Here is a 55,012-nt window from a genome sequence, read left to right as displayed (position 1 = left end):
CGGTTCCGGGCACGCACCTCACCGCGGAGGAGCTGGCGGCCGACTTCGCGGCGGACGAGCCCGACACCGATCAGGAATGAACGATGCCCCGGCCCGGCGCAGTGCGCCGGGCCGGGGCATCCGAGTCCCGAGGAGGGGGATCAGGCGCGAGCGGCCTCCGACACGCGGCGCGCCGCGGCGAGTGCCTGCTCGAGGTCGGCCTTGAGGTCGTCGATGTTCTCGAGACCCACCGAGAGGCGCACGAGGCCCGGCGTGACACCGGTCGTGAGCTGCTGTTCGGGCGTGAGCTGCGAGTGCGTCGTCGACGCGGGGTGGATGACGAGCGAGCGCACGTCGCCGATGTTGGCGAGGTGGCTGAAGAGCGTCAGCGAGTTGACGAACTCGCGGCCCGCCTCGACGCCGCCCTTGAGCTCGAACGACAGCACGGCGCCGACGCCCTTCGGGGCGTACGCGTTGGCGGCCGCGTACCACGGCGACGTCGGGAGGCCCGAGTAGTTCACCGAGGCGACGTCGGAGTGGTTCTCGAGCCACTCGGCGATCTCCTGCGCGTTCTGCACGTGACGCTCGACGCGCAGCGAGAGCGTCTCGATGCCCTGGATCAGCAGCCACGCGCTGTTCGGCGAGATGGCCGAGCCGAGGTCGCGGAGCAGCTGCACGCGCGCCTTGATGATGTAGGCGAGGCCGTCGCCGACCGCGGCCGTGTAGGACGCGCCGTGGTACGACGGGTCCGGAACCGTGAGGCCCGGGAACTTGTCGACGTTCTTCGACCACTCGAACGTGCCGCCGTCGACGATCACGCCGCCGATGGTGGTGCCGTGGCCGCCGAGGAACTTCGTGGCCGAGTGGACGATGATGTCGGCGCCGTGCTCGAACGGCTTGATGAGGTACGGGGTCGCGATCGTGTTGTCGACGATGAGCGGCACGCCGCTCTCGTGGGCGGCGTCGGCGACGCCGCGGATGTCGAGCACGTTGATCTTCGGGTTGCCGATGGTCTCGGCGAAGAACAGCTTGGTGTTCGGGCGGACCGCGCGGCGCCACTCCTCGAGGTCGTCCTGGTTCTCGACGAACGTGACCTCGATGCCGAGCTTGGCGAGCGTGTACTTGAAGAGGTTGTAGGTGCCGCCGTAGATCGAGCTCGACGACACGATGTGGTCGCCCGCCTCGGCGATGTTGAGCACCGCGAACGTCGCCGCGGCCTGGCCGCTCGCGAGCAGCAGGGCGCCGGTGCCCCCCTCGAGCGCGGCGAGGCGCTCCTCGACGACGGCCTGCGTGGGGTTCTGGATGCGCGTGTAGATGTTGCCGAACTCGGCGAGCGCGAAGAGGTTGGCGGCGTGGTCCGCGTTGTCGAAGACGTACGACGTGGTCTGGTAGATCGGCGTGGCGCGAGCCTTGGTCACCGGGTCGGGCTGGGCCCCCGAGTGGATCTGCTTGGTCTCGAAACGCCAGTTCTCGGGTGCGGACATGGCCTGCTCCTGCGGGATCGGATGCCGGGAGCGTGCCCCCCAGCCGGGTTCGAGAGTACGGAGAACCCGGGGTTGTCAACAACGTGGGGGAAATGTGACGTAACGCGGTCGGGCCCCGGAATCCCGGTCGAGGAGTGCCGCCGGGCGCGACGTGGGTAGCGTTGTGGTCATGGCGAACAGACGTGCAGTGGTGACCGGGGCGAGCTCGGGGATCGGCGAAGCGGCGGTGCGCGCGCTGCGGGCGACCGGATGGGACGTGGTCGGCGTCGCGCGACGCGCCGACCGGCTCGCCACCCTCGAGGCCGAGACGGGCGCCGTCGCCTTCGCGGCGGACCTCACGACCGACGCCGACGTCGAGGCGCTCGCCGCCTTCCTGGCGGACTCCGGCCCGGTGCACGCCCTCGTCCACGTCGCCGGCGGCGCACGCGGCACCGACCGCGTCGAGGACGGCCGCGTCGAGGACTGGCAGTGGATGTTCGACGTCAACGTGCTCTCGGCACAGCGGCTGGTCGCAGCGCTGCTGCCCCAGCTGCGCCGGGCTGCGGCATCCGACGGTCACGCCGACACGCTCTTCGTCACCTCCACCGCCGCGCAGACCGCGTACGCCGGCGGCGCCGGCTACAACGCCGCCAAAGCAGGTGAGGCGATGATCGCGCACGCGCTGCGGCTCGAGCTGAACGGCGAGCCGATCCGCGTGATCGAGGTGGCTCCGGGCATGGTGCACACGCCGGAGTTCACCCTCAACCGCCTCGGCGGCGACAGCGCGGCGGCCGAGCGCGTGTACGACGGCGTCGAGAACCCGCTGACCGCCGACGACGTGGCCGACGTCATCGCCTACGCGCTCAATGCGCCGGGCCACGTCAACCTCGACCTCATCACCATGCGCCCGGTCGCGCAGTCGGCGCAGTTCCTGCTCGCCCGCGGCCCCCTGCGCGCGCGCGGCACGGAGGAGCTGTGACCCTCGCCGACGGCACCGTCGTCACCTATCCGGCCGGCGCCACCTCCTCGCGCGGCACGGTCGTCCACGTCGCCGACACCGGCGACGGGCGAACGGCTGTCGTCCTCGACGAGACCGCGTTCCACCCGATCGACACCGCGTGGCCCGATCAGCCCGCCGACCGCGGCACGTTGGGCGTCGGCGGTGCCGAGGTCGTCGTGCTCGACGCCGTCGTCGGCGCGACCCAAGGCGAGACCTTGCTGCTCGGCCCCGCCGTTCCCGTGCGCACCGGCACCGAGGGCTGGACGTTCGTCGTCGCCCACCTCGTCGAGAACGGGGCCGCGGTCGTGCCGGGCGACACGGTGAACGTGACAGTGGATGCCGCCTACCGCGCCGCGCTCTCGGCAGGGCACACCGCCTGTCACCTGGCTTCTCTCGCGCTCGACGCGGCACTCGCCGACGCGTGGCGCAAGGAGGCGCCGACCGACGCGCTCGGCGCCCCGGCCTTCGACGCCCTCGCGATCCAGGAGTCGCGGATCCTGCCGGACGGCTCGCGCGACGTCTATCGCATCGGCAAGTCGCTCCGGCGCAAGGGGTTCGATCCCGACGCGCTCGCCGACCTCGACGCCCTCGCGGCACGGGTGGACGCGCAGCTCGCGGACTGGATCGCCGCGGGCGGCGCGGTGCGCATCGAGCGCGACGGCGACACGCTCGCCGATCGGCGCACGTGGGTGTGCGAGCTCCCGGGCGCCGAAGCGAGGATCCCCTGCGGCGGTACGCACGTCGACTCGCTCCACGAGCTGTCGGCGGCGACCGTGGCATTCACGTCCGCGCCCGTCGAAGGTGGCCTCGAGCTCGTCATGATCACCACGGCGGAGCGCGCCTGAGATGGCGATGACCCTGCCCGAGCTCGCCGACGCCGGACTCATCGACCCGGAGTGGTCGGCGGCGCTCGCACCCGTCGCTCCGGACATCGCCGCGCTCGGCGAGCGGCTCCGCGCCGAGGTCGCCGCCGGACGCCACTATCTGCCGGCCGGCGACCGCGTGCTGCGCGCGTTCCAGCGGCCGCTCCCCGACGTCAAGGTGCTCATCGTCGGGCAGGACCCGTACCCCACGCCGGGGCATCCGATCGGGCTGTCCTTCGCCGTCGACGCGCACGTCCGGCCGCTGCCGCGCAGCCTCGGCAACATCTACCAGGAGCTGGAGTCCGACCTGGGCATCCCGCGCGCCCCGCACGGCGACCTGTCGGCGTGGAGCGACCAGGGCGTCATGCTGCTGAACCGGGTGCTCACGGTCGCGCCGGGGGCGCCAGCATCCCATCGCGGCTGGGGCTGGGAGAAGGTGACCGAGCACGCCATCCGCACGCTCGTCGCGCGCGACAGGCCGCTCGTGGCGATCCTGTGGGGCCGGGATGCCGCGAACCTCCGACCGCTCCTCGGCGCCACGCCGATCATCGAATCGCCGCACCCGTCGCCACTGTCGGCGAGCCGCGGATTCTTCGGCTCACGACCGTTCTCGCGCGCCAATGAACTGCTCGCCCAGCAGGGCGCCGACCCCGTCGACTGGCGGCTGCCCGCGTAGAGTCGCCGGCCGACCCCAGACATCCAGGAGAAGCCATGCTCGAAGAGGAATACGACAAGGACCGCCGCAAGCTGCCGCGCCACCTGCAGCGGCAGCCCGAGCCCGAGCGCGGGTTCTCGTTCACGATCCGGCCCGTCGAGGATCGCGACATCCCCGACATCCGCGAGATCTACAACTACTACGTCACCAACTCGGTCGTGACCTTCGACGAGGACGTGTGGTCGGTGGCGCAGTGGCGCAAGAAGCGCGACGGCCTCGCGAAGCAGGGCCTCCCGTTCCTCGTGGCAGAGTCGCCGTCGGGCCAGATCCTCGGGTACGCGCTCGTGCAGCCGATGTCGAGCAAGTCCGCGTACCGGTTCTCGGTCGAGAACTCGATCTACCTCGGCCAGGCGGCGACCGGCAAGGGGCTCGGCCGCGCGTTGCTCGAAGCCCTCATCGAGGCGTGCGAGGCAGCCGGTATCCGGCAGATGGTCGCGGTGATCAGCGACAAGGGCGCCGAGGGGTCGGTCGCCCTGCACGAGAAGATGGGCTTCGTCGAGGTCGGCCGCATGGGCCGCGTCGGCTTCAAGTTCGGCCGGTGGCTCGGGACGATCTACATGCAGAAGGCGCTCAAGCCGGCGAAGAAGAAGGGTCTCTTCACGCGCTGAGCGTCAGCGGCCCGGCCGACCGGGGTCGGCGCTCTGCCGGCTCCAGTCGCGTACGGCGTCGACGAGTTCGCGCCAGGCGCCCACGACCTCGTCGTCGGGCAGTTCCGCCTCGAGGGGGCCGGCCCCCGACCACGTCGCGCGGATGAACCACACGAAACCGTCGGGCATCGGTTCGCGGCGCCGAGTCGCCGGGCGCGGGGGAGCGGCGGCGACCTCGTCCCCGGGGTCCTCGTCTGCGGCGCTGCCCGCCTCGCTCCACGGGCAGCGATCGATGAGGGTGATCCACTCGGATGCCTCCGCCTCGGGCGGCTGCGCCGACCACCGTCGCGTCATGCCGGCGATGCCGCCGGTGCGCGCGACGTCGACCTCGACCGCGGGCGGCCCCGCGGAAGATGCGGTCGGGTCAGGACTCGGCTTCTCGGTCATCCGCGATCACGCCGACGCCTGTCCACCCGGCGCGGACGGCGGCGACCTCCTCCGACTCCTCACCGTACTCCGCTGCCGCCGCGGCGAGGGTGGCGCGTGCGAAGGTGGTGAAGTCGGCCGTGGACGGGAGCGTCCCCGACGTCAGGGTGCGGTACCAGATGAGCCCGGCGCGCTCCCACGCATGGCCGCCGAGCGCCTTCGCCGTCAGGTAGAACGCGTGATTGGGGATGCCCGAGTTGATGTGCACTCCGCCGTTGTCGTCGCGGGTCTCGACGTAGTCACGCATGTGCGCGGGCTGCGGGTCCTTGCCGAGCACGTCGTCGTCGTACGCCGTGCCCGGGGCCTTGAGCGACCGCAGCGCGACGCCCTGCACGGCGTCGGTGAAGATCCCCTCGCCGATGAGCCACGTCGCCTCGTCGACGGTCTGCCCATCGCGGTGCTGCTCGGCCAGGGCGCCGAAGACGTCGGCGATCGACTCGTTGAGCGCGCCCGACTGGCCGCGGTACAGCAGGCCGCCCTCGTCTTCGATCACGCCGTGCGCGAGCTCGTGCGCGATCACGCTGAGCGACCGGGTGAACCCGCGGAACACCTCGTCGTCGCCGTCGCCGAACACCATGCGCTCGCCGTTCCAGAACGCGTTGTCGTAGTCGCGGCCGTAGTGGACGGTCGCCAGGAGCGAGCTGCCCGAGCCGTCGATGCTGTCGCGGGCGTAGGAGTCCCACCAGAAGTCGTACGTGGCGCCGAGCCCGTCGAACGCCTCGTCGACGGAGGCGTCGCCCGTCGCCTGGTCGTCCTCGCCGCGCACCCGGGTGCCTGGCAGCACTTCTCGGTGCTTCGCGTCGGAGATCTCGCGGTCGGGTGCGGGCGTCGCCTCGGCGACCAGCGTTCCCGGCTCCTGGATCGACAGGCGCAGGCGCGAGCGCACCGGACGGTACTCGCGCGGCGCCGCGAGGGTGCGGTGCGCCGCGTCGGCCGCACGAGCCCAGTTCTCCTCCTGCACGGCGGCGATGCGGGCGAGCAGGTACGGGGGGACGATTCCGGGGCTCGTGCTCATGCCCCGAACCTATCCGCGGCCGCCGACGTCCCGTGCCGCCTCGCCGCCGCTCCCACTGGTCAGGCGGCGCCGCCCTCGATCACGGGAATCGACGCGAGCAGCCGCCGCGTGTACGAGACCTGGGGCTGCAGCAGCACCTTCTCGGTCGGGCCCTCCTCGACGATGCGGCCGTCCTTCATGACGACGACCTCGTCGCACAGGTTCTGCACGACGCCGATGTCGTGCGACACCATCAGGAGCGTCAGGCCGTCGCGCACGCGCAGCTCGCCGAGCAGCTCGAGGATTTGCGCGCGGACCGTGACGTCGAGCGCCGACAGCGGCTCATCGCCCACCAGCAGGCGGGGGCGGTGCACGATCGCACGTGCGAGCGCGATGCGCTGCCGCTGGCCCCCCGAGAATTCGTGCGGGAAGCGGTCGGCCATGTTCGCCTCGAGACCGACGTCCTCGAGCACCTCGCGCACGCGGGCGCGGCGGTCGCCGTCGATCCCCAGCGCCCACAGCGGCTCGCCGACGATGCGCCCGACGCTCATGCGCGGGTCGAGCGACGCGTACGGGTCCTGGAACACGATCCCCGTCTGCTTGCGCAGCCAGTGCAGCGACCGTGCCGACGCGCTGGCGTCGACCGGTCGCCCGTCGAACTCGAGGGTGCCGGCGGAAGGCGTGTCGAGCGCCAGCAGCAGGCGGACGAGCGTCGACTTGCCGGAGCCCGACTCGCCGATGAGGCCGACCGCGGAGCCCTCGCGCACGTCGATGTCGGCGTCCTCGAGTCCCGTTGTGAACGCCTGCTTCTCGAACAGGTGCGTCTTCGGCGTGGGGTAGCGGCGGGTGAGCCCGCGGCCGCGGATCAGCACGCTCATTCCGCGCCCCCTGGCCGCCACAGCGTCGCCGTCGCGTCGCGCAGCAGCTCTTGAGTGACGATGGATGCCGGAGCCGACAGCAGCTGAGACACCGGGGCCTCCTCGACCACGCGCCCCTGCTCGAGCACCACGCCATGCGTCGCGATCTGCGACAGCACGGCGAGGTCGTGGGTGATGAAGACGAGGGACATGCCGTCGTCGCGCACGAGCGACAGCAGCAGCTCGAGGATCTCGGCCTGGATCGTCACGTCCAGGGCCGTCGTCGGCTCGTCGGCGATCAGCAGGCGGGGACGGCAGGCGAGCGCCATCGCGATGGCGACGCGCTGGCGCTGGCCGCCCGACAGCTGATGGGGATAGCGAGCCACGATCCGGTCCGGATCGGGGAGGGCGACACGGGATGCCTCCGCGACCGCGCGGGCGGCAGCATCCCGCTTCGAGAGCCCCTCGTGGATGCGGATCGACTCGGCGATCTGGCGTCCGACGGTGCGGATCGGGTTGAGCGCGGTGCGCGGCTCCTGGAAGACGATGCCGATCTCGTCGCCGCGGAGCGCGGCGAGCTCGCGGTCGGGCAGGCCCAGGATCTCGCGGCCGTGCCACCGGACGCTGCCCGATGCCGTCGCACCGTCGGGCAGGAGGCCCAGGATCGCGAGGGCGGTGAGTGACTTGCCCGACCCCGACTCGCCGATGAGTCCCACACGGGCGCCGTCGGGCACGGCGAACGACACGCCGTCCACGACACGGCGGTCGCCGATGTCGATCGTCAGGCCCTGCACCTCGAGGCTCACGAGACCACCTCCGGGATGTGCAGCCGTGCGCGCCGGGTCGCGAAGGGGCTGCGCGAGAGTGTCGGGTCGGTCGCCTCCCGCAGGGCGTCGCCGAGCAGGTTCAGCCCCAGCACGGTGATCGTGATGGCGAGGCCCGGCCACACCACCGACAGCGGGTGCACCCCGATGAACTGCTGCAGTTGCGCGAGGAGCAGACCCCAGGACGGCTCGGTCACCGGCGCACCGAATCCGAGGTACGACAGTCCGGCCTCCGCGAGCACCGCGACCGCCATGCCCCACGAGAGCTGCACGATGAACACCGGCGCGACGTTGGGGAGGAGGTGCCGCCAGAGGTTCTGGGCGGGCGTGAGGCCGGAGGCGCGTCCCGCCAGCACGAAGTCGCTCTGCAGCACCCGGCGCAGCTCCGGTCGTGTGACACGGGCGATGTTCACGCCGAAGCCGATGCCGACCGCCCAGATCACGACCCACAGCGACCCGCCCCACACCGCCGAGATCATCATCGCGATGATGAGCACCGGGAAGGCGATCAGGATGTCGACGAACACCGCCACCGATTCGCGCACCCAGCGAACAGTCAGGGCACCGAGGGCGGCGAACGAGATGCCGATCACGGTTGCGACCAGGCCGGCCCCGATCGCGACGAACACGGTGGTGCGGGCGCCCGCCATCAGGAGGCTCAGGATGTCGCGCCCCGATCCGTCGGTGCCGAGCAGGTGCGGCCAGCCCGGAAGGGCCCAGCGGTTGGCGATGTCGACCTTCTGCGGGTCGAACGGCGTCCAGAATCGCGCGACGATCGCGGTGATCCCGACGACGGCGACCACGATGAGGCCGAAGCGTCCCGTGGACAGCGCCCACAGCCGGCCGAGCCACGCCCAGCGCGAACGACGTCGCCGCGTGGTCGGCGCCGAGGGCGCAGCATCCGTCCCGTCCTCGCTCACGATGCCTCCCGCTGCCGCGGGTCGATGACCCGGTGCACGAGGTCGACGACGAAGCCGACGATGAGCACGAACCCGGTGAGGGCGAGCAGCTCGCCCTGTACCTTCGGCAGGTCGCGCGCGGCGACGTCGGCCACGAGCATGCGGCCGATGCCGGGGAGGGAGAAGAGCTGCTCGATGACGACGGCGCCGACGATGATGCCGGCGACCTGCAGACCCAGCACCGTGATGACCGACAGCCCGACGACGGGCAGGCCGTGGCGGAGGAGCGCCTGGTCGCGCGTGAGGCCCTTCGCGGCGGCGGTGCGCACGAAGTCCTGGCCCACTGCCTGCAGCGTGGCGCTGCGCACGAACCGCAGCAGCATGGCGCCCTCGACGATGCCGATCGTGAGGGCGGGGAGGATGAGCGCGCGCAGTGCCGCCCACGGGTCGCTCCACCCCGACCGCGGGAAGCCCTGCGCGGGCAGCCACCCCAGCCACACCGCGAAGACGACGACGAGCATCATGCCCGCCCACACCACGGGCACCGCGGCGAGGGTCTGCGCGCCCACACTGAGTCCCGTGCCCGAGGCGCGCCCGCGCCGCATGGCCGAGAGCACGCCGAGCGGCACGCTGATCACCACGGCGATGAGGAGGGACAGGATGCCGAGCGGCACGGTCACCTCCGCCTTCTGGGCGAGCTCGTCCACGACGCTCGTGCCCGTGAGAAGGGAGGTGCCGAGGTCGCCGCGGAACAGTCCGCCGATCCAGGTCAGGTACTGCTCCGGGAGCGGGCGGTCCAGGCCCAGCCGCTCCCGGATGGCGTCCTGCTGCTCGGGGGTGGACCCGACACCGGCGATGAGATGTGCAATGTCACCGGGGAGCACCCGGAGCGTGAGGAAGATCAGCACGCTGGCGACGAGAAGCCCGAGCAGGAGCAGGGCGAATCGGGTCAGCGTGTACCGGATCACCCGTTGCTCTTGGCGATCTCGGCGACGTTCAGGCGCTCGTTCACGTTGATCGAGGGCATACCGGCGATGTTAGTGCCGACGGCGACGACGGAGGCCCCGTTGTACAGCCAGTCGGCGGCGGCGTCCTCCGACACGATGCGGGCGGCCTGTTTCCGCAGGTCGGCGGCCTCGGATTCGTCGGTGGCGGCCAGCGACTGGGCGTACAGGTCCTGCACCTCGGGGTTGTCGTAGGTGAAGTAGTAGTCCGGGTTCGCCCAGTTCTCGAAGTCGCGGGCCTCGGTGTGCAGCACGAAGCTCAGGTCGTAGTCGTGGTTCGTGTAGACATCGGTGAGCCACGTGGTGAAGTCGACCGAGTCCACGTCGAGGGTGATGCCGACCTCGTCGAGGTCCGACACGAGGATCTGCGGGATCGTCGTCGAGTAGAAGCTCGGGATGGTCAGCGTGAGCTCGAGGTCGTCCTCGTAGCCGGCCTCCTTGAGGAGCTTCTTCGCGGCCTCCGGGTCGTACGGCGCGACGTCCGACAGGTCCTCGTAGCCGGGGTCGAGTTCGGGGATCGGACCGTACTGAGTCTGCCCCGATGCGAGGGCCTCGATGATGGCGTCGTGGTCGATCGCCTGACGGATCGCCTGGCGCACGCGCTTGTCGGCGAGCGGGCCGGTGGTCTGGTTGAACGCGAGCGTGCCCTTGTCGGTGGACTTCCCGAGCACGAGCGCGAAGTCGCCGTTCTGCTCGACCTGCTCCTTCAGGTTCGCGTCGAAGCCCGTCAGCACGTCGACCTCGCCCGCGAGCGCCGCGTTGAGGGCGGCCTGGTTGTCGGGGATGTACTCGAACACGACCTCGGCCGCGCCGGACGCGTCTCCCCAGTACGCGTCGTTGCGCTCGAAGGTGATGCTGTCGCCCTGGCGCCACTCGGTGAGCACGAACGGACCCGTGCCGTTCGCCTTGGTCTTGTAGTCGACGGTGTCGCCCTCCTTGAGGACGATGCCGGCGCGGCCGGTGAGATTCCACAGCAGGCTCGAGTCGGGCTCGCTGAGGGTGAGCGTGATGTCCTGCCCCTCGGCGGTGATCGAGGTGACGTCCGCCAGGCGCGCCGCGTCGCGCCACGCCGGCGTGTCGCGCCGAGTGGTGAGCGACCACACGACGTCCTGCGGAGTCAGCGCCTGGCCGTCGTGGAACGTCACGCCCTCGCGCAGCGTGAAGGTGTAGGTGAGGCCGTCGGGCGAGACGGTCCAGTCGCTCGCGAGCGCGGGGACGATGTCCTGCTCGGGTGTGCGGGCGACGAGGCCCTGGTAGATGTTGTCGACGAGGATCTGGTCCAGCGCCGACCCCGCGGTCTCGCGGATGTCGAGGTTGCCGGGCTCGAGCACCAGCCGGACCGCGACCGACGCGTCGGGGTCGGGCTCCCCGGGCGAGGTGGGCGCGGCGACGCCCCCGCCACCGCTGCAGGCGGTGAGGACGAGCAGACCGGCGGCCAGCAGCGAGGCTGCGGCGAGAGCGGTGCGACGGAGCATGTAGGTCCTTTCGGGGAGGGTCCCGTGTGTGCTGTGCGGGGCCCCGGGGCTGCCCAGGGGGTCGGGGCTGCCGCATGGGTATCAGCCTAGGGATATCGCCGAGGCGCGCGGCAACTCGGTACCCGGAACGCAACAGAAGTGTTAATGCTTCCCGACCGGCGCCGCAGCGGTCACGTGACGCCGGCCATCGCACGCAGGCGCGAGCCGAGTTCCCGTGGGATCTCCTCCTGCACGTTGTGCCCCGAGGGGACGACGGCGACGGATGCTGCGGGCACCCGTCGTGCGAACTCCGCGGCGTCGTCGTCCGTGACGTAGCCGCGCTCGCCGCGGAGCAGCGTCGTCGGGGCCGCGACGGCGGCGAGATCCTCCCAGCCGGACTCGCTGAGCACCGAGGCGACCGCGTCCTGCCCTTCAACAGGCTCAGCGTCCGGCTGCCCAGCCTGTCGAAGCGCCGGCGAGGCCGCCGCGGCGTGCGCGAGGCGGGCGAAGTGGTGCTTCCACTCGACTCTGCCGTCGGGGCGGATGCGGGAGTTGAAGTACACGCCTCGCTCGGCCTTGCGGCGGGTGCCGCCGCCGAGCCCGAAGGAGAGGGCGCGGTCGACGAGCTCGTCACGCGACGCCCAGTCGGCGGGGCCGGCGAAGAAGTCGCGGATCTGCTGCGCCCCGGCGTTCGGGTCGAGGCCCGGAGTGATGTCGATGACCACCAGCTCGCGCACGAGATCGGGTCGGGATGCCGCCACCGCGGCCGCGGTCAGCCCGCCGAGCGACTGCCCCACGAGGAGCTGCGGGTCGTCGGTCCAGGTGTCGATGCCGGCCGCGACGTCCGGCGCGAGCACCCGCGCGACGTAGGCCATGTCGTCGCGCCACGACGAATCGCCGTGGCCGGGCAGATCGATCGCGAGAGCGGGGAGCCCGAGCGCGAGGATCGTGGTGTCCCACGTGTGCGCGTTGAGGCCCGCGCCGTGGAGGAACGTCACCACGGGGACGGCGCCGGGGGAGTCCGCCGGGGTGTACCGCAGCGCGCTCAGGGTGCGTCCGTCGGCCAGCGTCAGCGACAGCCGCTCGCCCTGGGGGACGAGGGCCTGGATGCCGGCCTCCGCGGCCTGCTCGGGAAGGAACGAGAACTCGTCGATGGGGTCGCTCACCCGCTCATCATGCCCCACCCCGGCGACGCCCGGCCCGGCGCGAGCCGGCCCTGGGTAGTCTGGCGTCATGACGGCAGAACACCGCGTGCATCTCTCGCGAGCGGCGCGACCCGCCTATCAGGCGCTCTCGGCCTTCTCGAAGACCGTGGGCGGCATCGCCGCCGAGAACGGCATCGACGACCGGCTCAAGGAACTCGTGCAGATCCACGCGTCGCAGCGCAATGGCTGCGCCTACTGTGTGCGGGTGCACGTCGAGCGGGCGCTCGCCGCCGGGGTCACGGCGGACGACATCGCGCAGCTGCCGGTGTGGCGCGAGTCGGGCGTCTTCTCCGACCGTGAGAGGGCGGGCCTCGAGCTCGCCGAGGCGTATGTCTACATCCACGAGGACGGCATTCCCGACGACGTGTACAACCGCGTCGGAGGTGTGCTCAGCGAGAAGGAGTACGTCGCCCTCAGCTGGATCCTCGTCTCGATCAACGCGTTCAACCGGATCGCCATCGCGGGCCGGTACAGCACGCCGCCCCGCGACGACCTCGTCGGCGAAGACAAGGACGCCGCCGCGGGCGCCGCCTGGTGACCATCCCCACACCCCCTCTCGATCCGGCACCGGTCGACCCCGTCGTACCGGGGGCGGTCAACCTCCGCGACGTGGGCGGCCTGCGCGCGGGTGACGCGGCCACGCGGTTCGGCGTGCTGTTCCGCTCGGGCAACCTCGCCCGGTTGGACCCCGCAGGCACCCAGGCGCTCGCGGATCTTCACCTCCGCCGCATCATCGACCTCCGCGCCGACGACGAAGTCGCGCGCGAACCGAGCCGCATCGCCGGGCTCGACGTCGTGACGCAGCGTGTACCGCTGTTCCTCGGATCGGTGGAGTCCTTCTTCCGCGACGACATCAGCCTCGACGAGATGTACCGCAGACTCGTCGACGACTCCTCCGAGGGCGTCACCGCGGTGGTCCGCGGCATCCTCGCCGACCAGCCGGTGCTCGTGCACTGCACCGTCGGCAAGGACCGCACGGGCGTGACGATCGCGCTCACCCTCGCTGCGGCCGGCGTCGACCCCGACGCCGTGGTCGCCGACTACGCCCGCACCGAGGGTCTGCTCCCGCCCCAGCGCAATCGCAAGATCGTCGAGATGCTGCGTGCGATGCACCCCGACGCCGTCCACCTCGAGGACCTTGCGACCAGGTCGCCGGCGCCCGTCATGCGGGCTCTGCTCGATGATGTCGCGCGGCGGTACGGTTCCGCCGAGGAGTACCTGCGCGCGCACGGCTTGGCCGACGACGAGATCGCCGAGCTGCGCCGCGTGCTGCTGCACCGCGGCGCGTAGGGACGAGGCATCCGCTCTTCACGATCGGTAATGAGGTAAGGCAACCCTTCATCAGCGGTTATAGTGGAGGGGTCATGGTCCAGAACATCCAGCCTCAGAGTGCCGCGCACAACGCGTCGGCGTGCCGTGCGTCGCGTCACACGCGCGTGCAGCACCTGATCACGGCTGACGAATCGTCGCTGGCCGAGCTCGAGGCCGTGCTCGCGACCCTGCCGATCTGCTCGACGGGCCGCGTGTTCATCGAGATCCCGGATGCCTCGTGGCTGGCCGAGATCACCGCACCGAGCCGCATGATCGTCACCTGGCTGGACCGCTCGCAGCGGTCGGGTGCGCCTGGCACCGGCCGCGGCTGCGCGTCGGGCGAGGCGCTGACGCGTGCGGTCACCGCATGGGCCGACGAGATGCTGTGCGCCGACGACGACGAGACCCGCATCCACCTGCTGGGCGGCTACCTCGGCACCGCTGACATCGTCGACCACCTGGTCGAACTGGGCATCAGCGCGGACGCGATCCACACTCCCGCGCAGTACGGCCTCGCCACCGCGCGCTGAGTCGCCGCGCGGCGTCCACGCCGCGATGCGCGCTCCCTAGGTACTGCTCCGGTATTCACCTCATTGACGGGGCTCTGGGCCTCGGAGTTCGATGGGCGCGGGCGAGCTCGCTGCCCGCCCTGTCAACTGGAGGGGGCGCATCATGCGCAGGAAGATCATGCTGGGAATCGCGGTGGGAGCGGTGCTGGTGTTCGGCTCCGCGGGCGGAGCGTTCGCGGGAGAGTACAACGCCAACGGCCAGGCGACCGGCGCGCGGAGCAACGCGAACTCGCCGTGCGCGTTCTCCGGACTGGAGGATCACGAAACCGACGGCTCGGGTGTGACACCCGGGACCACACAGAACTGGGGCCAGTTCGACCAGGAGGTCCGCAAGGCCGTCAGCCTGCATGGCGGCGGCGCCTCCGAGGTCAACATCCCGGGCCTGGGGGAGTGGGGCTGCAACGGCCACACCCAAGGGCAGAAGTGATCTGCGGACGCGGCCGGGGCACCCGAGCCGCGTCCTTCGTTCTGTCGTCGTCTCGTGCGATCAGGCCGCGCCGCGCGGCACGTAGTTGCCGTCGGCGAGGCCTGCCTCGATCTCGAACCGGTTGCGCAGCGGGTTGCGGCCGGCCAGCAGGTACAGCAGGGGCATGAGCAGCCCGTAGCGCTGCCACTGCCGCTTGTGCACCGCTTCGTGCCGCAGCAGCCCGTCGGTGATGCGCCCGTCGCCGGTGAGGAAGCACGCGCCGACGCACGAGCCGCCGCGCGGGAACGTCCAGCGCGGCATCCCGCGGAACACCCACAGACCCTCGCGCTTCTCGACGCGCCCGGTGCTCCAGAGCGTGCCCCAGACCCATCCCACGGCGCAGCCGTACCAGTAGCCGACGCGGCTGATGGGCGAGTCCAGGAGGATCGCCGGGATGGCGTCGTCGATGCGGCGCCCCCTGATGACGGCGCGCTCCGCGGCGGCGCGCCACCCGGCGGGCGGCGTGGGGATGGGACTCACGCCAGCGCCCCGATCACGCGCAGGATCGCGCCCAGGTCGTCGGTCGCCGCCGCGAGCGAGGCGGGCGAGTAGCCGGCGAGGGATGCGCCCACCAGCGGCACCCGCTCGCGCAGGCGCGCGACCGCGACCGTCAGCTCCGCCACGGTGACGCCGAACGGTTCGGGGTGCGCGTTGCCGGCGATCTCGGCGGGGTCGAGGGCGTCGATGTCGATGTGGATGTACACGGCGTCGGCCCCGGTCGCGAGCACCGCGTCGGCGAGGGCGTCGGCGTCGCGCAGCGCGTCCACCGTGAGCGCCGCGATGCCGAGCTCCGCGACGACCTCGAGCTCGGGCTCGTCGAACGACCGCGCCCCGCCGACGATCACGCGCTCGGCGGCGATCGTGCCCGAGGGCAGAGCCAGGCCGGGGTCCCCGTCGCCGATCACGGCGCGCAGCGCCATGCCCGCGAAAGCGCCCGACGGCGACGATTCCGGCGAATTGAGGTCGGGGTGCGCGTCGATCCAGACCACCGCGAGCCCGGGGGAGCGGCGGGCGGCGTGAGCGATCGGCGCCAGCGCGATGCCGCAGTCGCCGCCGATCGTGAGCACCGGCTCGTCCGGCGCCGCGGCGTCGTGCGCGGCGAGCGCCTGCGCGACCATCCCGTGCACGCGCTGCAGGGCGCTGAGGCGATGGATGCCGGTGCCCAGCGATTCGCCCGCCTCCATGGGCACGTCGAGCACGGTGGTCGAAGCCCGGGGGAGGTCTCCCGCGATCGCCTGGGCGCCGTCGATGAGCTGCATCGCGCGGGAGGACGGGCTTCCCTGCCACTGCGGGACCACGAGGTAACGCGTCATCCCCTCATCTTCGCGCAGACCGGGGGTCGAGGCATCCGTCCTGCCGTCCGTTCGCTGGAGGCAGACGCGAGGGGCGCCGGATCCGTGCGGATCCGACGCCCCTCGACGACGAGAGGTGGGCTCAGTTCTCGATCGCGGCCTGCACCGGAGCGCCGGACTTGAGCGCGGCGAGGCGGGCCTCGACCTCGGTCAGCTCGCCGACGTCCTCGAGGGCGTTGAACTGCGCGTCGAGGGTCGACGCGGCCAGCTCCTGCTTGCCGGCGGCGAGGGCCTCCTGGCGGCGCACCTTGTCTTCGAAGCGGCCGAGCTCGCTGGTCGGGTCGAGCACGTCGATCGACTTGACGGCGTCGTGCACCTTGTTCTGGGCCTCGGCGGTCTTGGCACGGGCGAGGAGCTCGGAGCGCTTGGCCTTCAGCTGCTCCAGCTTCTGCTTCATGCCATTGAGGCCCTCCTTCAGCTTGTCGACGACCTCGTTCTGCGTCGCGATGGTGGGCGCGATCGCCTTGGCCTCGTTCTCCTCGCTGATCTGACGCTGCAGCGCGATCTTGGCGAGGTTGTCGAACTTGTCGGCGTCGGTGGTGTTGCCGGTCTTGCGCAGCTCGTCGGCCTTGCGGCTGGCGGCGAGGGCCTTGTTGCCCCACTCGGAGGCCGCCTGCACATCCTCCTGGTGGTCGCGCTCGAGCAGGCGCAGGTTGCCGATGGTCTCGGCGATGGCCGACTCGGCGTCGGCGATCGAGTTCGTGTAGTCGCGCACGAGCTGGTCGAGCATCTTCTGCGGGTCCTCAGCGGAGTCGAGGAGTGCGTTGATGTTCGCCTTCATGAGGGTCGAGATGCGACCGAAGATGGACTGCTTCGCCATCGGTTTTCCTTCCTATCGGACTTCAGGTCTGGGTCGGTGAGTCGGGTCTGGAGACGGATGCCGCGGCCTGCTGCCCGCGGGCGGCCGGGCGATTTCGGGTCAGAAGCGGCCACCTCCTCGGCGCGCGCGTGTGCCGCCGCCTCCGAAGCTACCGGGTCGCATGCCGCCCGACGAGCGGCTCGGGCCGCCGCCGCCCAGCATGCCGCCGAGGCCGCCGCCCGAGCCGGCCGAGGAGCGGCCGCCGCTCAGCACGGAGTTCAGCACGATGCCGCCGAGGACGGCGCCGAGCATGCCGCCGCCGGACTGGCCGCCTTGCTGGCCTCCGCCGAACATGCCACCCATTCCGCCGTCGAACGCGCCGACGTCGTTCTGTGCGAGCTGGATCGCCTGCCCGGCGAGCTGGTCGGCCCGCTGCGCCTGCTGCATCGCCTGCTGCGGGTCGCTCGACTGCAGCGCTTGCGCGCGGGCGAGCGACGCGCCCGCCTCCGCCAGCCGGGTGCGGGCCTGTGCTCCCACCGCACCGCGGCGGGCGGTGATGTAGTCCTCCGCGGCCGACACCTGCGCCTGCGCCTGCATCATCACCTGGCCGACCATCTGGCGCGCGCGCTGCGCCTGGGCCTCGGCATCCCGCACGCCCTGTACGAGTGAGTCGATCTGCGCGTTCGCCGCTTCGAGGCTCTGGAGGGCCGCGAGCGGACGCTTGGCGGTGCCGCTGAGCTGTGCGCGCGCGGCATCGAGCTGCTGCCGCGTCGACGCGATGACGCCGGCGATCCGGCCGTCGGTGTCGGGGAGGGCCGATGCCGCCGCGATGTCGGATTCGAGCTCGGCGACGAGGGCGGTGGCGTTGCGCTCGCCCTCGGCGAGGTCGGACTGGAGCTTGTCGATGGCGTTCTCGAGCAGCGTCGCCTGGCCGACCGCCTCTTCGGCGGCCCGGATCCCGACCGCGGCCTCGCCGCCGTCGCCCGCGCCGATGGCGGCCTGCGCGGCGGTGAGCTGCTCGTCGGCGAACGCGAGGCGCTGCCGTGCCTGCTCGGGGTTGTCGACGACGGTCGCGAGCGCCTCCGGCGCGTACGCCGTCTGCAGGCTCTGCAGCCGGGAGGTCGCCTGGTCGAGGGATGCCTCGGCCTTCGCCTTCGCGTCGTGCACGCGTGCGAGGGCCTCGGGGGCGTTCTGCTCGAGTTTGCGCAGCTCGTCGAAGGCGGCCGCCTTCTCGTCGAGGAGGGCGTTGGAGGCCTCGCAGAGCGCGATGATCCGCTCGTTCCAGGCGCGCGTGTCCTGCTCGGAGTCGGGGATGTGATCGTCGAGTTTCTGCTTGAGCCCGAACGCCTCGTCGAGGCTCTGCTGCGCGGTCGCGAGGGCCGCCTCGAACTCGGTCGTCGCGGCGTCGCCGAACTGCGCCTTCGCGAAGCCGAGCTCCTGCGTGCTCGTCTTGATGGCGTCGTCGGTCTCGACGAGCAGCGACGACGCGCGCCGCTCGAGCTCCTCGATGCTCGGCGGGGGCGGACCCGCCGGTCCGGCGGTCACCGCGCCCTTCTTGCGCCGGCGGAGGAGCATCACCAGCAGCACGATGCCGACGCCGACGACGACGATCACGAGCAGCCACGTGAGCCACCCGCTGCCGCCGGAGTCGGTGGCAGGGGCGCCGGACCCGCCCACGGCGTCGGTCAGACCGTCGGCCGCCGCGTCGACCGCGCCGAGCCAGTCGTCCTGGGCGAGGGCGGGCTGGATCTGCTGCTGCTCGATGGTCGCGAGCTGCTCGTCGCTGACGGGGCCTCCCGGGTCGCCCGACAGGTAGTAGGCGCGGCCCTGGGTCGCGACGGCGAGCAGGTACTGGCTGACGCCGAGGTTATTGTCGTCGGCGGTCTGGTTCGCCCAGTCGGCGGCGTTCGCCGGGTCGGTGAACTCGTCTACGTAGACGACCCAGAGATCGAGGCCGGTGTCGGACTTGAGCTGTTCGAGTCGCGACTGCGCCTCGGAACGCTGTGCGGACGAGAGCACACCCGACTCGTCGAGCACGTACTCCGCGCTCGAGCCGAGCGTGACCGGCGGAGTCGCGAACGCCGCCCCACCGCCGATCGCCGTGACCGCGACCACCGCAGCGGACGCCAGCGCTGCAGCCCAACGCAGTCGCATCGATCCCCCCTCTGGGACTCGGGTTCCCCCTCCCGCGAGTCTATTCAGCCGCGGGGATACGACGATAGCCCACGGCCCCGACGGCGCTTGAGTGTTCGCCGAGAACATGCGCAGGCGCCGCCGATGCGGGTCGCTCCTGCCCTGGGCGCGAGGCTGCGGGTAGCCTTGCCGATCCGGAGGAGGACCATGGACGATCGTTACGGCGCCGATGTGCTGGCCACGGGCTGGAAGGGCCACGGGGTACGGGAGCTGCCGCGGGTGGCGGCATCCCGCGATCTCGTCGTCGAGGTGGCGGACGATGGATTCTGCGGCGCCGTCGTGGGTGCGTCCGGCGGCATGGTCGAGCTCGAGGACCGCCTCGGACGCCGCCGGCTGTTCCCGCTGGGCGCGGGGTTCCTCATCGACGGCAAGCTCGTCGTGCTCGGTCCACCGGCGCCGGCCGCCGCGCCCACCGGCCCGAGACGCACGGCCTCAGGCTCGTTCGCGACCGCCGACTCGCGAGCGCGCGTCGCGCGCGCCAGCCGCATCCTCGTCGAGGGCCGGCACGATGCCGAGCTCGTCGAGAAGGTGTGGGGCGACGACCTGCGCGAGGAGGGCGTCGTCGTCGAGTACCTGCAGGGCATCGATCTGCTGGACGCCATGCTCGACGAGGAGCCGCCGTCGGCCGAGCGCCGCTACGGGGTGCTCGTCGACCACCTCGTGCCCGGCTCGAAGGAGACGCGCATCGCCGACGCGGTCGCCCGGGGCCCCCACGGAAAGCATGTGCTCATCGTCGGCCACCCCTGGATCGACGTGTGGCAGTGCGTCACGCCCCGCGCGGTCGGCATCGAGCGCTGGCCCGAGGTGCCGCGCGGCATCGAGTTCAAGGTGGGCGTGTGCCGCTCTCTCGGCTGGCCCGCCCGCGACCAGGCCGACATCGCCCGGGCCTGGCAGCGCATCCTCGCGTCGGTGAAGACATACCGCGACCTCGAGCCCGCCTTCCTCGGCCGGGTCGAGGAGCTCATCGACTTCGTCACCGTCCCGCGGTAGCCCGTCGGCGTCTCTCGCCCTGGGTAGCCTGGAGGGGTGACGAACCCTGCCACGCCTGCGCCCGACCCCCGCACCTTCCGTGAGAAGCCGGTGTCGTTCGTGCGGCGCAGCGGCCGGATGTCGGACGCCCAGGAGCGCGCCTGGAGCGAACTCGCCCCCCAGTACGTCATCGAGGTGCCCCGCGACCGTGCCGTCACGAGCATCCTGCCGGACTCGGAGATCGATCCCGCCACGGTGTGGGGGCGCGACGCGCCGCTCGTGGTCGAGATCGGATCCGGCCAGGGGCACGCCATCGTGCACGCCGCGACGTCGCACCCCGACACCGACTTCCTCGCGATCGAGGTGTTCCGTGCCGGGCTCGCCCGCACCATGCTCGACGCCGACCGCGCCGGGGCGCGCAACCTGCGCCTCGTCGAGGCGAATGCGCCCGAGGTGCTGCAGCACCTGCTGCCCGAGGCATCCGTCGACGAGCTCTGGATCTTCTTCCCCGACCCGTGGCACAAGAAGAAGCACACCAAGCGGCGCCTCGTCGCCGAGGGCTTCGGCGTGATCGCGGCGCGGGCGTTGAAGGACGGTGGGATGCTGCGCCTTGCGACCGACTGGGAGGACTACGCGCTGCAGATGCGCGGGGTCATGTCGGTCGCGCCCGACTTCGAGGCGAGCTTCGAGGGGGAGTGGGCGCCCCGCTTCGACGGCCGCGTGCTCACGGCGTTCGAGCGCAAGGGAGCGCGCGTGGGACGCGACATCCGAGATCTGTCGTACCGCCGCGTCGCGAGGTCATGACCGGACCCACCGGACCCCTCACCGGCCCGGTCCCGCTGCCGGGACCGGCGCCCGACCCCGCGCGAGAGCCCCCGTCCGCGTCCGGCTCGGCCGCCCCCGCGACGCACCGCGACCCGTGGCGCTTCGTCCGACCGCTCGGGCATCGCGACTTCCGGATGCTGTTCGGCGCCGTGGTGCTGTCGATCTTCGGCGCGGGCATGTGGGCCGTCGTCATGGTCTACACGGTCATCGGCGCGGGCGGGGGGCCGGTCGAGCTCTCGGCGGTCGCGGCGGCGAACGCCATCGGTCTGCTGGCGTGTGCGATCCCCGGCGGCATCGCGGCCGACCGCGTGCCGCGCCGGCTCCTGCTGCGCATCGTCGAGCTCGTGAACCTGCTCGCCATCACCTCGGTCGCCGTCGCGGGTTCGTTCGGCGTCGTGACCATCCCGCATCTCGCGGTCGTGGCCTTCGTGATGGGTGCGGGAGCAGGCTTCTTCTTCCCGGCGTACAGCGCGATCCTGCCGCGCATCCTCCCGCCGGCGCAGCTGCTCGCGGCCAACGGGCTCGAGGGCGCGATCCGACCTGCGCTGCAGCAGGCCGCAGGCCCCGCGGCGGCGGGCCTCATCGTGGCCGCCGTGCTCGCGCCCGCCCATGCCGCGTGGGGCGTCGTCGCCGCGCACGCGCTGGCGTTCGTGCTGCTGCTGTTCGTGCGCCCCGAGCCTCCCGTCGCGCCGGGCGATAAGCACGAGCCTCCGGAGGGCGTGCGGGGCGTGCTCCACGATCTGCGCGAGGCCGTGGGCTTCACGATCCGCACGCCGTGGCTGCTGTGGACGCTCCTGTTCGCCACCGGATGGGTGCTCGTGTTCGTCGGCCCCGAAGAGGTGCTGCTGCCCTTCGTCACCCGAGACCGGGTAGGGGACGACCCGCGGCTGTTCGGCTTCCTCCTCGCGATCTACGGCATAGGCGGCGTGCTCGGCTCGATCGTGGTGTCGTCGATGAAGCTGCCGCGCCGGTACCTCACGGTGATGATGGGCGTGTGGGGCGTCAGCACGCTGCCGTTCGCCATCGTCGGCATCACCCACGAGTACTGGCTGATGGCGCTCTGCCTGTTCCTCGTGGGCTTCGGCTTCAGCTACGGCAACGTCATCTGGGGCACGCTTCTGCAGCGCCGCGTGCCGCGCCACATGCTCGGGCGCATCTCCAGCCTCGACTTCTTCGTGTCGCTCGCGCTCATGCCACTGTCGATGGCGCTCGCCGGACCCCTCGCCGCGGTGGTGCCGATCGAAGCGATCTTCATCGCGGCGGGTGTGATCCCGCTGATCCTCGGCGCGCTGGCGTACGTCGTCGCGCACATGTCGAAGGATGAGATCGAGCACCCCCTCGACCACTGACCCGTCCCGACCCCGACCGACCGGAGCCGCCGAGCATGCCCGCACATCCCGACGCCCCGCCCGCGCCGGCCGTCCGCACCTGGTCCTGGGGGCTCGCGCCGGCCCTCCTCGTCTGCCTCGCTGCGCCGGCGTTCTTCGTCGTGCGGGTGCCGTGGCTCGGGTGGGTGCTGCTGGCCGCGGGCCTTGCGGCCGCGCTGCTGACAGAACGAACCGATACTGCCGCCAGACTGCCTGCGTCGGACTCCGGTCTCCGTCAGCCGTCCCTCCTGCGGGACCTTTCGCTCATCGCCGTCGGCCTGCTCATCGTGAGCGCGATCCCGCTCAAGGCGGAGCTCGACAACCTCGCGATCCTGCGGTTCGCGATCGCCCTCGGCGGCGCGGTCGCCGTGCCCTACGTGATCTCGCGATGGGTGTACCGGGACCGCGCCATCCGGTTCCCGTGGCGTGGCGGTGGCCGGTGGACGCGGTTCCAGTGGACGTGGCTCATCGCCGTGCTGCTGCTCGGCTGGCTGATCCTGCCGTTCTACTTCATCACCTCGGGCGTGTACCACAACTGGCCGGTCGTCGACACCCCGGAGCTCATCGCGCGCCTCTTCGTCGGCGTCGGCGCGGTGGGCATCTGGGACGAGCTCTTCTTCATCTGCACGTGCTTCGCCCTGCTGCGGCGTCACTTCCCGTTCTGGCAGGCGAACATCCTGCAGTCGGTGGTGTTCGTCTCGTTCCTGTGGGAGCTCGGGTACCAGGCGTGGGGCCCGCTGCTCACCATTCCGTTCGCACTGCTGCAGGGTTTCATCTTCATGAAGACGCGGTCGCTCGCGTACGTGGTCACGGTGCACCTGCTGTTCGACGCGGTCGTCTTCCTCGTGCTCGTACACGCGCACAACCCGGGGATGCTCGACTGGCTCTTCTTCGTCTGAGCCCGGCGGGCCGGATCCCTGCCCAGGCCCTGCCCAGCGGGAGCGGCTAGGGTGGTCAGCGGATCCCCGACCGGATCCCCGGACGACGGATCAGTACCCGGTACGCGACAAGACTGGCCAGGAGCACAGTCATGGCGTGGGTCATCCTCATCGTTTCCGGCATCCTCGAGGCCGTGTGGGCCACCGCCCTCGGCAAGACCGAGGGCTTCACGAAGCTCTGGCCGTCGGTGATCTTCGGCGTCGCGCTCGTCGCGAGCATGGGCGGACTCGCCTGGGCGATGCGCGACATCTCCACCGGCACCGCGTACGCGGTGTGGGTCGGCATCGGCGCGTCGCTGACCGTCGCCTACGCGATGATCACCGGCGACGAGGCGTTCTCGTTCGTCAAGATGCTTCTCATCCTCGGCCTGGTCGGCTGCGTCGTCGGCCTCAAGCTCGTCGGCCACGAGTGACCTTCGGGAGACGGATGCTGCGACCCGGCGACCACGCCGGGTCGCAGCATCCCTCTTGATCAGGCCCTGATCATGAGAGCTCGATGAGAGTGCAAGTCGTGGGACTGGCCGTGCCAACGCGGAGTGTGTGAGCATCCCCGCAGGAAGCCGGTGACAGAGGGGTCGCCGGCGGAGAGGCACGACCATGCCCATGAGAACCAGGCGCGCCTGGGTTGTCGCTACCGCGACCGCCCTCGTCGCCACCGTCGCTCTCGCAAGTCCCGCGTACGCGGCACCGAACAACAACTCGGTGAAGAAGATCACGAAAGCCGTGACGCTCGACGCCGTCTTGAACCATCTCGAGGCGTTCCAGGCGATCGCCGACCAGTACGGCGACCGTGCCGCCGGACGCCCGGGGTACAGGGCATCCGTCGACTACGTCGTGAGCCAGCTCACCGCCGCCGGGTACACGCCCGAGGTGCAGCCGTTCGAGTTCGACTACTTCGAGGAGAACAGCGAGCTCATCCGCGTGTCGCCGAACCCCACCTCGTTCGTGGACGAGTCGGACTTCCTCCGCAACAACTTCGACACCGGCAGTCCCAAGGGCACCGCGACCGGGCCGCTCGTGCCCGTCGGTGTCGTCTACCCGTCCGAGGCGCTCCCGCCGAACAGCAACACCAGCGGATGCGAGTCGGCGGACTTCGCCGGCTTCCCGACGGGCGGCATCGCCCTGGTCCAGCGCGGGACGTGCGGATTCGCGGTCAAGGTCCTCAACGCGCAGGCGGCGGGTGCCGCCGGCGTGATCGTCATGAACGAGGGGCAAGCGGGCCGCACCGGCCTCGTCGGCATGATCGGCGACGCCACCGGGCTCACCATCCCCGCGGTGTTCGCGACCTCGGCCACGGGTGCGAACCTGCTGTCGGTGCCGAACTCGATCGTCACCGTGACAGTCGACTACGAGGCCGACACGCGCACCGCGTGGAACGTGCTCGCCGAGACCAAGGCCGGCAACGACGCCAACACCGTCATGGCCGGCGCTCACCTGGACAGCGTCCAGGACGGTCCGGGCATCAACGACAACGGCTCGGGCAGCGCTGCGCTGCTGGAGACCGCCATCCAGATGCAGAAGACCAAGCCCAACAACACGGTGCGGTTCGCCTGGTGGGGCGCCGAGGAGAGCGGACTACTCGGTTCGGAGCACTACGTCGGGGCTCTGTCGGATGAGGAAGCGGGCGACATCGCGCTCTACCTCAACTTCGACATGATCGGCTCGCCGAATTACTTCCAGGGCGTCTACGACGGCGACAACTCCAGTGGGACGGCCGCACCCGGCTTCATCCCGGAGGGATCCGCCCAGATCGAGGACGTCTTCGAGCAGTACTACACGAGCGTCGGAGAGCCGTTCCAGGACACCGAGTTCTCGGGCCGCAGCGACTACGGACCCTTCATCGCCGTGGGCATCCCCGCGGGCGGTCTGTTCACCGGTGCGGAGGGGGTCAAGACCGCCCAGCAGGCGGCGATCTTCGGCGGCACGGCCGGCGTCGCGTTCGACTCGTGCTACCACGCTCCCTGCGATGACATCGGCAACCTCAACGCGCACGCGCTCGACGTGAACTCCGACGCGGTCGCCGCGTCGATCATGACGTTCGCGTTCGACACGTCGAGCGTCAACGGCGTCCGCGCTCCGGGCAAGTCGCACGGTGCGGGCAAGAGCATGGACGCGTTCACGGACGACGCCACGCAGTGATCGAGGGGATGCTGCGCCCCGGCGACCGCGCCGGGGCGCAGCATCCCTCACCCTCAACCTCATGTCGAGATGACTTCTTCGTGAACTCTTGACGACCGGGTTCACGAGGAGGACATTCGATCTTGCGAAGAGAAAACAGAGACGTAAGGCCCGAAAGGACCCGGAACACAGAAACCCCTTCGCATTGACGATCCCCCCGGCGCTTCGGCACCGAGGGGATCATCGTTTTGCGCCCGGCGTCGTCGGGGCCTCTCGTTCGAAGCCGGGGCCCCGGCGAGGCTCGCGCGACGCGAGCACCCCGCTCGTATCCTGACGACGTGGATTTCAGCCAGTTCCTGAGCACGCCGATCACGTGGTGGCAGGTGCTGTGGGCGATCCTCGCCCTGCTCGCCGGGTGGATCGCCTCGCGCATCGCGAAGCGGGCCGTCACCGACCTCATGGGCCACGTGCCCACGGCGACGCCGGCCGCGACGCGGTTCGCCGCGCGTTTCGCCCAGTACACACTGCTGCTGCTCGGCTTCGGGATCGCCCTGGCGTTCCTCGGGGCCAATGTGCAGCCGGTGCTGGCCGTCGTGATCGTGCTGGTCGTCGTCGCGGCGCTGGTGCTGAGGGGCGTCGCCGACAACTTCGCCGCGAGCGTGCTCATCGCCACCCGCAAGCCTGTGGTGCTCGGAGAGGAGATCACGGTCGAGGGACCGGACGGCAACCCCATCACCGGCACCGTCATCGAACTCAACTCCCGCGCCGTGGTCTTCACCACACCCGACGGGCGCACCGCGCACGTGCCGAACTCGAAGCTCCTCGCCGAGACCCTCGTCAACAACTCGCGCCACGGCGGCAGACGCAGCGAAGTGCAGGTGCGCGTCGAGCGCGCCGGCGCCGGGGTCGACGTGGTCGTCGAGGCGCTCGCCGAGTCCGCCGCCGCTGCCGAGGGTGTGCTCGCCGATCCGGCGGTCGGCGTGCTGGTCACCGCCGTCTCCGCCACCCGGATCACCGGGCGCGTGCAGTTCTGGCACGATCCCGCGCGAGGTCTTTCCGTCACGTCGGGGGTGGTCGCCGCGCTCACCGCGGGACTGGCGCGGCGCGGGTGGTCGGCAACCGTCACGAGCGAAGCGGTCGTGCCGCCCCTCGTGCCCGGCGATCCCGTCTGACGCCGCTCGATCGTGCCAAGGTGGACACGACTGTGTCCCCACGTATCCAGGAGCAGGAATGCAGCGTCCCCTCGCCGGACTGACCAGGCGGAACCTCGTCACAGAGCTCACCGCGGGCGTCACCCTCCTCGCGATCGCGATCCCGCTCAACATCGGCTACGCACAGATCGCCGGGCTGCCCGCGACCGCCGGCCTGTACGCCCTCATCGTGCCGACGATCGTCTACGCGCTCGTGGTGTCGTCGCGTCAGCTCGTGGCGTCGCCGGATGCCGCGGCAGCCGCCCTCGTCGCCTCGTCGATCGGCGGGCTCGCGACCGCCGGCAGCGCGGACTACGCAACCCTGGCGCTCGCCCAGGCGATCATCTGCGGCATCATGTTCGTCCTGATGGCGGTCTTCAAGCTCGGCTTCCTCGCGAACTTCCTCTCGAAGCCGATCCTCATCGGGTTCGTCGGCGGTCTCGCGCTCGACATCCTCGTCAGCCAGATCGCCAAGATGCTGGGCGTCAAGATCGACTCGGGCGGCGAGTTCGTCGACAAGGTCTACGGACTGGTGTCGAACCTCGAGACGATCAACGCGTGGTCGCTCGCGATCTCGGCGGTGTCGGTGGCGGTCCTGCTCCTCGGCGCAAGGTTCCTGAAGACGGTGCCGTGGGCGCTCGTCGTGCTCATCCTGTCGACGCTGCTCGTCGTGCTGACGGGGCTCGACAAGCAGGGCGTCGACGTCCTGGGTGAGGTGCCCGCGGGGCCGCCCACGCTCACGTGGCCCGTCATCGACTGGCAGATGTGGATGGCGCTGATCCCGTCGGCGATCGCGCTGACGCTCGTCACCACGGCCGAGGGTCTCCTCGTCTCGCGGTCGTATGGCGAGAAGCACGGCTACCCGTTCCACGCCAACCGCGACCTCCTCGCCTTCGGCCTCGGCAACATCGCCGCCGGCACGCAGGGGAGCTTCTCGATGGGCTCGTCCACGTCGCGCACTGCGGCGATGGACCAGGCGGGCTCCCGCACCCAGCTTCCGTCGCTCGTGCTCGCCGTCGGCACGCTGCTGCTCCTGCTCTTCGGCACGGCGCTGCTCGCCGACATCCCATCGCCCGCCATCGGCGCCGTCGTCGGCGTCGCGATCCTGCCCCTGCTCGGTGTCCGGGAGTTCCGGCAGCTGTGGCGTCAGGATCGCTTCGAGTTCGCGATCGGCGCCGTGTGCTTCCTCGTGACGCTGTTCGTCGGCGCGATCCCTGGCATCGTCGTGGCGTTCGTGCTCGCCCTCATCAACCTGGCCAAGCGCGCGGCGAACCCCGCGATCGACGTCCTCGCCGCCGACGACGACGCGAAGCAGTCGCTTCTCGAGGACGCGGCGGCCGGTGCGACGACCGCGCCCGGCGTCGTCGTGGTGCGGATGGCGGCGCCGCTGTTCTTCGCGAACGGCACCGTGTTCTCGGCCGCCGTGAAGCGCGCGGTGACCGAGGCGGACGAGCCGGTGAAGCACGTCGTCATCGACATGGAAGCGGTGACCGATATCGATGTGACAGGCGCCGAGGCGTTCGCGTCGCTCGAGGAGTGGCTCGACGAGCAGGGCGTGAGCCTGGCGTTCAGCCGGGTGCGGGTCCCTACGAGGGCGCGCCTCGACGAGCTCGGGCTGCTGTCGGGGCAGACCGTGTTCTCGACCAACCGCGAGGCCGTGGCGGCGCTGGAAGCTTCCACCTCGCAGAACTGAAGATCCCGGCCGCCGGGGCCGGACGAAAGGAACAGAATCATGCAGCAGCGCGAACCGGAAGCATCCATCCGAGAGGCGCAGGCGGCGGCCCTCGCCGCACTGCCGTTCGACGATGTCGATGACTTCGCCGCGGCGGATCGTGGATTCATCGGGACGCTCGACGATCCCAAGATCCGCAACGACAAGGGCGAGGTGGTGTGGGATGCCTCGACCTACGACTTCGTCGAGGGCGACGCGCCGGACTCGGTGAACCCGAGCCTGTGGCGGCAGTCGAAGCTCGTCGCGAAGCACGGACTGTTCGAGGTCGTGCCAGGGCTGTACCAGGTGCGCGGGCTGGATCTCTCGGTGATGTCGATCATCGAGGGCGACACCGGCGTGATCGTCGTCGATCCGCTGATCTCGGTCGAGACGGCGGCGGCGGCGATGGCGCTCTATCGTGCGCACCGGGGTGACCGGCCCATTCACGCGGTGATCCACTCGCACAGTCACATCGATCACTTCGGCGGCGTCCTCGGGATCGTCAGCCAGGCCGACATCGCGGCCGGCACGGTGCAGATCGTCGTGCCGGAGGGATTCCTCGAGCACTCGGTCGCCGAGAACGTGTACGCGGGAACGGCCATGGCGCGCCGCGCCGGCTACATGTACGGCGCGGCGCTCGAGCGCGGCCCGAAGGGGCAGGTGGGCGCCGGACTCGGGCAGACCACCTCGACCGGGAACCCCACGATCCTCCCGCCGACCCTCGAGGTGACGACGACCGGCGAGACGCACACGATCGACGGCGTCGAGTTCGAGTTCCAGATGGCGCCCGGCACCGAGGCGCCCTCCGAGATGCACTTCTACCTGCCGCGGTACCGCGCGCTGTGCATGGCCGAGAACGCCACCCACACGCTCCACAACCTGCTGACGCTCCGTGGCGCCGTGGTGCGCGACCCGCACGTGTGGTCCCAGTACCTGACCGAGGCCATCGAGCGGTACGGCGACGAGGTCGAGGTGGTGTTCGCATCCCACCACTGGCCGACGTGGGGCAACGACGAGATCCGGGCGTTCCTCGCGATCCAGCGCGACCTCTACGGCTACCTCCACGACCAGACGCTGCGCCTGCTGAACCAGGGCTACAACGGCGCCGAGATCGCCGAGATGATCGAGCTGCCGCCGGCGCTCCAAGCGTCGTGGAGCACGCACGGCTACTACGGCTCGGTCAGTCACAACGTGAAGGCGATCTACCAGCGCTACATGGGCTGGTTCGACGGCAACCCGGCGCGCCTGTGGCCCCACCCGCCGCAGGCGCTCGCCGAGCGATATGTCGCGGCGATCGGCGGAGTCGACCGGGTCGTCGAGCTCGCTCAGGAGGCGTTCGACACGGGCGACTACCGCTGGGCGGCGACGCTGCTCGACCACGCGGTGTTCGCCGACGCCGACCACGAAACGGCGCGCGTCCTGTACGCCGACACTCTCGAGCAGCTGGCATACGGCGCCGAGAACGGCACGTGGCGCAACTTCTTCCTGTCGGGTGCGACCGAGCTGCGCGAGGGCAGCTTCGGCACTCCGACGCAGACGGCCGCGCCGCTGATCATCGCCCAGCTCACGCCGGAGCAGCTCTTCGACGCGGTCGCCATCCGCGTGAACGGCCCGAAGGCGTGGGATCTGGACCTGTCGCTCGACGTGGTGCTGACCGACCTCGACCGCAGCTTCCACCTGACGCTGCGCAACGGAGTGCTGGTCTACGTCGAGCGCGACGCCGACCCCGCGACGCCGCTTCAGCTGACGCTGTCCAAGCCGCGTCTGATCCAGCTCGCCGGGGGCGACACGGACTCGGACGGCATCGAGGTGCGCGGTGACGGCGGGGTGCTGCGACAGATCCTCGGTGTGCTCGACCAGGGCGACCCGGATTTCGAGATCGTGCTGCCCTGATCGAGTCCCACCCATCGCCGGCGCCGCTCCCTGCGGCGCCGGCGAACGGCTGTGAGGGGCGCATGCGCGAGCAGTGGTGTCCGGATCTGCGACGTCACGGGCTCGACACCGACGACTCGTGATGCGGTGCTCCGACCGGCTTCGACTCGCTCGGGCCGCGCTGCCGCAGGCGGACGATCCGCGTGGCTCTGCCAAGTTCTCGAGCTTTCTCCGCCACCTTTGCACGCGGGACTCTCGATCGTCGTCGCGCCCACTTCCGGTCAGTGAGACTCGTGGGAACGGCTGAGTGCAAAGGAACCTCGATGATCACTGTTCATCTTCGCTACGAGATCGATCCCGACAAGCTCGACGACTTCACCGAGTACGGCCGCACCTGGATCCGACTCGTCGACAAGCTCGGCGGCACGCACCACGGCTATTTCATGCCCAGCGAGGGCGACAGCGACGAAGCGTTCGCGTTGTTCACTTTTCCGTCGCTCGCCGAGTATGAGGTCTACCGGAACGCCTCGAAATCGGATCCGGAGTGCCAGGAGGCGTTCGAGCTCGCGCGAGCCACCGGGTGCATCCGTCGCTACGAGCGCCGCTTCCTCTCGCCCGTCTTCTCTTGATCGTCGGCGGCCTCCTCGTTGCGTGCGAACCCGCAGCCGTGCAGGGTGGCAGAGGATCACGGAAGGTGCGAGGGATCGGCCCGGGCGCACCCGGCCCGCGGGACATGGAGGTAGCGAGTGAAAGCGATCGTCGCGACGGATCGGTCCGCGGAGGCGGCCGGCATCACGCTGATAGACGTGCCGGAGCCGGCGCCCGCGATAAATGACGTGGTGGTCGAGGTGCACGCGTCCGGATTCGTGCCGGCGGAGTGGGAGTGGTCCTCGACATGGGTTGATCGATCGGGCAAGGCGCGGGCCCAGCCGATCATCGGTCACGAGTTCGCCGGGGTGGTCACAGCGCTCGGCTACGGCACGACGGGCCTCTCGGTCGGACAGCGGGTGTTCGGCATCACGGACTGGCATCGCGACGGCACCCTGGCCGAGTACGCGGCCGTCGAGTCGCGCAACCTCGCTCCGCTACCGGGGGACGTCGCCTTCACCGTCGGGGCCGGCCTCCCGATCTCCGGGCTGACGGCGTGGCAGGGCCTCTTCCCGCACGGACGACTCCAGCCCGGCCAGACGATCCTCGCCCACGGCGCCGCCGGTGCCGTCGGAGCATTCGTCACACAGCTCGCACGCGAGTTCGGCGCCTACGTCATCGGTACCGGGCGCGGAAAGGACCGACAGTCGGCGCTCGACCTCGGCGCCCACGAGTTCCTCGATCTGGACACCGAGGACCTCGCCGACGTCGGTGGGGTCGACGTCGTCTTCGACGTCATCGGCGGAGAGGTCCAGGAGAAGTCCGCCCGCCTCATCCGCCCCGGCGGGACGCTGGTGTCCGTCGTAGGCCCCGTGGAGGCTCGTCCGGTCGACGGGCGCGCCATCGACTTCGTCGTGGAATCCATCCCCGAGCAACTGACCCAGATCGCCCGACGGGTGCGCGACGGTCGCCTGCGCCCACACATCGGCACGCTCGCCTCGCTCGACGACGCCGTCACGGCACTCCACCCCACCACCCGCCGACACGGCAAGACGGTCATCCGTCTGCGCGCGTGAAGCCCGGCCCCAGCCGTTGTGGTTGTGCGCGCGGACGAGGACGCACCTGCCGCTGCCGTCGGCGAGGGGCGCCGTCCACGGCTCCACGCCGCCGACGCCCGGAAACCCCTGGATCAGGTCGGACCGGCGCTGCTCTGGCCGGGCGGGGTACTCTTCCTAGAAGGGCACCGAGACCCCGCGCCTGGTCATTCTGAGATGAACGGTGGCGCAAGCGATGTCCACAACACCCGACGATCAGCCGGGCGATGCCTTCGTGATCGCCGCGGCCGCGCTCATTGCCGGCGACGACAACCTGTGCTCTCCGTTGCGAGCCGCTGTCTCGATGCCCGGCGCGGTGGTCTCCACGCTCGGCTCACCGATGGGCTCCGAAACAGTGTGCGCCAGCACGAAGCTCGGCGCGCGGATCGACGAGATCCAGATCGACCTCGGCGAGGGGCCGTCCTGGGAAGCCCTGCGCACAAGGCTTCCCGTCGCCGCGTCCGACCTCCAGGTCGACGGCGGGGCGCTGTGGCCCGGCACGTGGGCAGCCCTCCGAGAGCTCGACGTGGGGGCGCTCTTCGCCTTCCCCCTGTTCGTCAGCACGCTCGGAATCGGCTCCATCGCCCTCTACTCGATGACCGCGCGCGAGCTGTCCGATGCCGACATCGAACGGATGAGTCGCCTGGCGGCCATCGTCTCCAGCACTCTGCTCAGGAGGGCGCTGAGCCGTGTCGACACGCCGGACGACGGCGCGGAGGACGAGCCGTACTCCCGACGTGAGGTGCACCAGGCGACCGGAATGGTCGCAGCGAGGAACAGGATCGGCGTGGACGATGCCCTCCTGCTCCTCCGCGGCCACGCGTTCGCCGCGGGGCGTCCGGTGCGCGACGTCGCGACGGATGTCATCGCACGGCGGCTCGACCTGAGCCTGTGACCCAAGGCTTAGGATGACGGCATGACGGCGCTCACCCGCGAGCATCAGCTGCTGGGAACCTTCGTCATCCTGGCGGACTCCCTGGTCGACGACTTCGACGTCGTCGACGTGCTCCAGCGACTCGTCGACGACTGCATCTCGCTCTTCGACGCGTCGGCTGCCGGCATCCTGCTGCTCAGCCCGTCGAACCGGCTCGAGGTGATCGCCTCGACCAGCGAGCGAAGCGAACTCGTCGAGCTGATGCAGCTGCGCGTCGGTGCCGGCCCGTGCGTCGAGGCAGCGACAGCGGGTGAGGTCGTCTCTGTCGACGACATCGACCAGATCGCCCATCGTTGGCCTGCGTTCGCCGCTGATGCGCGCGCCTCCGGGTTTTCGTCGATCCATGCGATTCCGCTGCGGCTGCGGGATTCGACACTAGGATCGCTGAACCTCTTCCGCGATGAGGCCGGGCCGCTGAACGCGGCAGATGCGGCTGCGGCGCAGGCACTGGCCGATATCGCCACCATCAGCATTCTGCAGCAGCGGTTGGTCGAGGAGTCCGAGCTCGCACAGGCTCAGCTTCAGCGCGCGCTGGACAGTCGTGTGGTGATCGAGCAGGCCAAGGGATACCTCGCTCAGATGCTGGACATCGACATGGATGAGGCGTTCGCGCGCATCCGGAGACACGCCCGCTCCACCCAGACGCGCATCGGCGCCGTCGCGCGCGATGTCATCGACGGACGCCTGTTGCTCTGATCGCCCCGTTCGCGGCGGGCCGGGTTGGGCTAGACAGCTTGCCGCTGCTGGAGCAGCGGGCACTCGAAGGGATCGCGCTCGCCGAGTCCGACCTTGTTGATGTAGCGGACGACGATTCCGTAAGACTGCCAGAGGCCCGTCTCGGTGTACTGCACGCCGTGTTCCACGCAGAATGCCCGGATCACTCCCGACGCACGGCGCAGGTGCGGTCGGGGCATCGACGGGAACAGGTGATGCTCGATCTGGTAGTTGAGTCCTCCCATTGCCGTGTCGAGCAGCCGGCTGCCACGGATGTTGCGGCTCATCAGCACCTGGCGATGGAGGAAGTCGACCTTGACGTCGGCTGGGACGAGCGGCATCCCCTTGTGATTCGGGGCGAACGCCATCCCCATGTAGACGCCGAACAGGCCGAGCTGGACGCCGAGGAAGGCGAACGCGATGGCGGGGGACAGCACGAGGAAGACCAGCACGACGAACCCGATGATCCGCACCGCGAGGAAGGTGATCTCGATCGGGCGGTGTCTGAGCTGCTCGCGCGCGAACACCCGTCGCACGCTCGATGCGTGCAGCGAGAGGCCCTCGAGCACGAGGATCGGGAAGAACAGCACCCCTTGATGTGCGATCAGCCAGCGCAGTGGCCCACTTCGACTCGCGCGCCGACGGTCCGCCTGCTCCGGGGTGAACGCGATGACCGGGAGTTCGATATCGGGGTCGCTGCCGATCTTGTTGGGGTTGGCATGATGCCGCGTGTGCTTGTGCTGCCACCAGCCATAGCTCATGCCCACGAGAAGGTTCCCGAGGACGAGGCTGGTCCAGTCGTTCCACCGGCCGGACCGGAAGATCTGGCGATGCGCGGCGTCATGTCCGAGCATCGCGACCTGTGTGAGCAGGACCGCGAGGACGGCGCCGGTGACCAGCTGCCACCAGGTGTCGCCGAGGAGCACGAAGACGACGAGCATGCCGGCGACGGCCATCGGCGCGGCAATGAGCTTGGTCCAGTAGTACCCGTAGCGGCGCCGCATGAGGCCGCTTCCGGTCACCATCTTCGACAGCTCGGTGTAGAGATTCGGCGCCTTCGGCGTCGTGGATCGCACGCTGGAGGCGATCGACCCGGGAGTGTTGATGGCCATCTTGTGCTCCTGTCGGACGAATCGCACGACGTGCGCCAATGACAGGGTCCGGGCCATCTGATCTCAGGTTACGCCCGTTACCGGGTGTGCGTGTCTGCATGCAGGAAACACGGAGGCTGACTCCTCAACCCGCCGTCAGGTCACGGAACCAGGTGCGCGAGAAGCTCGTCGACTCCTATCGAGCACACGCCGATGCGCGCGTCCCCGATGCCGATCGGGACCCAGAGCACGTCGTCCACGATGACCCCGCCGCACGAGTACACGACGTTCGGCACGTAGCCGTCGCGACGGTCGCCGACCGGCTGCAGGATCGGGGTCGCCGTCCGACCCAGGACGGTCGTCGGGTCGTCGATGTCGAGGAGCAACGCTCCGAGAGAGTATCTGCGCATCGGGCCTACCCCGTGAACGAGCACGATCCAGCCGTGCGCCGTCTCGAGCGGCGGGCCGCAGTTGCCGGTCTGGACGATCTCCCAGGGCTCCGTCGGTGCATGGACGATCCCTGCCTGGTTCCAGATCACGCCGTCGAGGGACTCCGCCAGCGAGATGTTCTCGCCTCCCGTGCGGCTCAGCGCGAGATACCTGCCGTCCACGGGCCGAGGGAAGAGCGCCATCCCCTTGTCCTGTGCGGCATCGCCGGTCAGCCGATGGATGTCGAACTCGCGCAGATCCGAGGTGATGATCAGACGTGGTGCGATGTTGCGGCCGTCGTACGCGGTGTAGGTCCCGCGGTAGTGGGTGGTACCGGCGAGATCGGTGAATCGTACGAATCGCGCGTCCTCCATTCCGTGCCGTTCCTCTGCCGCCACCGGCGTGAGCACACGCTGGCTGAGCGAGGTCTCGGGGGAGAACACGGCACGGTAGACGGAGTTCGTCAGCTCGCGCAGCGCCTCGATGTGCCGAGCGCTGTCCGCGCGCCGCGAGAGCGCGCGGGGCAGACCGGCCACGGAGGCTTCGACGTCCGACGCGGTGAACCGGTCGGGGAGCCCCTGCAGCACGTTGTGCGAGATCTCATTGACGATCCCCACGTCCTCGACCGCGGCGCGGAAGTGGATGATGCTCCAGTCCCCTTCGTCGATCCGCGCTCGCCACAGCGGAAGCGTGCGTTCCACGAATGTCCAGCGCCGGCCGGGCCCGATGATCGCCTCGGCGAACTCGATGGAGGAGCGGTGACCTTCCCCGATGGAGCGGAGAGCGACGGCGACACGTCGCTGCCCGGGCGCCAATCCTGTCTGGTCGGGATGCTCGACCGCGCTGGGATTGCACAGCGCTGCACCTTCGACGGCGTACTCCGCCGTGAAGCTTGCGCCGAGCACCAGACGACGCGCGACGCTGATGTCGACCGGGTCGGCAAGACGAGAGCTCACGACATCGGCGTTCTCCAGGAACAGAGCGCGGACATCGGGATGCCGCGAACCGAAGTCGTGGGTCAGCTCGGCCGCGAGTGCCTCAGTCTGATCGGGGGGCATCGCCATGACGCGCGCGATGATCTCGCCTGCGCGCGAATGCTCGGCGGACCATTCTTCGCCCGGCAGGAACAACTGGGCGATCACGCGGTCCGGCTGCGCGCTCAGTTCCGCCGTGTGGATGCGTGCCGTCATGGCGCGGTCAGCACATGGTTTCGGTGCGCTTGCTGGTAGGTGCTCAGGGCGGCCAGGGTCGATTCGGCGCCACGGTTCTCGTTTCTGCCGTCGCGTTCGAGCCCGTCGAAACCGGCGCCGGTCTGGTCGTCGAACATGACGGTCCCGCTGTCGTTGAGACCGGTGAACCAACGCCACGCGAGCGCGATCGGGGGGAGCCATACCGGGTCGCCGGTGACGGCGTATGCCCTGGCACACGCGTCCGCGAGCGCGGCGAGCTCCAGGGGCTGCTGATCGAACGACGGCCCTTCCTCGCCGGGTCCGCGTCCTGCGGTCCCGGTCACGGAGAATCGCTCCTCCGATGTCTCCACGGAGAGCAGGAAGTCGAGCATCCGCAGACCCTGGGCCGTGGCATCCGCATCATTGACAGCATCCCCCGCGGCGATCAGCGCTTCTGCGATGGAGGCGTTCCCGTAGGAGAGGCGGCGCTCTGGCCACAGCCAGGTCGGATCCGGCAGCGCAGGCATCGCCGCGATGAATTCCCGGAGCAGCGTTCGGGCGATGTGATCGTCCGCACGCACGCGCACGATCTCAGCCGCACCGAGCGCCGCAAACGCGAGAGTCCGCAAACTCGTCGACCGCTCGCGCGCGGCGATCCGGAAGGTGCGCAGCGCGCGAGCGCGGGTCCACGGGTCGCCCCGCTGCGCGGCGATCGTGCCGAGTGCCCAGAGAAGCCGTCCCCACCAGTCGCCCATTGCCGGGTCGTCCGTCCAGTCGCCGTCGGCGCTCATCCGATTGTGCGCGAGTCCGTCTGCGCGCACGGCCGATTCCAGGAAGCGCAGATAGATCGCAGCCAGTTTCCGCAGCTCGACGGTCTGCCGCCGCTCACGCGCGACCACGATCAACGCGCGCGCCACGTCGTCGGTGCAGTAGCCGTGTTCGCGACGTGGCATGGCGAGGCGAGCGTGTTCGAAGACGCCGTTGTGATCCGTCAGTGCGCGCAGGTGCTCGTAGGGCGGAGAGGGGTCCATCATGCCGCCCTGCCGGCGGCGAGCCTCGCCGTGACTGCGCGGTAGCGGTCGGCGACAGCGGACCACGTCGTCTCGTTCGTCTCGCGGAGCGCGGCTGCACGCATGCGATCAGCGACGGACGTGCCGGTGATGATCTCGCGCAGCGCGTGCGCCGTGGCGTCAGGGTCCTGGTGAGGAACGACCGTCCCGGCTCCGCTCGACAGCAGCTCCACCGCATGGGGGAATGCCGTGGCGACAACGGGAACGCCGGCCGCCACCGCCTCGGCGAGGACGCCAGAGGTCGCCTGGTCGACGGAGTCATACGGCAGGAGGACGACGTCCGCCGACGCGATGAGCGCGGCGAGCTGTGGCGCTTCGAGGTAGCGGCCGTCGATGCGAACGGACGAGCCGACGCCGAGGTCGCCTGCGAGACCCGCGAGCATGGTGCGGTAGCTCTCACCCGCATGCGCGAGCACCTTGGGGTGCGTCTGACCGGCGACGACGTACTCGACGTTCGGCGTGATATCCGTGAGCTGCGCCATGGCGCGGATGCCCCATTCGATGCCCTTGCCGGGCGAGAGGAGGCCCCACGTGACGACGCGGCGGCCGCTGTGCGGCTTCGTATCGCGGAGAGCCACGTGCTGCACGCCATGCGGGATGACGTGAACGCGAGCGAGATCTACCGCGTAGACCGCGGCCAGGTTGTCGCGGGCATGGGTTGTCATCACGACGACCATGGCCGCGAGTCGGCACACGCCTGTGAGTACTTCCCGTTGATGCGGCGTAGGCGCCACGAGCACGGTGTGGAGCACGACGATGGCCGGGATCCTGAGCGCGGCGAGCACGTCGAGAACCTGATCCCCGTCGTGTCCGCCGTAGATCCCGTACTCGTGCTGCACGATCGCGACGTCACACGAGTTGAGCGCCATGATCGCGCGCATCGTGCTGAGACTGTCGCCGGCGATCAGGTCGGTGCGCACGCGAGACCGTGCGAGGGCATCGTGCTGACCGCGATCCTCAGGCTGATCGAGCACCCGTACCACGGTGCCCTCGTCGTCGTGGCGGACGAGCGCGTCGGAGAGCGAGTGGGTGAATGTGGCCAACCCGCAGCGGGTCGGCGGAAAGGTGCTGAGGAATCCGTAGTGGGTCACGACGACGCTCTCTGATGGTGCCCGTGCGGACTCGCTCCGGGCGATGGCGAGACGTCTGCCGACGGCATCCCTCGTGGAACCGCGCCTTCATCGCCGTGGTCCGGTCCACGTCCGGGTGCGAGCCGGACGCTGTGGTTGCACGCTACACGTCCGACCTGGACGTCGTCACAGGATCAGCGCGCCAGCATGGTCTCGTAGACGCTCAGGTACTGGTCGACCATCCGGTCCACGCCGAATCGCGCGACGGCGCGATCGTGGACGTGACGCCGGTTCAGCGCCACGACGGCCGGGAGCGCCGAGATCGCCTCGTCGATCGAGGCCACGGTGCTGCCGGTCACGCCCTCGTCGATGACCGCCGCCATCGAGCCCCGCCGGAACGCGAGAGCCGGCGTGCCGCACATCATCGATTCGACCACCGAGAGCCCGAATGGCTCGTCGAAGTCGATCGGGTGCAGCAGCGCGACGGCGTGACCGAGGACGCGGGCGCGTTCCTCTGCACCCACGGCGCCGAGGAACACGACACCCTCCCCGTCGATGTGGGGCTCCACCTGGCCGTGGAAATAGTCGGCGTCCTGGATGAGGCCGCAGATCACCAGTCGGCGGCCGGCCCGGCGTGCGATCTCGATCGCCGCCGCGGTGCCCTTGTCGGGATGGATGCGCCCGAACGACACCAGGTAATCGTCCGGCTCGGCCACATACGGGAGTTCTCCGGGATCGATCCCGTGGTGGATCGTCGCGAGGTACTCAAGGCTGGGGGAGCGGTCCGCGTCGGAGATGGAGACGAACGCCGATGCCGAGGCGAGGTACGCGGGCAGGATAGCCGGACCCGAGAAGCCGTGGACGGTCGTGACCATCGGTATGGGCCATTGTGCGGTGAAGGCGAGCGGGAGCCAGTCCAGCTGGTTGTGCACGAGATCGTATTCGCCCGCCCGTTCCAGTGCGTGCGCGACGTGGAGCGCCTCCCACACGCGGCCGTCCATCGTCGCGTCTTCCGCGTAGCCGTGCGGCGCGACGGCATCCAGTTCGGCGCCGGTGATCGAGTCGCCGGTCGCGAAGAGCGTCACATCCAGTCCGCGGCGCACCAGCCCCTCGGTCAGCAGACTCGTCACGCGCTCCCACGGTCCATAACTGATCGGTGGCGTCCGCCAGGCGATGGGACCGAGCATCGCGATCTTCACCCGAGCGCTCGCCGGTTCGCCGGGGGTGCCGGCACGTCACTGCCGTTCGTCCGTGCCTTTGCGCTCATGATCGGACGTTACGCCCCGATCCTGGACGGTTCACAGCGCGGGTCGGCTCGCGCGCTCACCGCCGGGCTCCGCGAGTACTCCGGGCTGCTCGCGCCAGGGCCCCCACTCGCAACCGTCGCGTGGGACGATGAGGCATGGAACAGTCATCACGCGCCCGATCGTGCGCCGTGGGAGATCTCGACGACTTCGACATCGACCACCGCGTGACGTTCGCACGTCCTCCGAACCACGGCAGTTCACGACCTCGTGTGAGCGGTCGCCTGAAGCGCATCCGCGGCGTGGATTACCTGATCGCCAACATGCGTCGCCCAGGCATCGAACTCGTGGTCGCCTTTCCGCGACAGCTCGGCGGAGAGGTCGCGGACGTGTTCGGTCCGCTGCCCTTGACATATCTGGTCGAGGTGGGTCAGCCGATGCAGGACCTTCGGAAACCGTTCGCAACCTAGTCGCTTGATCCGACGCGGATGGTGATGGACCAGAGGGGCGTGTCGACGGGAACGCCAAGCGCGGTGCCGCTGACGAGCGTCACAGCGATTGCGACGACGGCGCCGATGACGGTGGCCGGGCTCGTGCGTTTGTTCCTGCGGTTCTTTCCCATCGCTAACTCCCTCATGTCGACTGCGACCCACGAACACATCCAGAGTCGCCGGAACGTCGGAGCGCGACATGGGGCGCGAACCGGCACCAATACCGGTCCGCACCGGAAAGGGGGTACGTGTGCGCTCTGTCCAGACCGCGCATCGCGAAGCCTCGGCTAAGTCATCCGGGCGATTGCGTCATCGAGATCGGCAATCAGAGTCCGCAGCACCTCATCCGGCTCATCATTGCCGGGAAGGTTGTTCCGACTCTCGACATGGGCGGCCCACGGCGTCAGGATCGCGACAACACGTCTGAAAACCTCCGCGCGCTGGGCGTCATTCAGACCGACTTGAACCCAGAGTGTGAGTGCATTCTGAGTGCGCTCCAAAAGAGAATTCAGTTCCTCGTAGGACAAAGCCTCGGTGGCGGGGGTCACGCTCTCTCCTTCACGCAGACAAGAGCCAGCCGCGATTTACGAGCCAGCGCTGGCACCAGTACAAGTTTGCCCCCGGCTCCGAACAGGCGACCAGCGTGGGAGCGCCGGTGGGCTGTTGAACTACCGAGGTGACACAGTGTCGATCGCGGGCTGTTGGATGAGGCGTCGGACACCGCCGCGCGCCAGCATGAGGACGATGATGAGCGCGGTCACTTGGAAGAACCCGCCCAGCGACACGGCGTCACCAAAGGCGAGATCGACGACGCCCAACACGAGGAACTTGCTCCCGGGAAGTACGAGCAGCAGCGTGAGTGCGTTGACCACCCGAGCCACCCACGTCTGGGCAGCACGGAGGCGCGCGACGATTCGCTTCTTCACCCACAGCACAAGCTCGAGGACGAGTTTCAACAGGATCGCGGTGAGCAGCGCGAGCAGGAAGCTCTCGGTGATCACCGCGGGGAAGAGCTGAATGAAGACACCGAGCACGACGAGATAGGCGAGGACGTCGGCGAGATCGACAGCCTGAAGACGCATTCGACGACCCTACCGACACCCGCAGCGGATGCTCGGACACGCGTCCGCTGCGATGACGCTCGACGTCTACGCGGACCTCTTCGACGACGATCTGGACGCCGTTGCGGCTGCTTTCGATCGCGCCAACCGCGCCACAGATGTCTGTCACGAGAAAGGGATCGAGAGTCCTGATGACTCTCGATCCCTTGTCCCGACTGGTGCCCCCGACAGGAATCGAACCTGCGACCTTTGGTACCGGAAACCTCATTCGGGCCGCGTGAGCCGCATCCCGCTCGCCGAAAACCGCGGAATTCCGGGCATTTTGGACCTGGCTCGATCAGCCGAATCCACCCCGTTCTTCGCCAGATGTTGTCAGGATGTTGTCACGGCGCGGGGCCGCCCGGGATGTGCTTGCACCTTCTGAGGCTGAGCTCGCGCGGACGGAACTGGACAGCAACTCAATGCTGCGGGTCAGGTTCCGTGCGACTTGACCCCCTCGGGGCGAGGAAGCTCCGGCTTCCGGACGCGCGCCGTGGGGTGAGTTTGTCAAGGGGTGGCGGCGCTGATGGCGTGAGCGCATCGTTGGCTCGGAGGTGCAGATGATCACGCCGTCGTGCCGCGACGCCTCGCCCGCGATCGCGCCCTATGCTCGCGCCGGCGCGACGCCCCCGCGATGGTCCGCAACGTTGGTCGCCATCGCGATCGTCGGTTCGCTGACCGGATGCGGTGTGACGATCCCATCCGATCCGGACGGCACGCTCGCCGGCGTCGTGAACTCCAGGCACCTCCGGGTGGGGGCCTCTCCCGCTGGCTCGGCGCTGGCCATCGACGACGGTGAGGTCGAGGGGCCGCTCGCTGGTCTCGTCGAGGAGTTCGCCGACACATACGACGCGGAGGTGAAGTGGACGATCGGCAGCGAGGAGATGCTCGTCGGAGGGCTCGAAGCCGGGGATCTCGACCTCGTCGTGGGCGACATGACCGATGCAACGCCCTGGGCCGATCGGGTGTCAGTCACCCGGGGCTATACACGGCTGCCCGGTCTGGAGGGTCGCAAGACGGTCATGCTCGTCCCGCTGGGTGAGAACGGCATACAGGCAGCGCTGGAGACCTTTCTTGACAAGGAGGTGGGCGGTTGAAGTCGCTCGGCCGCACCGACCTCCCGGCGAAGCAGCAGAAGGCGATCCGCAGCGCGATCCGGTGGGAGGTGTTCACGATCGGGTACACGATCGTGACGATCGGCGTGATCGCGTCGGTGCTGGGCGGCTCACAGGCGATGAGGACGGCGTGGATCGAAGACATGCTCTCGCTGATCCCGCAGATCTCGTTTCTGCTCGCCCTGCTCTTCATCCGCCGCCCGCCGACGCGCGCATTCCCGTTCGGCCTGCATCGCACCATGGGGGTCGGGCACCTCGTCGCGGGTGTCGCTCTGCTCGCCGTGGGCGGCACGCTCGCGGTGGAGGCGATCGGTGGCCTGATACGCCAGGAGCATCCCGCCATCGGCACCGTGGTCGTGTTCGGGCAGACGGTGTGGCTGGGCTGGTTCATGATCGCGGTGATGTCACTGATCGTGATCGGCCCGTTCTTCTACGGCCACGCCAAGGCGAAGCTCGCGCCGGTCCTGCATAACAAGGTGCTTTACGCGGATGCCGACATGGCCAAGGCCGACTGGACGACAACGGTCGCGTCGATCGTCGGGGTCGCCGGGATCGGGCTCGGCATCTGGTGGCTCGACGGCGCGGCGGCGCTGTTCATTTCGCTGGGCATCATGTGGGACGGTTTCCGCAACGCCCGTGCCGCCACGCTCGACCTCATCGACCAGCGTGCCCGCACGCACGACGACAAGCACCCGCATCCCCTCATCGACCGCATCGTGGCAGGCCTCGAGCAAGAGCCGTGGATCGACCGGGCGGCGGTGCGGATGCGCGACATGGGGCAGGTGTTCCACGTCGAGGCGTTCGTCGTCCCCCGCCGGCACAAAGTCGCCGTCGACGACATCGAGCGGGCGCGCGAGATGGTCTCCGAACTCGACTGGAAGATGCAGGACGTCTCCATCGTCATCACGCCGTCACTGCCCGAAGAGGCGATCGGCCGCGGAGGGTGAGCAGGGCGGCGTGCGTGTCAACCCCGTCCCGGCGGACGCGACAGCCCCGTACGGTCGAGCCGAGCGTTTCCCGACAGGAGAGCACGATGATCGAGCCGACGACCGACCCACGCACGCTGCACCACGAGGACGGCTTCCCCGAGCAGGAGCAGCAGCAGCCTGGTCTCATCGACCGCACCGTTCCGACCCCAGATCACGGCGAGGATTCGTATCGCGGCAGCGGCCGGCTGACCGGCCGTCGGGCGCTGATCACCGGGGGTGACTCCGGAATCGGGCGCGCTGTCGCGATCGCGTTCGCACGGGAAGGTGCGGACGTCGCGATCGCTCACCTGCCTGAAGAGCAGACGGATGCCGATGCCACCGTGGAACTCGTGACCGCTGCCGGCCGCCGCGGGGTGTCCCTGCCCGGCGACATCCGGGACGAGGGTTTCGCCAGTGCGCTCGTGGACGCCACCGTCAGCGCGTTCGGCGGTCTTGACATCCTCGTCCTGAACGCCGCCTACCAGAAGGACCGCAATGGTCTCCAGAACCTGGAGACCGGCGAGATGGATCGAGTGTTCCGCACCAATCTCTACGCGATGATGTTCACCGCCCGCGCGGCGATCCCGCACCTGAACCCTGGCGCATCGATCATCGTCACCTCCTCCATCCAGGCGTTCAATCCCTCACCGGGACTCATCGACTACGCGATGACGAAGGCCGCGCAGGTCGCGTTCGTCCAGGCACTCGCGGAGGACCTGGGTCCGAGCGGCGTGCGCGTCAACGCCGTCGCACCCGGCCCGATCTGGACCCCGCTGATCCCCGCCACCGGCTGGGATGCCGAACGGCTCGCCACCTTCGGGCAGGACACCCCGCTCGGGCGTGCCGGACAGCCTGCGGAGCTGGCGGGCGCCTATGTCTATCTCGCGTCGGACGACGCTTCATTCGTCTCCGGCGCGGTCCTGCCGGTGACCGGAGGCAAGGGGCTGTAGCAGTCCGGCGTGCGCCGCGCGAAGGTCCGGTGCGTCGAACACTGACGATCGACGGTGCCTTATCTCGCGCGATCAGGCCGCCGCTGGGCGCAGCTCGGGTGGCCGGCCCAGTTGATCGCAGTCGGGGCTGTTCACGATCAGTCCCGCGTTGCTGTTGGCTGCCACCGCGAGCGTGTTCAGGTACTCGCGGTCGAGTGGGACGGGCTCGGCGGACTCGAAGGTGAAGAGAAGGGGGATGGCGGGTTGGATCCACAGCGTGGTTCGTGCTGGGCCGGAGCCCTGCGGATGCTGCCAAGTGAACGTGAAGCTCTCTCCTCGTCGCAACTTGGTGGTGATGACGATCTTCACGTGGGCGAGAACATCGTCGGGGATGGTCAGCGTGTCGAGGCCGTTGCCGTAGTGGAGGGTTCCCACGAGTAGTCCTTTCCGAAGATGCCTACAGAACAGATACTCCACTATCACAGATCCTGTCAATCCCGAACCTTGTGTATCTCGGTGAGTGTGACATGTCTTGTGCTTCACATGGCGGACTGCTAGTTTCGTCCCGCATCTGCCACGCGTCGCGAGCGGCACCAATGCCGCGTTCGGGACGCCAGATTCAGGGGAGTGCGAATGCCGAAGACGGTCGTGCGTCACGAAGGCGAGCATCTGTACGCCGATCAACCGGTAACACCCGCCGGGCAGCAGCTGAGTGATGCCATCCTGCGGCTGCGCACCGCCGAACGCATTCAGGCGGAGCGGGCGCTTCGGGCCTCCGGGCTCTCCAATGTCGACATGACGGCGTTGCGATATCTGGTGCAGGGTGACCGTGATGATCGCGACCTCAGCCCGAAGGACCTCATCGTGATGCTGGATTCTTCCAGCGCCACGGTGACGAACGTGATCGAACGCCTCGTCCGACGGTCCTATCTGGTTCGTGTGCAACATCCGACCGACCGGCGGGCGCACTACCTGAAACCGACCCCGCAGGCGATCGCCCTGGTCGACGATTCGTTCGCCGCACACCACTCGACGATCGTCCACGTGATCGACGGGCTCTCGGCATCCGACCAGAAGACCGCGGCACGCGTAATCCGCGACATCTCCGACGCGCTGGACGAACTCGCACAGAGCTGAGGCGGCAGGCAAGCCCAAACGCTCGCACGCCCGCCTCAAACGCGCCCGCGGTGCCCGTGGATTTGCTTGACGCCGGCATTACCCTCGTGACCAGCGGTGTCCGCGGACCCGACGGCGAGAATAGGCACCGGCCTGGAGCTGTCTCGGATGGGCGACAGTCCAGAGCGACGGCGCAACGCTACTCCGCCTTACCGGGTCGTCTGAAGCAGTGCTCGCCCACCCTGTCGACGAAAGCGTCACCGTCCTCATCCGACTCGCGACCCACGTCACGATTCATTGAACCGCGGCCTATGCGAGCGGACCACGATCACGGCCGCCCCCGCGCTGCGCCGCTTCTCTGCCGCCTGTCCGTGATGCCGATCATCCCCATCCGTGGTGCCTGACGCGGGCCGGGCTGAGGTGGGGAATCGGGATCGGCTTCGAACGGGTGGACGATGCCTCCACGTGTCGAAGCTGCTGCGCGGCGCGCAGCACCTCCTCCTGGGATGCATGAACGCTGGGGCGAACGCCGAGCCCCAACCAGATCGCCTCGTAGCCGCCGGTGTCGAGTCGTTCGACATAGGCCACCAGGCGCGCCGCATCACCCTCGTCGACCGCGGTGTCGCACAGCCGCCAGGCGGCATCCCCGAGCGGTTCGAACACCAGACTCCGTTGATCTGCCGTGATCATCTGAACCTCCGAGCCAACGATGCGCCCACTCCCGTCACTGCGGTGCCCCCTTGACAAACGCCGCAGGCGCACTCCGCAGGTCCTGTCTTCGCGGTACCGCCCGCCCATAGTGTCGTCAACCCCATCGGCCGTGCAGGCGGTGCGCCTTACCGTCGTGACCGAAACCCGTCGGCATCCGACCGACAACCTCACAGAAGGGATGCGAAATGTCCAACCAGAACCCGATTCTGCCCGTGGATGGCGACGACGACAGCGACGACGACTCCGTCACGGAGGCCGAAGCCACTCGTGAACTGGACGGCGAGCGAGTGCTCGATCCCGACGCCAACGACGATCTGATCGACAGCGCCGAGGCTGACCGGCTCGCTGCTGAGGACCCCGAGGGGCGCTGATCATGCCCCGTGGCCAAGACTCCCGTCTCAAAGACCCGGAACTCTACGAGGAGTTGCGCCGAGACGGAGCATCGAAGGAGAAAGCTGCCCGGATCTCCAACGCCGCCGGCGGCACCCAGTCCGGCCGCTCCCGCGTCGGCGGCAAAGGTGGCGAAGCCGGCAGCTACGACGACTGGACAGTTCCCGAACTGCGCAAGCGCGCCAAGGAGCTCGGGCTGTCCGGCTACTCCAGGAAGCGTAAGAAGGACCTCATCCAATCCCTCCGTAACCACTGACGGCAACCTCCTTCCCGGGCGACCACGGCATCGGGCTCGTCGCCGCTGGCACGGCGTCCGCCGGCGTGGTTTCAGAGTGAAGTTCCTGACAAGCTCGGGTGGCCGGAAACGTACCCCTGCGGTCGAGCTGCCTCGTCTCGCGCAGTTCGTAGCAGCTCCGCATCGACAGCGCGAAGAGAATCGTTGACGGTGACCTCCGTGGCTCCGCGGAGCATCGTGTCTGCGAGGTGCTCGCGCGCGGCGGCATCCGTTCTCCCCAGGGCGATCGCCTCGTTGTGGTGGCGTCCGCGCGTCAGCCCGACGTACAGACCGGCCGCGTCGACGTCGGGACCGACGACTGCGGCATCGGTGGTCTCGCCTTGGATTCCGTGCACCGTGGATGCGTAGGCGAGCATGACGTGGTCGAGGGCGTAGTCGCGGGTGATGCGGCGGCGTTCGCCGCTGTCGGTGGGGGAGACCAAGTCGATGGTGTCGGGGTCGATGCGCGTGATGATCCATTGCGCACGGTTCTCGACGCCGGTCCGCGGATCGTTGCGTCGCGTCTGCACCGCATCGCCGACGAGAAGCCGTTGTTCGTCTCGCCCCCAAGCGAGGACTGTGGAGTTCATCTCGCCGGCCGCGACGCGTCGCTCCTGGATCTGCGCGTTGATTGCATCGGCCTCGATGTTGGATCCACACACCAGGGCCACTCGTCGGCCGTGAGCGGTTTCGTCGAAGTAGGCGCTGACCATGGCGGCTCGCGCTTCCTCAATGTTGTCCACGCGTCGCACATGACCGCGGGCCGAGAGATCGGCGGCGATCTGGAGCGCGTGATCGTGGTCGCGCGGGTCGCGCAGCTGCAGCGTCAGTGCCGCGTACTCGGCGTCGTGAAAGCGATGCACCGTGTGCATCTCGATTGCTGCCGAGGCATGGCGGATCGCTGATGCCATGGCTCCGGCGTGCCCGACGGGGAGGGCCTGATGCGTGTCGCCGACCATGGCCATTCCGGCGCCGGTTTCCAGCGCGACTTCGGTGAGAGCGTCTGCGGTCTGCAGGTCCACCATCCCGGCTTCGTCGACGACGATGCGGTCGCGTGCGTCGAGAGGGAACCGTTGCGGCCCACGGTAGGTCTGCCCGGTCGTGGGGTCGATGTCGCCCGGCGCGAGTCGTTGCCAGACCTGAGCGCCGGTCTGATCCCGCGACCACCTGTACCCGTGGTCGTGCAGCAGCGCGTGGAGACTCGACGATGCCGCGCCGGTCTCCCGCCCAGCCACGGAGGCCGCCTTGCGGGTCGGAGCGACCACGAGCATGCGGCGCCGCTGCCGAATGAGCGCAGCGTGGGCCGCGCGCAGCATCGTGGTCTTGCCGGCACCGGCTGGTCCGGTCACCGCGACCAGTCCATGCGTCCCGGCGATCGCGCACGCCGCCGCTGACTGCGCCGCGTCCAGCTTCTTCAGGTCGTCAACGGATGCCGCCCCGCGCCGCAGCTCATCGGGGAGGAGTGACCGGCCGGGCACGGCGATGGCGTCGAAGCGGCGGCCGACGCGTATCTTCAGCCGCATGGTGTCGGTCGCCATGAACGCCTTGATGTGGCCCGGTATGTCGGGCTCGGACGAGAGCCTGACGTAGAGCGAGCGTGCTCGCGCGGCGATGGTCTCGACGATGTCCTCGAGTGCCTCACGCTCCGCCACGACTCCGGTGCCGGCGAGTGCGCGGATCGCGCCGGCGCGCAGATCGAATTGACTGAATCGACCGCTCGACGCGCGCGACCGGTCATCGGCCTCCACAACCGCAGCGTGTGCCAACAGGTCGAGATCGAGGTCCTCGGCGCGTACTTGCGGCGGCTGGCAGTGCTCGCGTTCCTCGGTGAGGGTGGGGTCGATCGCGGCCAGCTCGTCGCGGACCGCCGCCTCCCACGTCAGTTCATCCAGGAGCGCAGGCTTGTTCGGGCGTGACATCGCCCACGCTCGGCGATCGATCTGCTGCAGCACCTCGACGCTCGGGCGTGCGCCACCGTGTGCGCGCGTCCACTCTGCGATCAGCTGAACGCGGTTGGCTTCGATCTGCGCCGACCGGCGGGAGAACGGGGCGACGGCGCAGGAGAGTTCGGCAATCTCGCCGTCCTCGCCGATCGTGTATCCGTGCCGGGCGAGCGCGGCGATCCACTGTGGGTCGGTGCGCGCCGCCAGCTCGCCTTCCGCGTTGACGACCGTGTGGAATTTCATCGCGACGCGTGAGTCGACGTTCGACCATCTTCCGTCCTCGCCCCGGACTTTGATGTTCAGCCAGAGGTGTCGGTGGATGTGCGGGTCGAGCGCGCGCGAGCGGCGGTGCTGCAGTTCGACCACCTCGAGTTGAGCGATCGACTCACGGATGCTGCCGCCATGACCACGCCGAGCGTTCAACTCGCGCTGCCATAGTGTGATGACCCGGTCTCGGATACGGTCCTGCAACGCCTCGAACTCGGCTGCCAACTCCGGATGCAGCATCGCGGCGATGCTGTACGACTTCGGGTGGTTCAGCGTCCCGTCCAGCAGCAGGTCCGAGTCAGAGCGCAACAACGTCTTGCCGCGCTCTTCGCCGGTGACCGGGTCATGTCCGCTTAGCCATACCCGCAACGCGCCAGCCGAGAGTTCGTCGGATCGGATCGCTCCATGCTCGACAAGGAAGCGCGTCACCGAACTGTCAGCGATGCCGCCGTACTCCTCGAGCGCATCAACGCCGGGGGAGCGGACGAGGTGTGCGTCGCAGACGCCCTCCAGTGCGTAGCCGACGGCATGTCGGATCCCGCGGGACTCCACTCCCCGCTTCCACCGCTCGAGTCCTCCTCGCATGGCGCCAACGGTACGCCTCTTCTTGCCTAATCGCTATCGATTTACACATTGGTGCCTGCGTGCATTGCGGCTTCTCTCTCTCTCTCGTCTTGCCTCTGTCGTTGGTCTTCGCTCTTGGCTCTTGGCTCTTGGCTCTTGGCTCTTGGCTCTTGGTCGTCTCTGAGTTCTGGTCGTCTGTTGGTCGGTCGGAGCTCGTCCGGCTGGGGCGCGGCGCCGCCATCGCGCATTTCATCGGCGTGGCTATCCGAACAGCAACCGCCTGCCGGCCAGCAGGCAGAAGCGGGCACCGGTCGCACACGGTTGGCCAGCGGCATCCGCCTGGGCGGCGACCGGCATTCGAGCCGTGAGCCAAGCGACGCGATGCCGGCGAGGGCCGCGCCGCGATCGCCTGTCACGGGATGTAGGTGTTGTTGTTGATTCCCAGTTGGAACAGCTCGCCGCCCCAGAGGATCTGCGCGACGATGATCCCGATCCCGGAGGCAACGATCACCGCGACGATCGCCAAGGCGATGCCGCGCTTGCCATAGGCCCACCATCCCACCACCAGCAGCAGAATGAGTCCGATGAGGTGGGCAAGGATGAGCGGCACGCCTCCGATGACCTCCGCGAAACCTGCCATCGTCGTGTCGGCGGATAGCGCCTTGGGCTGTTCTGTCTGCGCCTCGAATTGAGCGAATCCGTACCATGCCCACGCGACGGCCGATGCGATGACGCCAAGTGACGCGAGGAGCCAGAAGGCTGCCCGCGTGCTCGTCGAGCTGTGATCGGACTTCGCCGTTGCAGGGGCAGTCACACGGGCAGCCTACTCACGACATGCTTGGCAGAATCGCCTGCTCGCGGACCCCGGTGCAGTCGGGAGGTATGCGATCCTGCGAACGCCGGTTCGCGGCGGAATCGCGGGTGTTGGTCCGACGGGCACCTCGGTTCTTGGGCGGCCCTTCTCGCGCGGGCGCGGTGGGCATCTGTGGCCGCTGTGGTGTAATCCGGGTAGAACGGGTTCATGGGATCCCCGCTGGTGTTGGGGCCGATGCTGCGCTACGTCGATGAGACGTCGGCCAGCATCTGGGTGGAGACGCGAGCCCAGTGCGTGGTGACCGTCCGTGCTGAGGGACGATCGTGGCAGGCTCGCAGCTTCGCGGTGCACGGCCACCATTACGCGCTCGTTGAAGTTGACCGGCTCGAGCCCGGCAGCGTCTCTCCGTACCGGGTGGAGATCGACGGGGTCTCGGTCTGGCCGGAGCCGGGCTCGGAGTTTCCGGCGTCCGTGATCGCCACGCGTACGCCCGGGCAACGGCCGCGGATCGCCTACGGATCGTGCCGTACCAGCGTCCCGCACGACCGGTCAGGCAACCGAACTCATGGCGTCGACTCGCTGCGCGCCTTTGCGCTCGCGGTCGCCGACGGCCGCGTGGACCGACCGGACCTGCTGCTCTTCCTCGGCGACCAGGTGTACGCCGACTCCACCACGAAGCAGATGCAGGCGTTCATCCGCAGCCGCCGCGACATCCATGAGGAACCGGGCAAGGAGCTCAAAGACTTCGAAGAATACGCCCACCTGTACCAGCTGGCATGGTCGGACGATGCGAATCGGTGGCTGCTCTCCTGCGTGCCGAGCGCGATGATCTTCGATGACCACGACATCCGCGATGACTGGAACGCCTCGCTCGATTGGAAGCGGAAGATGGAAGCCACCACCTGGTGGCACGAGCGCATCGTCGCCGGCTTGGCGTCGTACTGGATATACCAGCACCTCGGCAACTTGTCTCCTCGGGAACGTGCCACTGACGAGATGTGGCAGCAGGTCACTGGGCGCCACGACGTCGCTCCTCCCGACCTCGGTGGCGCACTCGACGCGTTCGCGGACCGCTGCGACAAGGACCCGAACAGCTACCGCTGGAGCTATTCCCGAGACTTCGATGGCACCCGTCTGATCGTCCTGGATTCCCGCGTCGCGAGAGATCTCACTCCTTCGGCTCGGGGACTGCTCAACGGCGAGGAGCTCACGTGGTTCGACCGCCAGATGCAGGGCGGATTCCGCCACGTTCTGATCGCCACCTCGCTCCCGTTCCTTCTGCCGCTGGGCCTGCACCATGTCGAGGCATGGGATGAGGCGATCGCGCAAGGCGCTTGGGGTCGACCGGCCGCGTGGGTCGGGGAACGGCTGCGGCAGGCCTTCGACCTGGAACACTGGGCGGCGTTCCAGAACAGCTTCCAGGCGGTCGCCGGCATTGCGACGGAGTTGGCGGACGGCGCCCGCGGGCCGTCGCCGCTGACGGTGACGTTCCTGTCCGGTGACGTGCACTTCTCGTACTTGGCCGAGGTCGCGCGGCAGAACGGCAGCCGCATCGTGCAGGCCGTCTGCTCACCGATGCGGAACCCCCTTCCCCGCTTTCTGCGTTGGTTCTCCGTGGTGATGTCGTACGGCGCAGCGACCCCGCTGGGCGCCGCCGCCGCGCATTCTGCGAAAGTCCCTGACCCATCCTTTCGCTGGAAGACCGTGAAGGGTCCGTGGTTCGACAACAACATCGCGGTTCTGCAGGACGGACCTGACGGGTTCACCATGACGTGGCACACCGGTGTGGTCGAGGACGCAGACGAACGGCATCCTCGTCTAGAAGTGGTGGCATCAATCACGGTGCCGGCGAGGGGAGACTCCAAAGTGGCGTCGTGAGCGACTACGTATCCTGCCGAGTAATCCGCACACGTCGGTTGATCGAGTTCGCTGTCTTTCAGGCGGCGTCGCCGAGGTCATCTCCTGGGAGTGGGGGCGCGGTGGGGTTTGCGATCGGCACTGCGCCGTCTTCGTGCTTATTCTCGCCACGCGCAACGCCACCTGGCCGTACGTGCTCGGCCCGTGCTTCAGATCGCCGGAGCGGCGGCCGGAGCGTCTCTGGGTGGATGGTTCGTGGCGAACATCGCCACGGCGGTGAAGCGTCGGTCCTCCGTGCGGGCGTGATCCCTGTCCGTGCGGTGATCGAATCAGGTACCATTCGGGCGGTCGATTGGGATCCGTTCGTGCGCAAGAGATCCGCGCGGGCTGGAACGTGAGGTCCAACGCTTCGCACCGCGCGACCGGATCAGGGGTGGGGCGGACGGAAGACACGCTCGACCACGGCATCGATGCCGACCTCATCGGGGTCGATCGATTCGACGTACAGTCGCGCCGACGCAATCAGTCCGTCACGGATGATCGCGACGATCACACCGCACGCTGCATACGGCTGGCCATCAGTATGGTGGCCGCTCCAAGCCAGTTCCCCCCACTCCATGTCGTCGAGCCGACAGAAGGAGAGCAGCTCGGCGTGGAAATCGGGGATGCCAGCGAACACGCCGGTCCAGTTCGAGAACACTTGTGCGCGTCCGACGAACTCCCGCCCCGGATGGGCAGGCTGCTCACTTCGATAGTCGAGGGCGAAGAAGGACGCGAAGCGCTCAGCGTCGTGGTCGTTCTGCGCTTGTGTGAGACGTTGGAGGACGGTGTCCATGGCGCACCCTCGCATCACGGTGTTCAAAGGGTTCCGGCGACAGAGGCCTGTGGCCGCGGCAAGCATTCCACCCCGCAGACGGGCACACAATCCCCCGTCACCGACCCTTGCCGAGCGTGCTGGAGGATCGGGTCTGGTGGAGTCGATCTGGCGTGGTCTGATGTCTACGCGAGCAGCCCCATGAGGATCCTGTGGTTGCAGTTACGGCCGCGATAGACGGTGCGAGGTGGCGTCTACTCGGACGGCGACCGCGTCACCCCGCCCGAGGGCGGGGTGACGCGGTCGTCGCGTTACTGCTCTAGCGGTTGTGGTTCGTCGGCGGTGTGCTCCTGTGCCCGGATGACAGGACGGCCGCCTTCGGATGCCACGTCGATTTTGCGGGGCCTGGCTTTCTCGCTGACCGGGATGGTGACGCTCAGTACGCCGTTGTCGTAGCTCGCGGTGATGCGCTCGGTGTCTACTCCCTGCCCCAGGTTGAGCTGACGAAGGAAGCTGGCGGCTTCACGCTCGCGGGTGATCCACTTGACTCCTTCGCCGCTGGACAGCGTCCGTTCGGCGCGGATCGTCAGCAGTTGGCCGTCCACATCGATGTCGACGGAACCCGGATCCACCCCGGGCAGGTCGGCGCTGAGGACGTAGTGGTCGCCGGAACGGTAGAGGTCCATCGGCATGCGGCGCGGGCCGCGGCGCGTGTCCATCAGTGTTGCCGCCAGGCGGTCGAGGTCGCGGAACGGGTCGTAGGTTGCCATGAGTTTCTCCTCTCAGAATCAAGAGTTGAGCCAACTCGACTCAACTAATCGTAGATTAGCACTCACGAAGGTGGAGTGCCAGATTTCTGCGTCCTGGGGCGGCCGTCGCTGAGCGACACGCCCATCACGACGACAGCGTCGAGCAGCTCGGGTCGCTCGCTTTCCCGAGAGCCGCACTCCGCTGGGACCGCCCTGCTCCCGGGGTGGTCGCCGCGCTCTTCTCCGTCGGCGGGCAGCCTGACGCCTCAGGCGGAGACGCGCTCTCGAATGGGCGGCAGATGCGGGATGGGCACAGGGCGCCGTGCGGCTGGCCGTGGTGGGCGACTGACCTTGTCGATGACGGCGTTGAGGACTTCCGACGGTGCCATCCAGTGCTCCGCGAGCCCGAGGTCGCGCAGCCACACGACGTCGTACTCGAGATCATCGACCTCATAGACGTGCGCCACGACACGCGCCTCGTGCATCTCTGGTAGCGAGAGATCCTCGATCAGCCACTTGATAGAGGTGACCCTGCGCATCCGGAATCGAGTGGTCGGGTCGGTTGACATTGTTCGCCTCCGTTCCTGGATCAACCAGCGGAAGCCCCGTCACGTCGGCAGCACACACGTCGCCGTGCAGCTGCTCCGCAGGGAGGATCGCCGAAGATCCCCGACGTGCGGCCACGAGCACTCCCGCCGGAATGTCGTCACGTCAATGATAGAAATCACGGATCGCACTCTCAAGAGCTGAGTGCCAGATGCCGGGTGCACGGCGGAGATGGAGGGCCGTGCCCGCCCTATCGGGAGGACCCTTCGGGCATCGGGTGTTCCAGCGTGCTTGTGTGCGCGTAGCGATCAAGCCGAATTGTCGGTCGATTCGTCGGCGACGGCGGCGAGCTCGAGGATCCGTGCTTCCAGCGCACGCAGGAGCGGCTCGCGTCTGGCCGTCTTCAGCACTTCGGTGATGTAGGACTGCGCGAGTCCTGTGGCAACGAGGCCGGCATAGCCGCTGTCCTCTATCTCGACCACGAGGTGACTGACGGTGTCGACATCGTCGGCGACCATCGCGCGGAGCAGTCGTGCTGCGAGCAGATCTGGGCCCTCCATGTCGGATCACTCCTTTCGTTGCGGGATTCTAGGAACCGATCCGGCAATGCTCAAGGGTGTCGACTGCACCCGCCGCACTCGTCTTTCGCCGTAAACCGCTCCCTCATGCGTGTCGCTGTGCCCGCACAGATCGGGGCCGCCGAACGAACCTCGAAGAGCGGGCACGGCACGTAGGCGGTGCCGCAAGCGTTCGTCGCAGGCGCCCAGACGCGACAGAGCCGGACCAATGAGCATGACTCCACCACAGGCAAGATGTACTCCTGGCGTCCCTCACCGCGCCGATGCCCGCAAGAGGATCGGCGGATTCAAGCGGTCATCGCAACAGGACAGATCTGATGATCTCATTCGGGGTCTGAAACTCGAGCCGCTTGCGGGGCCGGTCGTTGAGCTC

59 protein-coding genes, 1 pseudogene and 1 riboswitch (1 of these 61 cut by a window edge) are annotated in these 55,012 nt (G+C 69.1%); of the genes and pseudogenes, 31 read left to right on the top strand and 29 right to left on the bottom strand.

What is annotated here, in order from left to right:
• Positions 1-80 carry the final stretch of a hypothetical protein gene (locus tag ACFC1K_RS08135; protein WP_375871215.1) on the top strand. It extends 166 nt beyond the left edge of the window, so the window shows 80 of its 246 coding nt (coding positions 167-246); the start codon falls outside the window, past its left edge; its stop codon occupies positions 78-80.
• A gap of 60 nt (positions 81-140) precedes the next feature.
• On the opposite strand, the gene ACFC1K_RS08130 is transcribed toward ACFC1K_RS08135, so the two are convergent.
• Positions 141-1,463, bottom strand: coding sequence for a bifunctional o-acetylhomoserine/o-acetylserine sulfhydrylase (locus ACFC1K_RS08130; RefSeq protein WP_375871214.1), 1,323 nt, complete (start codon positions 1,461-1,463; stop codon positions 141-143).
• 169 nt (positions 1,464-1,632) lie between these two features.
• On the opposite strand from ACFC1K_RS08130, the gene ACFC1K_RS08125 reads away from it, so the two are divergent.
• The 4 genes from ACFC1K_RS08125 to ACFC1K_RS08110 are packed head-to-tail and all read left to right on the top strand — an operon-like array spanning position 1,633 to position 4,628.
• On the top strand, positions 1,633-2,421 hold the full coding sequence (locus ACFC1K_RS08125; protein WP_375871213.1) for an SDR family oxidoreductase: 789 nt from the start codon (positions 1,633-1,635) through the stop codon (positions 2,419-2,421).
• Positions 2,418-3,287, top strand: a complete 870-nt coding sequence (locus tag ACFC1K_RS08120; RefSeq protein ID WP_375871212.1) for a metal-dependent hydrolase — start codon at positions 2,418-2,420, stop codon at positions 3,285-3,287. Before ACFC1K_RS08125 ends, ACFC1K_RS08120 begins: the two co-directional genes overlap by 4 nt.
• A 1-nt stretch (position 3,288) precedes the next feature.
• Positions 3,289-3,981 carry a uracil-DNA glycosylase gene (locus ACFC1K_RS08115; RefSeq protein WP_375871211.1) on the top strand — a complete coding sequence of 231 codons (693 nt, stop codon included), beginning with the start codon at positions 3,289-3,291 and terminating at the stop codon, positions 3,979-3,981.
• Between the two features lie 35 nt (positions 3,982-4,016).
• The gene (locus tag ACFC1K_RS08110; protein ID WP_375871210.1) at positions 4,017-4,628 is read left to right on the top strand and encodes a GNAT family N-acetyltransferase; all 612 of its coding nucleotides are present in this window, start codon (positions 4,017-4,019) and stop codon (positions 4,626-4,628) included.
• Between the two features lie 3 nt (positions 4,629-4,631).
• Here ACFC1K_RS08110 and ACFC1K_RS08105 read toward each other — a convergent pair whose 3' ends face one another.
• The 8 genes from ACFC1K_RS08105 to ACFC1K_RS08070 form a co-directional block, all read right to left on the bottom strand.
• Positions 4,632-5,054, bottom strand: a complete 423-nt coding sequence (locus tag ACFC1K_RS08105; protein WP_375871209.1) for a hypothetical protein — start codon at positions 5,052-5,054, stop codon at positions 4,632-4,634.
• A complete protein-coding gene (locus ACFC1K_RS08100) occupies positions 5,032-6,108 on the bottom strand; it encodes a M4 family metallopeptidase (protein ID WP_375871208.1) in 1,077 nt (358 codons plus the stop codon). The genes ACFC1K_RS08105 and ACFC1K_RS08100 overlap by 23 nt, the downstream gene beginning before the upstream one ends.
• Before the next feature lie 59 nt (positions 6,109-6,167).
• The gene (locus tag ACFC1K_RS08095; protein WP_375871207.1) at positions 6,168-6,965 is read right to left on the bottom strand and encodes an ABC transporter ATP-binding protein; all 798 of its coding nucleotides are present in this window, start codon (positions 6,963-6,965) and stop codon (positions 6,168-6,170) included.
• Positions 6,962-7,750: an ATP-binding cassette domain-containing protein gene (locus ACFC1K_RS08090; protein ID WP_375871206.1), complete on the bottom strand. Its 789-nt coding sequence runs from the start codon at positions 7,748-7,750 to the stop codon at positions 6,962-6,964. The genes ACFC1K_RS08095 and ACFC1K_RS08090 overlap by 4 nt, the downstream gene beginning before the upstream one ends.
• Positions 7,747-8,607: an ABC transporter permease gene (locus ACFC1K_RS08085; RefSeq protein WP_375871801.1), complete on the bottom strand. Its 861-nt coding sequence runs from the start codon at positions 8,605-8,607 to the stop codon at positions 7,747-7,749. The genes ACFC1K_RS08090 and ACFC1K_RS08085 overlap by 4 nt, the downstream gene beginning before the upstream one ends.
• A gap of 77 nt (positions 8,608-8,684) precedes the next feature.
• Entirely contained in the window at positions 8,685-9,635 is a 951-nt protein-coding gene (locus ACFC1K_RS08080; protein WP_310289490.1) for an ABC transporter permease, read from the bottom strand.
• Positions 9,632-11,146 carry an ABC transporter substrate-binding protein gene (locus ACFC1K_RS08075; protein WP_375871205.1) on the bottom strand — a complete coding sequence of 505 codons (1,515 nt, stop codon included), beginning with the start codon at positions 11,144-11,146 and terminating at the stop codon, positions 9,632-9,634. The genes ACFC1K_RS08080 and ACFC1K_RS08075 overlap by 4 nt, the downstream gene beginning before the upstream one ends.
• Positions 11,147-11,316: 170 nt before the next feature.
• Positions 11,317-12,291, bottom strand: coding sequence for an alpha/beta fold hydrolase (locus ACFC1K_RS08070; protein ID WP_375871204.1), 975 nt, complete (start codon positions 12,289-12,291; stop codon positions 11,317-11,319).
• A 67-nt stretch (positions 12,292-12,358) separates the two neighbouring features.
• Between ACFC1K_RS08070 and ACFC1K_RS08065 the strand changes: the two genes are divergently transcribed.
• The 4 genes from ACFC1K_RS08065 (at position 12,359) to ACFC1K_RS08050 (ending at position 14,637) form a co-directional block, all read left to right on the top strand.
• Complete coding sequence (locus tag ACFC1K_RS08065) at positions 12,359-12,868, top strand: carboxymuconolactone decarboxylase family protein (RefSeq protein ID WP_310289493.1); 510 nt, start codon at positions 12,359-12,361, stop codon at positions 12,866-12,868.
• A complete protein-coding gene (locus tag ACFC1K_RS08060) occupies positions 12,865-13,620 on the top strand; it encodes a tyrosine-protein phosphatase (protein ID WP_375871203.1) in 756 nt (251 codons plus the stop codon). The genes ACFC1K_RS08065 and ACFC1K_RS08060 overlap by 4 nt, the downstream gene beginning before the upstream one ends.
• A gap of 74 nt (positions 13,621-13,694) precedes the next feature.
• Positions 13,695-14,171, top strand: coding sequence for an SIP domain-containing protein (locus ACFC1K_RS08055; RefSeq protein ID WP_375871202.1), 477 nt, complete (start codon positions 13,695-13,697; stop codon positions 14,169-14,171).
• A gap of 142 nt (positions 14,172-14,313) precedes the next feature.
• Positions 14,314-14,637 (top strand): hypothetical protein, encoded by a 324-nt coding sequence (locus ACFC1K_RS08050; RefSeq protein WP_375871201.1) that lies wholly within the window; start codon positions 14,314-14,316, stop codon positions 14,635-14,637.
• Positions 14,638-14,697: 60 nt separating this feature from the next.
• On the opposite strand, the gene ACFC1K_RS08045 is transcribed toward ACFC1K_RS08050, so the two are convergent.
• The 4 genes from ACFC1K_RS08045 to ACFC1K_RS08030 form a co-directional block, all read right to left on the bottom strand.
• The gene (locus ACFC1K_RS08045; protein ID WP_375871200.1) at positions 14,698-15,156 is read right to left on the bottom strand and encodes a Fe-S oxidoreductase; all 459 of its coding nucleotides are present in this window, start codon (positions 15,154-15,156) and stop codon (positions 14,698-14,700) included.
• Positions 15,153-15,989 (bottom strand): arginase family protein, encoded by an 837-nt coding sequence (locus tag ACFC1K_RS08040; RefSeq protein WP_375871199.1) that lies wholly within the window; start codon positions 15,987-15,989, stop codon positions 15,153-15,155. The genes ACFC1K_RS08045 and ACFC1K_RS08040 overlap by 4 nt, the downstream gene beginning before the upstream one ends.
• A 121-nt stretch (positions 15,990-16,110) precedes the next feature.
• Positions 16,111-16,848 carry a PspA/IM30 family protein gene (locus tag ACFC1K_RS08035; RefSeq protein ID WP_310289500.1) on the bottom strand — a complete coding sequence of 246 codons (738 nt, stop codon included), beginning with the start codon at positions 16,846-16,848 and terminating at the stop codon, positions 16,111-16,113.
• Between the two features lie 99 nt (positions 16,849-16,947).
• On the bottom strand, positions 16,948-18,981 hold the full coding sequence (locus ACFC1K_RS08030) for a TPM domain-containing protein (protein WP_375871198.1): 2,034 nt from the start codon (positions 18,979-18,981) through the stop codon (positions 16,948-16,950).
• 186 nt (positions 18,982-19,167) lie between these two features.
• On the opposite strand from ACFC1K_RS08030, the gene ACFC1K_RS08025 reads away from it, so the two are divergent.
• The 13 genes from ACFC1K_RS08025 (at position 19,168) to ACFC1K_RS07965 (ending at position 33,322) form a co-directional block, all read left to right on the top strand.
• Positions 19,168-20,010, top strand: a complete 843-nt coding sequence (locus ACFC1K_RS08025; RefSeq protein ID WP_375871197.1) for a DUF3097 family protein — start codon at positions 19,168-19,170, stop codon at positions 20,008-20,010.
• Between the two features lie 117 nt (positions 20,011-20,127).
• A complete protein-coding gene (gene trmB, locus ACFC1K_RS08020; RefSeq protein ID WP_375871800.1) occupies positions 20,128-20,793 on the top strand; it encodes a tRNA (guanosine(46)-N7)-methyltransferase TrmB in 666 nt (221 codons plus the stop codon).
• Positions 20,790-22,163 carry an MFS transporter gene (locus ACFC1K_RS08015; protein ID WP_375871196.1) on the top strand — a complete coding sequence of 458 codons (1,374 nt, stop codon included), beginning with the start codon at positions 20,790-20,792 and terminating at the stop codon, positions 22,161-22,163. Before trmB ends, ACFC1K_RS08015 begins: the two co-directional genes overlap by 4 nt.
• A gap of 35 nt (positions 22,164-22,198) precedes the next feature.
• Entirely contained in the window at positions 22,199-23,080 is an 882-nt protein-coding gene (locus ACFC1K_RS08010) for a type II CAAX prenyl endopeptidase Rce1 family protein (protein WP_375871195.1), read from the top strand.
• A gap of 57 nt (positions 23,081-23,137) precedes the next feature.
• A riboswitch (guanidine-III (ykkC-III) riboswitch) is annotated at positions 23,138-23,202 on the top strand.
• 9 nt (positions 23,203-23,211) lie between these two features.
• Positions 23,212-23,532, top strand: a complete 321-nt coding sequence (locus ACFC1K_RS08005) for a multidrug efflux SMR transporter (protein WP_056370360.1) — start codon at positions 23,212-23,214, stop codon at positions 23,530-23,532.
• A 184-nt stretch (positions 23,533-23,716) separates the two neighbouring features.
• Positions 23,717-25,258: a M20/M25/M40 family metallo-hydrolase gene (locus ACFC1K_RS08000; RefSeq protein WP_375871194.1), complete on the top strand. Its 1,542-nt coding sequence runs from the start codon at positions 23,717-23,719 to the stop codon at positions 25,256-25,258.
• A gap of 317 nt (positions 25,259-25,575) precedes the next feature.
• Positions 25,576-26,409 carry a mechanosensitive ion channel family protein gene (locus ACFC1K_RS07995; RefSeq protein WP_310289513.1) on the top strand — a complete coding sequence of 278 codons (834 nt, stop codon included), beginning with the start codon at positions 25,576-25,578 and terminating at the stop codon, positions 26,407-26,409.
• Between the two features lie 58 nt (positions 26,410-26,467).
• Positions 26,468-28,120 (top strand): SulP family inorganic anion transporter, encoded by a 1,653-nt coding sequence (locus ACFC1K_RS07990; protein WP_375871193.1) that lies wholly within the window; start codon positions 26,468-26,470, stop codon positions 28,118-28,120.
• Between the two features lie 39 nt (positions 28,121-28,159).
• Positions 28,160-30,031: an alkyl/aryl-sulfatase gene (locus tag ACFC1K_RS07985; RefSeq protein WP_375871192.1), complete on the top strand. Its 1,872-nt coding sequence runs from the start codon at positions 28,160-28,162 to the stop codon at positions 30,029-30,031.
• A 302-nt stretch (positions 30,032-30,333) separates the two neighbouring features.
• A complete protein-coding gene (locus ACFC1K_RS07980) occupies positions 30,334-30,639 on the top strand; it encodes an NIPSNAP family protein (RefSeq protein ID WP_310289518.1) in 306 nt (101 codons plus the stop codon).
• Between the two features lie 117 nt (positions 30,640-30,756).
• Positions 30,757-31,674, top strand: a complete 918-nt coding sequence (locus ACFC1K_RS07975) for an NADP-dependent oxidoreductase (protein WP_375871191.1) — start codon at positions 30,757-30,759, stop codon at positions 31,672-31,674.
• 214 nt (positions 31,675-31,888) lie between these two features.
• Entirely contained in the window at positions 31,889-32,587 is a 699-nt protein-coding gene (locus ACFC1K_RS07970; RefSeq protein WP_375871190.1) for a GAF and ANTAR domain-containing protein, read from the top strand.
• 21 nt (positions 32,588-32,608) lie between these two features.
• Positions 32,609-33,322, top strand: a complete 714-nt coding sequence (locus ACFC1K_RS07965; protein WP_375871189.1) for an ANTAR domain-containing protein — start codon at positions 32,609-32,611, stop codon at positions 33,320-33,322.
• Positions 33,323-33,351: 29 nt separating this feature from the next.
• Here the strand turns inward: ACFC1K_RS07965 and ACFC1K_RS07960 are convergent, their stop codons facing one another.
• From ACFC1K_RS07960 to ACFC1K_RS07940, 5 genes are all read right to left on the bottom strand, one after another.
• Positions 33,352-34,452: a fatty acid desaturase family protein gene (locus ACFC1K_RS07960; RefSeq protein ID WP_375871188.1), complete on the bottom strand. Its 1,101-nt coding sequence runs from the start codon at positions 34,450-34,452 to the stop codon at positions 33,352-33,354.
• A gap of 140 nt (positions 34,453-34,592) precedes the next feature.
• Positions 34,593-36,050: a glycosylase gene (locus ACFC1K_RS07955; RefSeq protein ID WP_375871187.1), complete on the bottom strand. Its 1,458-nt coding sequence runs from the start codon at positions 36,048-36,050 to the stop codon at positions 34,593-34,595.
• A complete protein-coding gene (locus ACFC1K_RS07950) occupies positions 36,047-37,063 on the bottom strand; it encodes a glycosyltransferase (protein ID WP_375871186.1) in 1,017 nt (338 codons plus the stop codon). The genes ACFC1K_RS07955 and ACFC1K_RS07950 overlap by 4 nt, the downstream gene beginning before the upstream one ends.
• Positions 37,060-38,142 carry a glycosyltransferase gene (locus ACFC1K_RS07945; protein ID WP_375871185.1) on the bottom strand — a complete coding sequence of 361 codons (1,083 nt, stop codon included), beginning with the start codon at positions 38,140-38,142 and terminating at the stop codon, positions 37,060-37,062. The genes ACFC1K_RS07950 and ACFC1K_RS07945 overlap by 4 nt, the downstream gene beginning before the upstream one ends.
• Before the next feature lie 221 nt (positions 38,143-38,363).
• A complete protein-coding gene (locus tag ACFC1K_RS07940; protein ID WP_375871184.1) occupies positions 38,364-39,299 on the bottom strand; it encodes a glycosyltransferase family 4 protein in 936 nt (311 codons plus the stop codon).
• Positions 39,300-39,604: 305 nt separating this feature from the next.
• Here ACFC1K_RS07940 and ACFC1K_RS07935 point away from each other — a divergent pair, with 305 nt between their 5' ends.
• Positions 39,605-39,883 carry a hypothetical protein gene (locus ACFC1K_RS07935; RefSeq protein ID WP_375871183.1) on the top strand — a complete coding sequence of 93 codons (279 nt, stop codon included), beginning with the start codon at positions 39,605-39,607 and terminating at the stop codon, positions 39,881-39,883.
• Here ACFC1K_RS07935 and ACFC1K_RS07930 read toward each other — a convergent pair.
• From ACFC1K_RS07930 to ACFC1K_RS07920, 3 genes are all read right to left on the bottom strand, one after another.
• The gene (locus tag ACFC1K_RS07930) at positions 39,880-40,035 is read right to left on the bottom strand and encodes a hypothetical protein (protein ID WP_375871182.1); all 156 of its coding nucleotides are present in this window, start codon (positions 40,033-40,035) and stop codon (positions 39,880-39,882) included. The two genes, ACFC1K_RS07935 and ACFC1K_RS07930, sit on opposite strands and share 4 nt — an antisense overlap.
• A 156-nt stretch (positions 40,036-40,191) precedes the next feature.
• Complete coding sequence (locus tag ACFC1K_RS07925; RefSeq protein ID WP_310289538.1) at positions 40,192-40,452, bottom strand: hypothetical protein; 261 nt, start codon at positions 40,450-40,452, stop codon at positions 40,192-40,194.
• Between the two features lie 120 nt (positions 40,453-40,572).
• Positions 40,573-40,986 (bottom strand): hypothetical protein, encoded by a 414-nt coding sequence (locus ACFC1K_RS07920; RefSeq protein WP_375871181.1) that lies wholly within the window; start codon positions 40,984-40,986, stop codon positions 40,573-40,575.
• A 22-nt stretch (positions 40,987-41,008) separates the two neighbouring features.
• Here ACFC1K_RS07920 and ACFC1K_RS07915 point away from each other — a divergent pair.
• From ACFC1K_RS07915 to ACFC1K_RS07900, 4 genes and pseudogenes are all read left to right on the top strand, one after another.
• Positions 41,009-41,110 (top strand): annotated as a pseudogene (locus tag ACFC1K_RS07915) (integrase); the annotation flags it as partial.
• A 454-nt stretch (positions 41,111-41,564) separates the two neighbouring features.
• On the top strand, positions 41,565-42,101 hold the full coding sequence (locus ACFC1K_RS07910; protein ID WP_375871180.1) for a hypothetical protein: 537 nt from the start codon (positions 41,565-41,567) through the stop codon (positions 42,099-42,101).
• Positions 42,098-43,066, top strand: a complete 969-nt coding sequence (locus tag ACFC1K_RS07905; protein WP_375871179.1) for a cation diffusion facilitator family transporter — start codon at positions 42,098-42,100, stop codon at positions 43,064-43,066. Before ACFC1K_RS07910 ends, ACFC1K_RS07905 begins: the two co-directional genes overlap by 4 nt.
• 86 nt (positions 43,067-43,152) lie before the next feature.
• Positions 43,153-44,037, top strand: coding sequence for an SDR family oxidoreductase (locus tag ACFC1K_RS07900; RefSeq protein ID WP_375871178.1), 885 nt, complete (start codon positions 43,153-43,155; stop codon positions 44,035-44,037).
• 72 nt (positions 44,038-44,109) lie between these two features.
• On the opposite strand, the gene ACFC1K_RS07895 is transcribed toward ACFC1K_RS07900, so the two are convergent.
• Positions 44,110-44,451, bottom strand: a complete 342-nt coding sequence (locus ACFC1K_RS07895; RefSeq protein ID WP_375871177.1) for a hypothetical protein — start codon at positions 44,449-44,451, stop codon at positions 44,110-44,112.
• A 198-nt stretch (positions 44,452-44,649) separates the two neighbouring features.
• Between ACFC1K_RS07895 and ACFC1K_RS07890 the strand changes: the two genes are divergently transcribed.
• Positions 44,650-45,153, top strand: a complete 504-nt coding sequence (locus ACFC1K_RS07890; RefSeq protein WP_375871176.1) for a MarR family winged helix-turn-helix transcriptional regulator — start codon at positions 44,650-44,652, stop codon at positions 45,151-45,153.
• Positions 45,154-45,513: 360 nt separating this feature from the next.
• Here ACFC1K_RS07890 and ACFC1K_RS07885 read toward each other — a convergent pair whose 3' ends face one another.
• On the bottom strand, positions 45,514-45,822 hold the full coding sequence (locus tag ACFC1K_RS07885; protein ID WP_375871175.1) for a hypothetical protein: 309 nt from the start codon (positions 45,820-45,822) through the stop codon (positions 45,514-45,516).
• 206 nt (positions 45,823-46,028) lie between these two features.
• On the opposite strand from ACFC1K_RS07885, the gene ACFC1K_RS07880 reads away from it, so the two are divergent.
• The gene (locus ACFC1K_RS07880) at positions 46,029-46,214 is read left to right on the top strand and encodes a hypothetical protein (RefSeq protein ID WP_375871174.1); all 186 of its coding nucleotides are present in this window, start codon (positions 46,029-46,031) and stop codon (positions 46,212-46,214) included.
• 2 nt (positions 46,215-46,216) lie between these two features.
• Positions 46,217-46,489 (top strand): Rho termination factor N-terminal domain-containing protein, encoded by a 273-nt coding sequence (locus ACFC1K_RS07875; RefSeq protein WP_375871173.1) that lies wholly within the window; start codon positions 46,217-46,219, stop codon positions 46,487-46,489.
• 71 nt (positions 46,490-46,560) lie between these two features.
• Here ACFC1K_RS07875 and ACFC1K_RS07870 read toward each other — a convergent pair whose 3' ends face one another.
• Both ACFC1K_RS07870 and ACFC1K_RS07865 read right to left on the bottom strand, forming a co-directional pair.
• On the bottom strand, positions 46,561-49,302 hold the full coding sequence (locus ACFC1K_RS07870) for an AAA family ATPase (RefSeq protein ID WP_375871172.1): 2,742 nt from the start codon (positions 49,300-49,302) through the stop codon (positions 46,561-46,563).
• Positions 49,303-49,693: 391 nt separating this feature from the next.
• The gene (locus ACFC1K_RS07865) at positions 49,694-50,095 is read right to left on the bottom strand and encodes a hypothetical protein (protein WP_375871171.1); all 402 of its coding nucleotides are present in this window, start codon (positions 50,093-50,095) and stop codon (positions 49,694-49,696) included.
• A gap of 207 nt (positions 50,096-50,302) precedes the next feature.
• Between ACFC1K_RS07865 and ACFC1K_RS07860 the strand changes: the two genes are divergently transcribed.
• On the top strand, positions 50,303-51,973 hold the full coding sequence (locus ACFC1K_RS07860) for an alkaline phosphatase D family protein (protein WP_375871170.1): 1,671 nt from the start codon (positions 50,303-50,305) through the stop codon (positions 51,971-51,973).
• 406 nt (positions 51,974-52,379) lie between these two features.
• Here ACFC1K_RS07860 and ACFC1K_RS07855 read toward each other — a convergent pair whose 3' ends face one another.
• The 4 genes from ACFC1K_RS07855 to ACFC1K_RS07840 form a co-directional block, all read right to left on the bottom strand.
• Positions 52,380-52,787 (bottom strand): nuclear transport factor 2 family protein, encoded by a 408-nt coding sequence (locus tag ACFC1K_RS07855; protein WP_375870094.1) that lies wholly within the window; start codon positions 52,785-52,787, stop codon positions 52,380-52,382.
• Between the two features lie 290 nt (positions 52,788-53,077).
• Positions 53,078-53,536, bottom strand: coding sequence for an Hsp20/alpha crystallin family protein (locus ACFC1K_RS07850; protein WP_375871169.1), 459 nt, complete (start codon positions 53,534-53,536; stop codon positions 53,078-53,080).
• Between the two features lie 245 nt (positions 53,537-53,781).
• The gene (locus ACFC1K_RS07845; RefSeq protein WP_375871168.1) at positions 53,782-54,084 is read right to left on the bottom strand and encodes a hypothetical protein; all 303 of its coding nucleotides are present in this window, start codon (positions 54,082-54,084) and stop codon (positions 53,782-53,784) included.
• Positions 54,085-54,369: 285 nt separating this feature from the next.
• Entirely contained in the window at positions 54,370-54,621 is a 252-nt protein-coding gene (locus ACFC1K_RS07840) for a hypothetical protein (protein ID WP_375871167.1), read from the bottom strand.
• Between the last annotated feature and the right edge of the window lie 391 nt (positions 54,622-55,012).

The organism is Microbacterium sp. NPDC056057 (assembly GCF_042266945.1).
In the GTDB taxonomy this organism is placed as follows: Bacteria; Actinomycetota; Actinomycetes; order Actinomycetales; family Microbacteriaceae; genus Microbacterium; species Microbacterium trichothecenolyticum_C.
This window is presented reverse-complemented; position numbering and strand designations above follow the sequence as displayed.

Coding starts and splice junctions, on each gene's coding strand:
- ACFC1K_RS08110 (WP_375871210.1), top strand. CDS start 4,017: ATGCTCGAAGAGGAATACGACAAGGACCGCCGCAAGCTGCCGCGCCAC.
- trmB (WP_375871800.1), top strand. CDS start 20,128: ATGTCGGACGCCCAGGAGCGCGCCTGGAGCGAACTCGCCCCCCAGTAC.
- ACFC1K_RS08115 (WP_375871211.1), top strand. CDS start 3,289: ATGGCGATGACCCTGCCCGAGCTCGCCGACGCCGGACTCATCGACCCG.
- ACFC1K_RS08005 (WP_056370360.1), top strand. CDS start 23,212: ATGGCGTGGGTCATCCTCATCGTTTCCGGCATCCTCGAGGCCGTGTGG.
- ACFC1K_RS07930 (WP_375871182.1), bottom strand. CDS start 40,035: ATGGGAAAGAACCGCAGGAACAAACGCACGAGCCCGGCCACCGTCATC.
- ACFC1K_RS08055 (WP_375871202.1), top strand. CDS start 13,695: ATGGTCCAGAACATCCAGCCTCAGAGTGCCGCGCACAACGCGTCGGCG.
- ACFC1K_RS08010 (WP_375871195.1), top strand. CDS start 22,199: ATGCCCGCACATCCCGACGCCCCGCCCGCGCCGGCCGTCCGCACCTGG.
- ACFC1K_RS07860 (WP_375871170.1), top strand. CDS start 50,303: ATGGGATCCCCGCTGGTGTTGGGGCCGATGCTGCGCTACGTCGATGAG.
- ACFC1K_RS08015 (WP_375871196.1), top strand. CDS start 20,790: ATGACCGGACCCACCGGACCCCTCACCGGCCCGGTCCCGCTGCCGGGA.
- ACFC1K_RS08000 (WP_375871194.1), top strand. CDS start 23,717: ATGCCCATGAGAACCAGGCGCGCCTGGGTTGTCGCTACCGCGACCGCC.
- ACFC1K_RS07890 (WP_375871176.1), top strand. CDS start 44,650: ATGCCGAAGACGGTCGTGCGTCACGAAGGCGAGCATCTGTACGCCGAT.
- ACFC1K_RS07840 (WP_375871167.1), bottom strand. CDS start 54,621: ATGGAGGGCCCAGATCTGCTCGCAGCACGACTGCTCCGCGCGATGGTC.
- ACFC1K_RS08125 (WP_375871213.1), top strand. CDS start 1,633: ATGGCGAACAGACGTGCAGTGGTGACCGGGGCGAGCTCGGGGATCGGC.
- ACFC1K_RS07875 (WP_375871173.1), top strand. CDS start 46,217: ATGCCCCGTGGCCAAGACTCCCGTCTCAAAGACCCGGAACTCTACGAG.
- ACFC1K_RS07880 (WP_375871174.1), top strand. CDS start 46,029: ATGTCCAACCAGAACCCGATTCTGCCCGTGGATGGCGACGACGACAGC.
- ACFC1K_RS07845 (WP_375871168.1), bottom strand. CDS start 54,084: ATGTCAACCGACCCGACCACTCGATTCCGGATGCGCAGGGTCACCTCT.
- ACFC1K_RS07900 (WP_375871178.1), top strand. CDS start 43,153: ATGATCGAGCCGACGACCGACCCACGCACGCTGCACCACGAGGACGGC.
- ACFC1K_RS07970 (WP_375871190.1), top strand. CDS start 31,889: ATGTCCACAACACCCGACGATCAGCCGGGCGATGCCTTCGTGATCGCC.
- ACFC1K_RS08065 (WP_310289493.1), top strand. CDS start 12,359: ATGACGGCAGAACACCGCGTGCATCTCTCGCGAGCGGCGCGACCCGCC.
- ACFC1K_RS08130 (WP_375871214.1), bottom strand. CDS start 1,463: ATGTCCGCACCCGAGAACTGGCGTTTCGAGACCAAGCAGATCCACTCG.
- ACFC1K_RS08075 (WP_375871205.1), bottom strand. CDS start 11,146: ATGCTCCGTCGCACCGCTCTCGCCGCAGCCTCGCTGCTGGCCGCCGGT.
- ACFC1K_RS08025 (WP_375871197.1), top strand. CDS start 19,168: ATGGACGATCGTTACGGCGCCGATGTGCTGGCCACGGGCTGGAAGGGC.
- ACFC1K_RS07920 (WP_375871181.1), bottom strand. CDS start 40,986: ATGCGTCTTCAGGCTGTCGATCTCGCCGACGTCCTCGCCTATCTCGTC.
- ACFC1K_RS07980 (WP_310289518.1), top strand. CDS start 30,334: ATGATCACTGTTCATCTTCGCTACGAGATCGATCCCGACAAGCTCGAC.
- ACFC1K_RS07960 (WP_375871188.1), bottom strand. CDS start 34,452: ATGGCCATCAACACTCCCGGGTCGATCGCCTCCAGCGTGCGATCCACG.
- ACFC1K_RS07910 (WP_375871180.1), top strand. CDS start 41,565: ATGATCACGCCGTCGTGCCGCGACGCCTCGCCCGCGATCGCGCCCTAT.
- ACFC1K_RS08095 (WP_375871207.1), bottom strand. CDS start 6,965: ATGAGCGTGCTGATCCGCGGCCGCGGGCTCACCCGCCGCTACCCCACG.
- ACFC1K_RS07985 (WP_375871192.1), top strand. CDS start 28,160: ATGCAGCAGCGCGAACCGGAAGCATCCATCCGAGAGGCGCAGGCGGCG.
- ACFC1K_RS07855 (WP_375870094.1), bottom strand. CDS start 52,787: ATGGACACCGTCCTCCAACGTCTCACACAAGCGCAGAACGACCACGAC.
- ACFC1K_RS07955 (WP_375871187.1), bottom strand. CDS start 36,050: ATGACGGCACGCATCCACACGGCGGAACTGAGCGCGCAGCCGGACCGC.
- ACFC1K_RS07870 (WP_375871172.1), bottom strand. CDS start 49,302: ATGCGAGGAGGACTCGAGCGGTGGAAGCGGGGAGTGGAGTCCCGCGGG.
- ACFC1K_RS07950 (WP_375871186.1), bottom strand. CDS start 37,063: ATGATGGACCCCTCTCCGCCCTACGAGCACCTGCGCGCACTGACGGAT.
- ACFC1K_RS08030 (WP_375871198.1), bottom strand. CDS start 18,981: ATGCGACTGCGTTGGGCTGCAGCGCTGGCGTCCGCTGCGGTGGTCGCG.
- ACFC1K_RS07850 (WP_375871169.1), bottom strand. CDS start 53,536: ATGGCAACCTACGACCCGTTCCGCGACCTCGACCGCCTGGCGGCAACA.
- ACFC1K_RS08035 (WP_310289500.1), bottom strand. CDS start 16,848: ATGGCGAAGCAGTCCATCTTCGGTCGCATCTCGACCCTCATGAAGGCG.
- ACFC1K_RS08105 (WP_375871209.1), bottom strand. CDS start 5,054: ATGACCGAGAAGCCGAGTCCTGACCCGACCGCATCTTCCGCGGGGCCG.
- ACFC1K_RS07885 (WP_375871175.1), bottom strand. CDS start 45,822: ATGATCACGGCAGATCAACGGAGTCTGGTGTTCGAACCGCTCGGGGAT.
- ACFC1K_RS08100 (WP_375871208.1), bottom strand. CDS start 6,108: ATGAGCACGAGCCCCGGAATCGTCCCCCCGTACCTGCTCGCCCGCATC.
- ACFC1K_RS08040 (WP_375871199.1), bottom strand. CDS start 15,989: ATGACGCGTTACCTCGTGGTCCCGCAGTGGCAGGGAAGCCCGTCCTCC.
- ACFC1K_RS07965 (WP_375871189.1), top strand. CDS start 32,609: ATGACGGCGCTCACCCGCGAGCATCAGCTGCTGGGAACCTTCGTCATC.
- ACFC1K_RS08050 (WP_375871201.1), top strand. CDS start 14,314: ATGCGCAGGAAGATCATGCTGGGAATCGCGGTGGGAGCGGTGCTGGTG.
- ACFC1K_RS07990 (WP_375871193.1), top strand. CDS start 26,468: ATGCAGCGTCCCCTCGCCGGACTGACCAGGCGGAACCTCGTCACAGAG.